Source organism: Halorubellus amylolyticus (assembly GCF_034808145.1).
Taxonomy (GTDB): Archaea; Halobacteriota; Halobacteria; order Halobacteriales; family Natrialbaceae; genus Halorubellus.
In genome coordinates this window covers 82,502-127,140 of sequence record NZ_JAXHGM010000009.1, presented here as the reverse complement: position 1 = coordinate 127,140, position 44,639 = coordinate 82,502, and the positions used below count along the sequence as shown (strand labels likewise).

Annotated in this window: 32 protein-coding genes and 2 CRISPR repeat arrays; of the genes, 4 read left to right on the top strand and 28 right to left on the bottom strand. The window is 61.0% G+C overall.

Going from position 1 to position 44,639, the window contains the following annotated elements:
* Positions 1-59: 59 nt before the first annotated feature.
* The 6 genes from SM754_RS17050 to cas6 form a co-directional block, all read right to left on the bottom strand.
* The gene (locus tag SM754_RS17050) at positions 60-3,473 is read right to left on the bottom strand and encodes an Eco57I restriction-modification methylase domain-containing protein (protein WP_323677368.1); all 3,414 of its coding nucleotides are present in this window, start codon (positions 3,471-3,473) and stop codon (positions 60-62) included.
* Positions 3,474-3,889: 416 nt separating this feature from the next.
* A CRISPR array of direct repeats spans positions 3,890-5,754; the repeat unit is 30 nt; unit sequence GCTTCAACCCGTCTACGGTCCTGCTGTAAC.
* 118 nt (positions 5,755-5,872) lie between these two features.
* A complete protein-coding gene (locus tag SM754_RS17045) occupies positions 5,873-8,716 on the bottom strand; it encodes a CRISPR-associated endonuclease Cas3'' (protein WP_323677367.1) in 2,844 nt (947 codons plus the stop codon).
* A 4-nt stretch (positions 8,717-8,720) separates the two neighbouring features.
* The gene (cas5b, locus tag SM754_RS17040; protein ID WP_323677366.1) at positions 8,721-9,518 is read right to left on the bottom strand and encodes a type I-B CRISPR-associated protein Cas5b; all 798 of its coding nucleotides are present in this window, start codon (positions 9,516-9,518) and stop codon (positions 8,721-8,723) included.
* Positions 9,519-9,566: 48 nt separating this feature from the next.
* Complete coding sequence (gene cas7b, locus SM754_RS17035) at positions 9,567-10,661, bottom strand: type I-B CRISPR-associated protein Cas7/Csh2 (protein ID WP_323677365.1); 1,095 nt, start codon at positions 10,659-10,661, stop codon at positions 9,567-9,569.
* A gap of 21 nt (positions 10,662-10,682) precedes the next feature.
* Entirely contained in the window at positions 10,683-12,854 is a 2,172-nt protein-coding gene (locus SM754_RS17030) for a TM1802 family CRISPR-associated protein (protein WP_323677364.1), read from the bottom strand.
* Positions 12,851-13,669, bottom strand: coding sequence for a CRISPR-associated endoribonuclease Cas6 (gene cas6 / locus SM754_RS17025; RefSeq protein WP_323677363.1), 819 nt, complete (start codon positions 13,667-13,669; stop codon positions 12,851-12,853). Before cas6 ends, SM754_RS17030 begins: the two co-directional genes overlap by 4 nt.
* 213 nt (positions 13,670-13,882) lie before the next feature.
* On the opposite strand from cas6, the gene cas4 reads away from it, so the two are divergent.
* Genes cas4 through cas2 form a run of 3 tightly spaced genes read left to right on the top strand, consistent with a single transcriptional unit; the run spans position 13,883 to position 15,711 of the window.
* On the top strand, positions 13,883-14,449 hold the full coding sequence (gene cas4, locus SM754_RS17020) for a CRISPR-associated protein Cas4 (RefSeq protein WP_323677362.1): 567 nt from the start codon (positions 13,883-13,885) through the stop codon (positions 14,447-14,449).
* A 6-nt stretch (positions 14,450-14,455) separates the two neighbouring features.
* The gene (gene cas1b, locus SM754_RS17015) at positions 14,456-15,451 is read left to right on the top strand and encodes a type I-B CRISPR-associated endonuclease Cas1b (protein ID WP_323677361.1); all 996 of its coding nucleotides are present in this window, start codon (positions 14,456-14,458) and stop codon (positions 15,449-15,451) included.
* Positions 15,451-15,711 (top strand): CRISPR-associated endonuclease Cas2, encoded by a 261-nt coding sequence (gene cas2 / locus SM754_RS17010; protein ID WP_323677360.1) that lies wholly within the window; start codon positions 15,451-15,453, stop codon positions 15,709-15,711. Before cas1b ends, cas2 begins: the two co-directional genes overlap by 1 nt.
* 112 nt (positions 15,712-15,823) lie before the next feature.
* Positions 15,824-21,073: direct repeats of the CRISPR family, unit length 30 nt; unit sequence GTTACAGCAGGACCGTAGACGGGTTGAAGC.
* Positions 21,074-21,204: 131 nt separating this feature from the next.
* Here cas2 and SM754_RS17005 read toward each other — a convergent pair.
* Entirely contained in the window at positions 21,205-21,876 is a 672-nt protein-coding gene (locus SM754_RS17005) for a transcription initiation factor IIB family protein (protein WP_323677359.1), read from the bottom strand.
* A gap of 683 nt (positions 21,877-22,559) precedes the next feature.
* On the opposite strand from SM754_RS17005, the gene SM754_RS17000 reads away from it, so the two are divergent.
* Entirely contained in the window at positions 22,560-27,344 is a 4,785-nt protein-coding gene (locus SM754_RS17000) for an InlB B-repeat-containing protein (protein WP_323677358.1), read from the top strand.
* 62 nt (positions 27,345-27,406) lie between these two features.
* Here SM754_RS17000 and SM754_RS16995 read toward each other — a convergent pair whose 3' ends face one another.
* The 21 genes from SM754_RS16995 to SM754_RS16895 all read right to left on the bottom strand — a co-directional run bounded on the left by SM754_RS16995 (position 27,407) and on the right by SM754_RS16895 (position 44,636).
* The gene (locus SM754_RS16995; RefSeq protein ID WP_323677357.1) at positions 27,407-28,225 is read right to left on the bottom strand and encodes an ABC transporter permease; all 819 of its coding nucleotides are present in this window, start codon (positions 28,223-28,225) and stop codon (positions 27,407-27,409) included.
* A 26-nt stretch (positions 28,226-28,251) separates the two neighbouring features.
* Positions 28,252-28,944 (bottom strand): DUF7958 family protein, encoded by a 693-nt coding sequence (locus SM754_RS16990; RefSeq protein ID WP_323677356.1) that lies wholly within the window; start codon positions 28,942-28,944, stop codon positions 28,252-28,254.
* A gap of 37 nt (positions 28,945-28,981) precedes the next feature.
* The gene (locus SM754_RS16985; protein ID WP_323677355.1) at positions 28,982-29,443 is read right to left on the bottom strand and encodes a hypothetical protein; all 462 of its coding nucleotides are present in this window, start codon (positions 29,441-29,443) and stop codon (positions 28,982-28,984) included.
* 24 nt (positions 29,444-29,467) lie between these two features.
* Positions 29,468-29,683, bottom strand: a complete 216-nt coding sequence (locus tag SM754_RS16980) for a hypothetical protein (protein ID WP_323677354.1) — start codon at positions 29,681-29,683, stop codon at positions 29,468-29,470.
* Positions 29,684-29,791: 108 nt separating this feature from the next.
* Positions 29,792-30,532 (bottom strand): DUF7958 family protein, encoded by a 741-nt coding sequence (locus SM754_RS16975; RefSeq protein WP_323677353.1) that lies wholly within the window; start codon positions 30,530-30,532, stop codon positions 29,792-29,794.
* Between the two features lie 2 nt (positions 30,533-30,534).
* The gene (locus tag SM754_RS16970; protein ID WP_323677352.1) at positions 30,535-31,497 is read right to left on the bottom strand and encodes a hypothetical protein; all 963 of its coding nucleotides are present in this window, start codon (positions 31,495-31,497) and stop codon (positions 30,535-30,537) included.
* A gap of 95 nt (positions 31,498-31,592) precedes the next feature.
* Complete coding sequence (locus SM754_RS16965; RefSeq protein WP_323677351.1) at positions 31,593-32,330, bottom strand: DUF7958 family protein; 738 nt, start codon at positions 32,328-32,330, stop codon at positions 31,593-31,595.
* On the bottom strand, positions 32,327-33,055 hold the full coding sequence (locus SM754_RS16960) for a DUF7958 family protein (RefSeq protein WP_323677350.1): 729 nt from the start codon (positions 33,053-33,055) through the stop codon (positions 32,327-32,329). The genes SM754_RS16965 and SM754_RS16960 overlap by 4 nt, the downstream gene beginning before the upstream one ends.
* 252 nt (positions 33,056-33,307) lie before the next feature.
* On the bottom strand, positions 33,308-34,027 hold the full coding sequence (locus SM754_RS16955; protein WP_323677349.1) for a DUF7958 family protein: 720 nt from the start codon (positions 34,025-34,027) through the stop codon (positions 33,308-33,310).
* Positions 34,028-34,030: 3 nt separating this feature from the next.
* On the bottom strand, positions 34,031-34,939 hold the full coding sequence (locus SM754_RS16950; protein WP_323677348.1) for a hypothetical protein: 909 nt from the start codon (positions 34,937-34,939) through the stop codon (positions 34,031-34,033).
* Positions 34,940-34,972: 33 nt separating this feature from the next.
* Positions 34,973-35,713, bottom strand: coding sequence for a DUF7958 family protein (locus tag SM754_RS16945; RefSeq protein WP_323677347.1), 741 nt, complete (start codon positions 35,711-35,713; stop codon positions 34,973-34,975).
* Positions 35,714-35,736: 23 nt separating this feature from the next.
* Positions 35,737-36,186 carry a hypothetical protein gene (locus SM754_RS16940; RefSeq protein ID WP_323677346.1) on the bottom strand — a complete coding sequence of 150 codons (450 nt, stop codon included), beginning with the start codon at positions 36,184-36,186 and terminating at the stop codon, positions 35,737-35,739.
* A 23-nt stretch (positions 36,187-36,209) separates the two neighbouring features.
* Positions 36,210-36,425: a hypothetical protein gene (locus SM754_RS16935; RefSeq protein WP_323677345.1), complete on the bottom strand. Its 216-nt coding sequence runs from the start codon at positions 36,423-36,425 to the stop codon at positions 36,210-36,212.
* Positions 36,426-36,533: 108 nt separating this feature from the next.
* Positions 36,534-37,274: a DUF7958 family protein gene (locus tag SM754_RS16930; RefSeq protein ID WP_501993815.1), complete on the bottom strand. Its 741-nt coding sequence runs from the start codon at positions 37,272-37,274 to the stop codon at positions 36,534-36,536.
* 392 nt (positions 37,275-37,666) lie between these two features.
* Complete coding sequence (locus tag SM754_RS16925) at positions 37,667-38,407, bottom strand: DUF7958 family protein (protein ID WP_323677343.1); 741 nt, start codon at positions 38,405-38,407, stop codon at positions 37,667-37,669.
* A 34-nt stretch (positions 38,408-38,441) separates the two neighbouring features.
* Positions 38,442-38,900: a hypothetical protein gene (locus tag SM754_RS16920; RefSeq protein ID WP_323677342.1), complete on the bottom strand. Its 459-nt coding sequence runs from the start codon at positions 38,898-38,900 to the stop codon at positions 38,442-38,444.
* Positions 38,901-38,986: 86 nt separating this feature from the next.
* A complete protein-coding gene (locus SM754_RS16915) occupies positions 38,987-39,727 on the bottom strand; it encodes a DUF7958 family protein (protein ID WP_323677341.1) in 741 nt (246 codons plus the stop codon).
* A 34-nt stretch (positions 39,728-39,761) separates the two neighbouring features.
* Positions 39,762-40,244: a hypothetical protein gene (locus SM754_RS16910; protein WP_323677340.1), complete on the bottom strand. Its 483-nt coding sequence runs from the start codon at positions 40,242-40,244 to the stop codon at positions 39,762-39,764.
* A gap of 56 nt (positions 40,245-40,300) precedes the next feature.
* Entirely contained in the window at positions 40,301-41,041 is a 741-nt protein-coding gene (locus SM754_RS16905) for a DUF7958 family protein (protein ID WP_323677339.1), read from the bottom strand.
* Between the two features lie 21 nt (positions 41,042-41,062).
* Positions 41,063-43,057, bottom strand: coding sequence for a TrbL/VirB6 family protein (locus SM754_RS16900; RefSeq protein ID WP_323677338.1), 1,995 nt, complete (start codon positions 43,055-43,057; stop codon positions 41,063-41,065).
* 268 nt (positions 43,058-43,325) lie between these two features.
* Positions 43,326-44,636 carry a tyrosine-type recombinase/integrase gene (locus SM754_RS16895; protein WP_323677337.1) on the bottom strand — a complete coding sequence of 437 codons (1,311 nt, stop codon included), beginning with the start codon at positions 44,634-44,636 and terminating at the stop codon, positions 43,326-43,328.
* Positions 44,637-44,639: the final 3 nt, after the last annotated feature.

Genomic DNA, 44,639 nt, shown 5'->3' with positions numbered 1-44,639 from the left:
ACTACAACCATCAGCGGCCGCACCAGGCGCTCGATGGACGCACGCCAGCCGAAGAGGTGCTAAACTAGACAGTGCCCGTTTCTCAGTTGGGTCAGGTGGTCTGAGTCTGCTTGGGTATCAATGTCGTCGATTTCGGCGATTGGGAGTTCGTTGATGTGGCCGGGGACGACGCTGAGATTGTCGGAGAGGTTGACGCCATAGAACCACTCCATTAGAGACGAGTTGACGAGTGCGAGTGGGTAGTAGATATCGTCGTAGAGTTCGGATTCGGGAGTGACGTCTGGAATGCCAGCCCGGTCTACATCAGCAACGTGCTGGATATTGACACAGGGAATCAGTGTTGAGAAACAGTAGTAGTCGTTTGTATCGGCGACTGCCATGAGTCCCGCCCCACTGATTTTGCGGAAGATGATTTTCTCATTCTCGAACAGTTCCTCAAACATCGGGTTGTAAAGCGCATCCTTATCGTATCTGATATACTCAGAAGGATTCCGTAGCCGATAGGGCGCAACCACATCTTGGCCTCGCACCATCGGATGCGAGTTGGAACCTGACCCGTCCTCAACGACGTATTTTTCAGTTTTCTCTTTTGTTCCGGTCCGCAGCCCCCAGTTTGTGTAGAAAATAGAGTCGAACCGAATCGATTGCTCTCGGACCTTTGAGGTCAGCTCCATATCTTCTGCAGATCGTGAGATTCGGAAGGAATGATCCTCGTCCGAAATGATTGCCGACAGAGGGAGGTCGTTCGCAGTGAGTTCATTGTGCTTGTCGAGGGTTCGGATCTCAGTCGTCTCTGGTCTGGACGCTGATTTTCGCAACACTGGGATGAGATTGGACACGGTTGCGTCAGCGAAGACTGTCCGGTCTCGTAAGTCCAATATCGATAATATTTCTGTTTCGTCAAGCATCTGGTCACGCAATGGTTCTCCGTACGGCGTGGAGGTGAACTTGTGCGGGACGATGTAAGAGAACGTACCCCGGGAGCGAGTGAGATTGATTCCAAGTTCCGAGAACACGACATACAAATCGAACTTCATATGCGCAGTCTCGTACATCGTTCTCAGATACTCGACAAACGCCTCGGGCAGCGTATCACCGTAGATACGAACATACGGCGGATTCCCGATGACGGCGTCGAAGCCGGCGCCATCGAGACGGGTGCCGTCGGTGCCGAAGAAGACGTCGGGGTATTCGAGTTCCCAGTGGAAGAAGTCCTCTTCGGCGGCCATCGATTGTGCGTCCGCGAACCAGTCTTCGGATTCGAGGGCGGCCCACTCGCTCTCGTCCTCGATGGCGCCAGCCATCTGTTCGTAGACGCCGTCGGGGACGTCCAGCCCGAAGTCTTCGGCGGTGTGGACGTTGGCGAGTTGGAACAATCGCTGGTAGAGCGGGTCGTTGCGGACCTCGTCGTAGATCTCCTCCATGGACTTGATGTCCGCGAGGTTGTCGTTGTCGATGGCGAGCAGATCTTCCATGAGGTCCATGACGTGGCCGAGCGTCTGCTCGCGAGCGCGCGCCAACACTTGCGTGAACGTCAACTGTCCCTCGTCGGTATCGCTGTCCTCGGAGAGCACCGCAGAGATGTCGGAGCCGACGAGTGAGTTCCCTGCCTTCAGGTGGTGGTCGAGGAACGCGAGTGGTTTGTCCGCCGCCAGCGTCTCCAGCCACATCGAGAGCTTCCCCAGCTCCACGGCCATGCCGTTGACGTCGACGCCGTAGATGCACTCCTTGGCGATCGTTCGTCGGAGCTCTTGCTCGTCGCGCCCTTGGCGTTCCTGCTCGCGGACGACCTCCATCACTTGCTCGGTGAGGTAGCCGGTGGCGCTCGTCAGGAAGTGCGCCGACCCCATCGCCGGGTCCAGTATCTTCAGGTTCAAGATCTCGCTGTAGAACCGGCCGAAATACGCCTGGTCGCTAGGGTCCAAGCCGTCGGCCTCCAGGTCCGCACGGATGTCGTCGAGTAGTGGGTCGATGGTCTCCTCGACGATGTAGTTCACCACGTAGTCCGGCGTGTAGTACGCGCCTGTCGCTTTCCGCTCGCCGTCGTCGTTGACGACGTACAGCTCGCCTTCGTCGACGGTCTCGACGGCGTCAGCGACAGTGACCTCCGTCGCGGCCTTCCAGACTTGGCCGCCGTCTTCGTTGACCGCTGCGTACTGTTCGGGGGCGATGCGGAACTCGTGTTCGAGCAAGCCCTCGTAGATGCTCCCGAGGTGGCGCGTGTCGAGGTCCGCGTAATCCGCGAGCACCGGGTCTCCATCGTCTCCCGCTGTCGTTCCGAGGCGGTGGATGACCTCGGCGATGTAGCGGTCAGCGACCTCGTGCTCCGCGAGGAATTCGTGGTTGTCGTGGTCGAACAACCCGCCGTTGTAGGGCGGGATGCCGAGCGCGGCCTTGCCTTCGTCGACGAGCCCGAAGAGATCCTGGAGCTGACTCCACATCTGGGTGGCGTACCCACTGAAATCCTCGTAGGTATCGCCGGCGGTGACGGCGTCGTGAATCTCCGACCGGAGCTGCGTGAGACTGAAGTGCGTCTCGTACTCGGCCTGGGATGCGGGGTCTTCGGGGTGAATCAAGCCGCGTGATTCGGCGTACAGGACGAACATCAGCCGATACAGTAAGACGAGTGATTGTTCTTTCAGCTCTTCGCGCGCTTCGGCGTCGTTCGGGTCGATGTCGAGGTCGTTGGTGTGGATGAAGCCCTCACCGAGCACGCGGAGTGCGGTGAAGACGTTATTTTGGAGGTCCTCGCCGAGTTCTTGGGCTGCGGTCTCGGACTCGTTCCAAACGGTATCGAGGAACGTTGTGCCGGCTGTTTCGCGGAACGCGTCTGGGCGGAAGAACGCGTAGAAGTATTTGAACGCCTCAAGATCGCCCGTCGTGAGGAGTTCGGGGAGGTCGACCTCGTAGTAGATTTCGGTGGCGTAATCTTTGGTGCCGTAGAGCCGCCACTTCTTGCCGTCTGTGAGGATGCCCCACTGGAGGCTTTCGGGGGTGTGTTCGAGGTAGTACTTGATCTGGTGGGAGGCGTCGCGATAGGAGCGGTGTTCGTCGAATCGCTTCGTGAAATCCGCGTCCCACTGTTTGGCTTCGAGGACTGCGATTGCGCGGTTGTAGATGACGGTGTCGTCTGCGTCGAGTGCTTGCTTCGCTGCGTCGCGGCGCGCCGATTCTGACTCGAAGAGCAACCGGTCGTTGTACCCGCCGCCGCCGGGGACGGTGGTCTCCGATTGGCTCCCGAACCCGAGCACGGCAAGCACCTCGTCGATCCACGAGTCCAATAGTTCGTCCTCTTTGTAGCCCGCGACGAGCTCGCCTTCGAGCGCCCAGAGATCTTGGAGTTCCTGGAACGCAGCCTCGGCGTCGTCGTCGCACTCCCACGCGTCAAGGTCGTCAATCCGCTCGTCGAGATAGTAACCCGAGAAGAGGTTCGAATTCAGGTAAGGGGCACTGCTCAACGTAGCCTGGCTCATCACCCGCACTAGAACAACAAGCACGTGATAAAAGCACGGTTGTTAGTGCCCGGGGATCCCACAGCGAGCGGATAGTGTTCACGAGCGCAGGGGTTGCGCCCGAATCGTGCTCAACTTGGACTCGTCGATGAGCCAGTTCGACGTCGCTCCTGATACGTGGCCCCTGATTGGTTCACCGCAGCACCCACTGGTTAGCATTTTATACTAACAGGGGTTACCTGACCCGACGTCTCCAAACTCACGTGTGCCACTGAAAATGCGATACAGTGGTTGTGGTTCTGTGGAAACGTGGTCGTGATTAGTTCCGTGCGGCGTCGGCGATGTCGTTGACGACGCCGGCCGTGATTTATTTTTAACCCTTCTACAGCCCTACCTTAACATTACGAATAGTGGGTGATGGCGTGGCTGTTCAACACGCTTCAACCTGTCTACAGTCCTGCTGTAACTTGAAGAATTGAGCCCCGAGGTCGACCACGAGGGCGCTTCAACCCGTCTACGGTCCTGCTGTAACCGGTTGCTTTCGTCGATTCCGCCGAGGGTCGGGCCTTGCTTCAACCCGTCTACGGTCCTGCTGTAACAATCTCTTCGACGGCCTCGAGCGTCCGCGCATCTGAGCTTCAACCCGTCTACGGTCCTGCTGTAACTAATAGATTAGAGCGAGACAACTAACCGCAGTACGGCGCTTCAACCCGTCTACGGTCCTGCTGTAACCTTCTCCCCGCCGACGTCCAGAAGGTCCAACTCGACGCTTCAACCCGTCTACGGTCCTGCTGTAACCTCGGCGACGTTCGGAAGCTGGAAGGACCGACTCACGCTTCAACCCGTCTACGGTCCTGCTGTAACCCGCGGGTGTTGGCGCACCCGGGGCACTTTTCGTTGCTTCAACCCGTCTACGGTCCTGCTGTAACTCCTCCAGGAAGGCCCGGCGTGGGAGAAGCAGGAGGCTTCAACCCGTCTACGGTCCTGCTGTAACCGGCGTGAACGGAACGCCGACCTCCATCTGTTCGAGCTTCAACCCGTCTACGGTCCTGCTGTAACTTTCTGAAGGGCGTGCTGCTCGTGACGGCTCCCGGCTTCAACCCGTCTACGGTCCTGCTGTAACCACGTCGCCGTCGACGACGAGCATCGGGATGCCGTAGCTTCAACCCGTCTACGGTCCTGCTGTAACTACGCGCCCAGCTCGAACGGCGCGGGACTGTCCGGGTCGCTTCAACCCGTCTACGGTCCTGCTGTAACGCTCGCGGTCATTCAATCTCACCCGTTAACGGGTTGCTTCAACCCGTCTACGGTCCTGCTGTAACCACCGGCTTCGTTGATGGTGACGGACTTGTTCCGGCTTCAACCCGTCTACGGTCCTGCTGTAACACCGACACGTTCCGGTCTTCCGCAAGCAACTTTTTGCTTCAACCCGTCTACGGTCCTGCTGTAACCTCGTCGTACCCCGACACGTTCTTGCCGTCGTTGCTTCAACCCGTCTACGGTCCTGCTGTAACCCGACTCAGAAACGGTTAACCCAGTTTGGAAGGACAGCTTCAACCCGTCTACGGTCCTGCTGTAACGAGACGCCGGCCGACTTTGTGTCATAAGTGTGGGAGCTTCAACCCGTCTACGGTCCTGCTGTAACAAGGCCGGCCTTCTCGCGGAGAAAGCGACACCGGCGCTTCAACCCGTCTACGGTCCTGCTGTAACTTCTCGCGCAATTCAATAGACCGCTCGCTACTCAGCGCTTCAACCCGTCTACGGTCCTGCTGTAACGAAGGTACTCGTCGGCCGCCGTCTGTTGCTGGTGCTCGCTTCAACCCGTCTACGGTCCTGCTGTAACGCCGGCCGATAGACGAGAACGTGGCGCTGGTGGCGTGCTTCAACCCGTCTACGGTCCTGCTGTAACCGGGGAGATCGCCGGAGTTGACCAGCGTGGCGCTGTCGCTTCAACCCGTCTACGGTCCTGCTGTAACTGGAGTGTGGACTTCGCGGAGACGGAAGACGGCGACTGGCTTCAACCCGTCTACGGTCCTGCTGTAACACTGGACGCGCCTGGACCCGACTTGTCGCCTGGATGCTTCAACCCGTCTACGGTCCTGCTGTAACAACGCGAGGATTCGCGTTCGATGGGCCTTACGAGTCGCTTCAACCCGTCTACGGTCCTGCTGTAACCATGGGAGGAAAGAAGGCGAAATTCTATGGCCGAGCTTCAACCCGTCTACGGTCCTGCTGTAACGCCGGCTTCAGCTTCCTCGTGGACGTTCTTCTGGCTTCAACCCGTCTACGGTCCTGCTGTAACCATGCCCGAGACGCGGGCATGAGCGTCTATACTCGGGGGTTTCACTCAAAGATTTCCATCGACCCTCGATTCTGGGTTTCCCCCCGGGGGGTTGATGGAAATCGAGGAAACTCGCAGGTTACCAGAAGCGGCTGTCTACGGAGTCGGTGTTGGTGACTCGGAAGCCGCCGTCGGCGGGGTCATACAGGTCACCTGGTCCGCCGGCGGTGCATTGGAGGACGGGGGTCCCGTCCGTAGCGTCGGTGGGGCGGTGGTCGATGCGGGTGAGTTGGCTTGGGACCGCTTGAATCGATGATTCTGGGATCGAGATTCGGAGGTCGCTCAGTGCTGCGAGGCGGTCGTAGTCGACGACGTAGCCGTTCCAGAGGGTGTCGAGTAATGCGCGTTCGAAGGGTGTGATGGCGACGAGGACGTCGGTGCTCTGGGTGGAGTCCTCGATGAGGTGTTTCGGGGCGAGGGTGTTGCCATCGCAGTCGTCTAGAGCGCTCGTGAGGGCTTGGTCTTCGAAGTCGTAGTTCTCGACCCAGTCGAAGAACGCTGGCACGATGTCGGCGGCGATGGTGGCTTCCGAGAGTTCGCCAGTGGCGTTGGCGTGTGTGGTGAGGAGGGTTGCTGCTTTCTTGAGTTGTTTGGGTGGTCTGTAGACGTACGTGGCTGGGGGCTGGTCGGTGTCTGGGGTTGGGGCAAGTGTCCAGACGGTGACGGTACCACCTTGTGTGCCCCATTCGAGTGAGCGATTGCAGCGGCCGGCGGCTTGCACGATGCTGTCGATGGGGGCGATGTCGCGGTAGAGGTGCTGGAAGCTGATGTCGACGCCGGCTTCGATGGCTTGTGTCGATACGAACACGAACGGGATCGAGGATTGGGCGAGGACGTTCGCGGCGGCGATGAGGGTTGTACGGTCGGTTGGCCGTAATCGACTGGAGAACATGCCGACGATACCATCAGGACGCGAGTCGCTGTCGGTCGTGGTGGTCCACGCATCAGGATCGAGGCTGTCCGTCTCGCTGTCGGTTTGTTCGAGGCCGAGTCGGCGGAGCATCTCGGTCGCGAGCTGTGTCGTCGACGGGCGGTTGGCTGGCGTCACGTTGTCTTCGGTGGGTGGTGGCGAACACTGTGTCAGGACAGACGTGTAGAGAGCCCCGAGGTTGGTGACGTCAGCTCCGGATTCGGTGAGCGTCTGGGTGATGGTGGTGGCGAGTTCGTGGGTGCTGTCGATGGTGTTGCAGATGCAGAGAATCGAACGTGCTGAATCCTCACTGGCCGGGTCCGTGCTATCTGATTCGTTGGTGAGTTTCTCGGTGACGGTGGTGGCGGCGGTGTCGTATGGGAGGCCGCCGTCGTCAGCGTGGATGGTGGAGACCGAGTCGTCGATAGTGTAGGTGACGCGTTCGAGTGCGTCGTACGTCCATTGTTGGAGTTCGGTCCCAGTGTCGGTCGTTCCAGGGAGGAGTGAGGCGGTGTTGATGTCGGGGGCGGCGGTGAAGAGTGATGGTTGGGTGGCGGTCATCGAGATGATGCGGGCGTTGTAGGTCTCTGTGAGGTAGGTGGTGAGGCGGCGGATGGCTGGCCACCAGGGCTTCGGGAGGGTCTGGGGCTCGTCGAGGATGATGATGCTGTCCTGGAGCGCGGAGAGTTTCAGGCCTTGGGCGTTCGTGGGGCCGACGAGGCTGTCGTAGAGTTGGACGAACGTGGTGAGGATGGTGCCGGCACGCCAGCTTTCGGCGAGGAGCGCTGCATCGTGGTCTTCGATGTCGTTTGCGGTGGCGTCCGGACCATGGTCGGATTGGGTGTCGATATCGGGGTAGGTGCGGGTGTTACTGAGGTAGTGGTGGACGGTGAACGCTTGGCCGAGTGGGTTGGCGTCGAAGATATCGGGATGCTCGAAGTGTCCGCGGGTCTGTTCGATGATAGAGGTGTAGGGCAGGGCGTAGATGACGCGGGGACGGGTTTCGGTCTCCAGTTCGGTATGGGTGCGGGTGTCGCGGAGTGTGTATGCGGCGCTGAGTCCGGTGAAGGTCTTGCCGAGGCCGGTGGGGAGTGTGAGGGTCGTCACCGGCGTATTGTCGGTGACGACTTCGGTGACGGTGTGCTTGACGTGGCGGCGAACGGCTTCGCGGAGTGAGTTCAAGTCCGTTGTCTCGGCTAGGTCGAGTTCCGTGAGCGCGCGGTCGTCGATATCTGGGGGGTCGAGAGCGGCGTCCTGGAGTGTCTGGAGATAGGTTTCGAGCGCGTCGAGTTCGAGGTGCGCTGGTTCGAGTGTCGTGTCTGTGAGTGTGTCAGCGGCGCTCGTCTTGTCGGCGAGTGTCAACTGACTCCAGTACGTCAGTGTGGTCTCGTAGAGGCCGTCTGGAAGCGACGCGGTGGAAGGGTCCGGGACGAGGACGTCGCTTGGCGTATCGCGAACCGCTTGTCGGAGGGTGTCGAAGAGCGAGCCGTCATTGATCGTGGCTGCGAACTCGGACCATGATAGCGCCCCGTCGGTGGCTGTGGTCAGGAGGTCGTCTGCCACCGCTGTGTGCTGTGGGTGGGAGTCGATGTCCGCGACCTGTTCGGGCACGTACCCATAGCCGTCTGCTTCGGTGTCTGCAACCGTCTCAACGAGGTACTCGCGCGCATTCGGAACTCGGCCATGGTGTTTGAAGACGGCCAGACAGCCAGCGAGTTGCGTGCGCTTCGAACACCCCATCCGGCGGAGAGCTTCGAAGGTCGCGAGACCGCCGAGGCGAGCGTGATACGTGCGCTCGTGATGCTCGACCGTGTTGCCACGGAGATGCCGCTGGAAGTACGTCGTTGCTTTCCCGAGGTCGTGAAGATACCCTACCGTCTCCATGACAGACGCGTTCGCGGGTGGAGTGTCGGCACTGGCGCGGAGCGACTGGGCGCGGGTCGCGACCGCCGCACTGTGCGTTGTCAGCAGTTCAGCCGTGCCGTCTCGGAACCGGGCGGCAATCTCGGGCATGTGGTCAGGTGAATGCGACGAGGCGGTCGTTGACGGTTCCCAGCGCGAGCTCGTCGTCGTTGATCGTCATCGGAGTTGCATCTTCGGTGAATGCGTAATCGATGTAGCCGGTGGTCGTTCGCCCCGACTCGTCCGCGCTCATGTACCCTGGGACGCGTTCAATCGAATAGGAGCTCCCGGGAGAAGGGATGATAGACGCACCGCCATCCGGGAGTACCGACGTTACCGACACCGGCTCGTCACTCGCGTCGGCAGTGACCGAGTGTTCGCCGTGGTACTCGACGGCAGCGTTCAGCTCGGAGAGGCCGAGCGTTGGCGGGTAGTACGACGTGCCCGACGTGAGGCGGTCGCGGAGTGTGCCATAGAAGGCGGGGTCTTCGATGGCGACGTGGAGTCGATAGGTTGGGTTGACGAGATAGTGGTAGCTGTGGAGTTGGCGGGCATCCGTGCTGTCAGGGAAGCGTGCAGCAACCGTCTTCCGGCCGGTCCCGCCGGCGGAGTCGAAGGTCTCGCTTGGGTTCGTGCCAAGCCCGAGCGATGGCATCGGGACGGTGCGGACGGGGTCGACGAGTTCGATGGCCAGCGCCGAGTTCGATGGCTGGAACAGGTCGTAGTAGCCGTCCCGGCCAACGCCGACGATACCCGCGAGGAGTCCGGCGAGTGTGGTTCGTGGCGGGATGCGATAGGTCTGTTTCGAGACCGTGCGGTCGATGCGTCGGAAATGCCCCCACTCACCAGAGAGGGTTAGTGAGAGGCACTTCGATGGCACGCCATCGACGACCGTGGGGGTCTCCTCGGCCACGGTGACGGCACCCTTGATGCGGTCCGCGTGCGCAGCGGCCGGCATGAGTCAGGCCTCGCTGTCGGGGAGCGTCTGCGTGAACTCGTCGTAGACGTCGATCTCGTGGACGTCGAGACCACGATCAGTGATGAGGCTGGGGAGGTCTGCAGCGGTGCCTGCGGGCTCGCCAGCGACGCTGATGTCGAGGTAATCGTTCCCCACCACGTGGACGGTGTCGATGTGTTCGGCTGCGGAGTCGAGTCGGGCGAGGAGCTTCGTGACGTCGAGACAGATGTCGGTGACGTTCCGGAGCGTGTCGTCGCTCGTGGGTGCGTCGTCGTCGCCGGCTAGCTCACGGTCTAGGTCGAGGCCGTTCTGGAGGTCTCCCACGTGGAATCCCTCGGTATCGTACTCGACGCGGAGGTAGAGCCGGGGTTCCTGGCCGACCTTGCTCCGGGAGATCGTCTGGCTCTTCAGCGCACGCCAGCAGAGCGTGTCAAGCCGTTTGACGTCGGTCTCGGTGAGGCCGGTGTCGCGGGCGCCGTGTTCGTCGACGACGCCGTGGAACGGGAAGATCCCGTACTTCAAGCGGTGGTCGTCTAGGTCGAAGCCGCCGGTGGTCTTTCCTTCCTGGGTGGAGATGACGCTCGTCAAAGTGTTGGTCTCCTCGTTGAGTTCGACGGCGTTCAGTGACCGGGCGGGACTGAACTGGACCGGGCCGGTGTAGTTGCCGCCCTCGAAGGCGTCAACGATTGCTTGGTGGAGGTCCTTCTCGGGGTCGCGGTTGAAGCTCAGGGTGGCGCCGAAGTAGCGGACGTCGGTTGCTTCCTGGAGGAATTCGGCGTCGATGTCGTCGTGTGCTTCGAGCGCGTCGACGCTGTCGATGTCACTGAGGACGTTGAGTGCGAGCTGGGCGCGCGACCCACTGTCGCCCGAGTCGGTCTTGCGGACGAAGACGCCGTGGCCGTCGTCGACGAGCTGGTCGCGGAGGTATCGCTTCAGGCGGACGTCGGTGATGGCGGCCTGGTCGGTGACGGGATCGATGCGGGGTCGGTTCTCACCGATCGGGTTGCCGTTCGGGTTGGCGTCTTGTGCGTCGGTGACGAAGACAATCTCGGAGCGGTGCTGGACGGTGTCGGCGTCGGCGTTGGTGGTGGAAGTCATGGGTAGCTGAGTTGTGGTCGGTTAGTTCGTGTCGATGTCTGCTTCGTCGGCAAGCTGTTCTCGGAGGTCGTAGGCGCGGGATTGGGCGCGCTTGCCGTAGAGCTGGCCGAGTGCGTAGTGGAATCGGAGGTCCTGCTTCGAGAGCTGCCACGATTCCATGGGGGCCTCGCTGAGTGTTTCGGGGACGCGGTCCTCGAGTTCCGGGAAGAGTGAGCCGTCGCCGGGAGTGTCCATCGCGTAGACGTTGGCCTTGTCGACGAGGTCGATGACGAGCTGTCGGATGCGACGGCCACTCATGCGCTCGGCGGGATGGGCCGCAAGTGCGGTCTGGTTCATATCACGCTTGTCGGCTTGGTGGGTCGCAATCTGGCCGACGAGGACGCCGGCGAGGAACGCGCTCCGACGTTCCGTATCGTCGAACGCGGAGCGCTCCTCGAGGAACCGGTTGAGTCGATACTCTCGAATGGGGTCGAGTGGGATGGTATCGTGGTCGGTGACGAACTGGTCGACTGGTGGCAGCTCTGGGTCGGTTGTAGTGGTGTCGTGCATGCGTGCTGGTGAGGTGAGACCGTCTGCTTTTGGAGTGGTTGCGTGCAGTTTGCCGGCGCCGGCGAGCGCCTGGAGTTGCGCGTACTGTGCTTTCAGGTGGTTCTCCGACAGGCGGTCGTCGTCGTCGCTGGTACGTTCCTGATTAAGTCGCGTGATGTATTCGTCAAGGAGGCGGTCGACCGGGATCGAATCGCCAGCGATGAGCGAGTACGTGAGCCATTCGCTCGCCGCGTCAATCGGTGGGGCATCTGCGTCGTTCTCCGAAACAGTCCCCCACGCGTAGCGTCCGGAGACAATCGACTCGGCGACCATGTCTGGGGTTGTGCCGACAGCGATTGGCGCCCAGTCCGCTGGTTGCCGGAAGCCCGCGACAGCGTTGAACGTCGAACTGTTCGTGACGCCGACGTGGTGGTCGGCGATTGTGCGGGCAGGCGTGATGGTCGCATCCGGCTGTTCGTGGAGCACGTTGATGTCGCCACTGTCGTTCCGCACCGAGAGCAGGTAGAAGCGGAGGTCGGAATCAAACTCCGGATGATCCTCGGCGCGTCGTTGGAGTTTCGCCATCGCCGCCTGGGTCTCGGTATCAGTGTCACGAATGATCGCGTAGATATTTGCAGCGGACTCCTCCGAGACGGTGGTCGTGTATGGGATGGTGTACACGCTTCGACCACCACGCGTGGTTCGGCATTGGTCGATAAGCGATGCGCCTGATTGCACGAAGAGTGCTGCCTTCGAGCTGATTGGATGTGTCCGCCAGGACTCGGACTTCTCGAGGCGTGGGAACTTCTCAGTGTGTTGGACGGTGAACAACGCGAGGGGGTCTTCCGCCGTGCCGAATACGTCGTCGGTCTCGCCGGTGACGAGACAGCTGCTCGTCCCTCGCGATGGCGGGGCGCTATCAGGGAGGTTCTTTCGCGCGAGTTTCTCCTCCTTTCGCGCTTGCATCCCCGCATTCAGTACGTGTAGTTGGCCGGGATAGTACTCGCCGTCAAGCGGATCGCCGACTGTGGGCTTTGAAAGGTCCTCGGGGTCCAGTCGGAGGGCGACTGTTGCGACAACTCGAGGACTGGCCTCTGCATCGATTTCGGCCTTCAGTTCGGATTCGATGCGTTCTTCGATATTATCTTGCTGGCCCAATGCTTGCAGCGCTTTGATAATCCAGCCGTCCGGGTGTTCCTCGGCAATTCGACCGACTGCTGGCTCGCGGCCGTCGGCGTTCGTCCAGCGTTCCAGACAGTCCACACAGTACGTCTGCATCGTCGACCGCGTCGACCCGCCTTTCGCTCCGCGTCGCGTGATACTGTTGTCGATACCACGCCCCCACGGATAGCGAGAGAAACCCAGGCGTGCGACCAGGTCTTCGCGGAGCGGCCGAATGGAAACCCCCTCCAGGCTAGGGGTGTCGGTGGTGAGGTCGACGTGGACGGTCACCAGCGAGTTGGCGTCGACCCCGCTGTCTTCGGCGACGAAGCCGTCGAGCTCGCCTGGCGTGACGTACACTTGGAAGTCGTCGTGGATCAGTTGCTCACCGTGTGTCCCGACGGCTTCTGCCATCGCGCCGTAGAGTGTTTGGACGCGCCGAAGTGACGACACCGTCTCGAACGGGCACTCGAAGGCTTCCTCGTCGAATTCCTGTGTGGTCACGAGTCCGCACCTCGGGCAGACGCCTGTCCGGCCGTGGGCGGTTCCTTCTGATCTTCGCGGACGTTCACGAATCCGAATCCGAGGCTGTTGCGTTCCCCGAGTCCGGCGTCGAGTGCGAGGTTGAGATGCCGGCGATGGTCGTCATCGCGGACCCGATAGTGGAACCGGAACTTGCTGAGGATGTAGGTTTGTTCGACGTTCTCGGTGACTGTCACGGGCAGGGAGTACGTCTTGATGAGTTCGTAGTCGGTGAAGAGGTCGCCGTCGACGTCGCTTGGGCCAGGGAGGTAGTCTGGCTGGTAGAGTGAGTGCTTTCGGTCGAGGTTGTTCTCGAGTTGTGTCTGGAGTGGGTCCAGAGTGTGTTCTGGTTTCCAGAACTCCGCTGCGTCGCTGTCGACATCGATACCGTACTCGTCGAAGCGCGATGGTGGGATGCGGACGACGAGACCCGTAGCGCATTCGAGGACGCCGTGGGTGCCGGGTTCGCCGACGTCAGGTTCGACGCCGGTGATTTCGTCGACCTCGAACGGCATCTCTTTGACGTTGAATTCGCGGTTCTCGATGAGGTCCGCGCCGATTGCATGGAGGACGTCGTCGTTGGTTGCAGCGACGAGGACGTTGCGTTGGTCGCCTTCTTCGAAGTCACCGAACGGGAAGACGTTGCTGAACGCAATCCCGTTGGGATTGTCGGTGTCGTGATTGTTGTCGAACGGTGTGTCTTCGAGCGTTTGCCAGATGCGCCCTGCGAGTCCACGGTGGTAGGCGGTATCGTAGACGCCGTCTCTGCGGGCGCGGAGGCGTATCAACAAGCGCATTGATTGGTGGCGAGTGGGAGTCCAACCAGCTGTAATTTGATATTCATATCAACGACACCTGATAGTGCGTATGTGGATAATAATAACTTCCGGCCCAGAGTGAAAGTGAAGCTCGCGTCTACCCAGTGGGGTTAATTCCAACAAATCCGTCATGGCTTGATTCCCCAAGCGTTTGTATCAATATACATCTGCTTCACGAAGTACTCATACCCAATGACGACCACCGAAAGTCCACAAAACTCAGCCCTTGGTTCATTTATCGCCGCTGAACGCCACCCACACAGATCCTTCCGGCACACTATCACGGGGCTGATGGTGCAGTACTATACCGTCTGTGAGCGAGAGCTCTGGTTCATGTCCCGCGGCATCGACATCGACCGGGACTCAGTCAACATCCGCCGCGGTACCCACGTCGACGAGACCAGCTACCGCGACAAACGCGATTCCTTCCAGCTCAACGGCAGCATCCAGATCGACGTCCTTGACTCCGGCGACATCATGGAGGTCAAAGTCTCATCCTCACTAACCGACCCAGCACGTAACCAACTCCTCTACTACCTCTGGTATCTCGACGAAATCCTCGACATTCAACGCGATGGCGTCCTCGCCTTTCCAACCGAACGCAAACGCGAACGCATCGAACTCACATCCGAGAACAAAGACCACATCCAAACCATCCTCACCGACATCATCGACATCCTCGACGACGCCACCCCACCACCACTCGAGAAGAAACCGGTCTGCGACGCCTGCCTCTACCAAGACCTCTGCTGGATGTAACCACCCATGCCCAAACCCAACCACCACATCTTCGCCGACGGTGACCTCACTCGCAACGAAAACACCCTCCGCATCGACACCCTCGACGGCGAAACCAAACACCTCCCCGTCGAAAACGTCGACAACATCTACCTCCACGGCCAAATCACGTTCAACACTCGCTGCCTCGGCCTCCTCAACGATCACGGCGTCCCCCTCCACGTCTTCGGCTGGAACGACTACTACAACGGCTCCTACCTCCCAAAACGCGACCACATCTCAGGTCAGACCGTCGTCGAACAAGTCCGCGCCTACGACGACACCGACCGCCGCCAAACCATCGGCCAAGACATCATCGCTGCCAGCATCCACAACATGCGGACTAACCTCCGGTACTATCACGACACCCGGGGCAACTTCAGCACCGAACTGGAGACACTCGACGCACTCAAAGCCGACGCCGCCTCGGCACCAACAATAGACGACCTTCGCGGGGTCGAAGCCCAAGCACGGAAACACTACTACGGCTGTTTCGACAGTATCCTCAGCGATCCATTTGAGTTCTCCACTCGCGAGTACAATCCACCCACCAACGAGACCAACGCTCTCATCTCATTCCTCAACTCGATGACGTACACCACGTGCGTCGCAGCAATCAGAAAGACTGCCCTCGACCCAACAATCGGTTACGTCCACGAACCCGGTGAACGCCGGTTCACGCTGTCCCTCGACATCGCCGACATCTTCAAACCGATCCTCGCGGACCGCATCCTCTTCCGACTCGTCAACCGCCAGCAACTGACTCTCGATGACTTCGAAACCGACCTCGATGGGTGTCTCCTCACAGAATCCGGGCGGAAGACTGTGCTCAAAGAGTACGAAGAGACATTGGACGAGACCGTTGAACATCCACGCCTGAATCGCCACGTCAGCTACAAGACGCTCGTCCAGACCGATGTCTACAGTCTCAAGAAACACATTCTCACCGGTGAGGACTATCATCCGACGGAGCGTTGGTGGTGATGTTCGTGCTCGTCGTCTACGACGTTCCCGCCGACCGAACCAGCATCTACCGTAAACTCCTGCGAAAACGTCTGAACCACATTCAGTACTCCGTCTTCTACGGTGACCTCACTCCCGGACAGCTCGAGGACGTCAAGCACGACATCGAATCCAAACTGATTCCCGAGGACTCCATCATCATCTTCGAAGCCGATGCCGTTGGCTTCGTGGACCACACTACCTACGGCGATACCGACGACCCGGACAGTCGCTTCACCTGAACGCCACTCCGTTTCCATCAACCCCCCGGGGGTAGACCCAGAATCGAGGGTCGATGGAAATCCTTGAGTGTAAAGAGCCGTTAGATAGTCTCACACCCCCAAATCGGGGATGGTTACAGCAGGACCGTAGACGGGTTGAAGCACGAGAACGGCGTGGAGGGCGTCGTGACGCTGTTCGGTTACAGCAGGACCGTAGACGGGTTGAAGCGGCGTTGACCGACGCGAGTTCCAAGTCGTTGGACTCACTGTTACAGCAGGACCGTAGACGGGTTGAAGCGAAGACTGGTGGTGAGCCACCAGCATCGCGTCCTCGGTTACAGCAGGACCGTAGACGGGTTGAAGCACGGACAACGCGGTGACGCCGGGCGAATCGTATCGGGTTACAGCAGGACCGTAGACGGGTTGAAGCCCCTCTTGATCGGCAGTCATCGCCGCCAGTTCCCTGTTACAGCAGGACCGTAGACGGGTTGAAGCATGGAGTCGAAGCAGGACGACCTCGCCGACGCGACCGTTACAGCAGGACCGTAGACGGGTTGAAGCTACCCGAAGTACCCCGAGAACCGCTCCCCCGACGACGTTACAGCAGGACCGTAGACGGGTTGAAGCAGTCGGCCGACCCCGACGAGTTCGGAGCGAACACGTGTTACAGCAGGACCGTAGACGGGTTGAAGCCTCATTTCCGAGGACTTGGAGGGCGTCGAATATCTGGTTACAGCAGGACCGTAGACGGGTTGAAGCGTGGCATAAGGCTCATGTCTCCAATCTATCCGACGTCGTTACAGCAGGACCGTAGACGGGTTGAAGCCTCTCTTAGTCGTCGCGGCCTGGATAGTCGCAGGTGGTTACAGCAGGACCGTAGACGGGTTGAAGCAAGTTTAATACGTCCGGTTCAGTCGTAGCAATTGATAGTTACAGCAGGACCGTAGACGGGTTGAAGCGGACTTGTCGAATCGGCGCGTGCAAGTCGAGAGCGGGGTTACAGCAGGACCGTAGACGGGTTGAAGCCCACCCATGTCCCAGACTCGAAACAACCCGTTCTCCGTTACAGCAGGACCGTAGACGGGTTGAAGCGCCTCCTGCGCGTCCTGCATCCCGAGAGCGTTCGCGTTACAGCAGGACCGTAGACGGGTTGAAGCGTCTTTGAATAAACTGAATCCGAGGACCTCCTCGAGGTTACAGCAGGACCGTAGACGGGTTGAAGCTCCTCGGCGCGATCCATCACCCGTTGCCCGGTCTTAGTTACAGCAGGACCGTAGACGGGTTGAAGCGAGCCCGCCGAGCGCCACGGCCAGCGTCGTCTGCGGTTACAGCAGGACCGTAGACGGGTTGAAGCGAGTATTCGATACTCCCGCGGCAGGTAGCCGACGAGTTACAGCAGGACCGTAGACGGGTTGAAGCTTCAATGAACGCACCAGACTGGTTGCACAACGACGGTTACAGCAGGACCGTAGACGGGTTGAAGCGACGTGCACGAGCCGTGGCTCGCGACTGGATCGGGCCGTTACAGCAGGACCGTAGACGGGTTGAAGCGCTGACGTGAAGCGGGCGCTGTTGGCGAAGACACAGGTTACAGCAGGACCGTAGACGGGTTGAAGCGAAGAATAGTCAGGGTGTTTCTCGACGTAACCCTTTGTTACAGCAGGACCGTAGACGGGTTGAAGCAGGATCGGGAGCAGGAGCGCGGTGATGATCACTCCCGTTACAGCAGGACCGTAGACGGGTTGAAGCCGAATCCGGGGGCGCGGCGCGCAGGTGTTGGAGACGGTTACAGCAGGACCGTAGACGGGTTGAAGCGTCGTAGGCGGCAAGCGATTGCTTCACGGCGCCGCGTTACAGCAGGACCGTAGACGGGTTGAAGCGACCCTGACGGGAGCGAAGACCCCGAGTACGACGAGAGTTACAGCAGGACCGTAGACGGGTTGAAGCGACCACGTACTCGAAGACATCCAGAGCGCGGAGCGTTACAGCAGGACCGTAGACGGGTTGAAGCACTCACGGATGGCGGTGGGTGGACGCCGACGACGTGTTACAGCAGGACCGTAGACGGGTTGAAGCATACTATACGAACCCCATTGGGCCGGTTTCTCTGGCGGTTACAGCAGGACCGTAGACGGGTTGAAGCATCGCCGACCAACCCACCGATGACTTCCTCCCGGCGTTACAGCAGGACCGTAGACGGGTTGAAGCGCACTCACGCCCCAGCAGTGGGAAGCTCGCGAAGAAGTTACAGCAGGACCGTAGACGGGTTGAAGCACCCCGAGAGTCAATCACACCGAGAACGGCAATTATGTTACAGCAGGACCGTAGACGGGTTGAAGCCACGAACGAACGACAAGCGAATAGCGTCCGAAACACGTTACAGCAGGACCGTAGACGGGTTGAAGCAGAGCAGACAGACGGGAGGACGGCCCAAGCTGGCCCTGTTACAGCAGGACCGTAGACGGGTTGAAGCGCGTTCGAGATCGACGCGGACGAAGTTCCGGACGTGTTACAGCAGGACCGTAGACGGGTTGAAGCGCGGCCGGGTCGACCGACGAGGCTGTCGCGCGGTCTGTGTTACAGCAGGACCGTAGACGGGTTGAAGCGCGGCCGGGTCGACCGACGAGGCTGTCGCGCGGTCTGTGTTACAGCAGGACCGTAGACGGGTTGAAGCGCACGGTCTGCGGCGTTTACCTCACCCGCAAGCTCCTGTTACAGCAGGACCGTAGACGGGTTGAAGCGAGAAAGCATGACAGACTACTACTGCCCGGTAGAGTTACAGCAGGACCGTAGACGGGTTGAAGCGTCCTCGTTCCGGGGGTCGCGCTCCATGAGCTCGCGCGTTACAGCAGGACCGTAGACGGGTTGAAGCGCACGTACCCACACAGGGCCGGACCGTATCGCCGAGTTACAGCAGGACCGTAGACGGGTTGAAGCAGCTTCGCCACGAACCGCTCGCCTTCGTGCTCGAACGGTTACAGCAGGACCGTAGACGGGTTGAAGCGCCGCAGTTTTTCGTGCGCCGCCTCGAATATCTGAAAGTTACAGCAGGACCGTAGACGGGTTGAAGCGTCATTCGGCGCGCCCAAGAGTACGCGAGCGGCTACGGTTACAGCAGGACCGTAGACGGGTTGAAGCGCGCCCTCGTAGGCTGTCGTCGTGGTCCCCCACCCCGGGTTACAGCAGGACCGTAGACGGGTTGAAGCGGCCCAGTTCGGCTTTGATGTGGCTGTTCCCGTTCGTGTTACAGCAGGACCGTAGACGGGTTGAAGCAAATGCTGGTGGGTGGTCTGAGGTCCTTGCGTCACCCGTTACAGCAGGACCGTAGACGGGTTGAAGCTCAGTCTCACTTGTGTTCGTGTCGTCGCGACTTCCGTTACAGCAGGACCGTAGACGGGTTGAAGCGGCCACAAAGCCGAGCCGGAGCTGGCCCGGCACGCGACGTTACAGCAGGACCGTAGACGGGTTGAAGCTGAGCACAACCTGTGCCTACCAGTGGGATAGCTTTGTTACAGCAGGACCGTAGACGGGTTGAAGCTTCAGGAACTTCGCGAACGCGTCGGCGTCCGCCGCCTCCGCGCCCTTGTTACAGCAGGACCGTAGACGGGTTGAAGCAGCCGACAGGATAGAAGAAGTAAAACAGCCGGACTGCGTTACAGCAGGACCGTAGACGGGTTGAAGCAGCGCGTGACCGCCGTCGTACGTCGCCGCCTCCAGGCGTTACAGCAGGACCGTAGACGGGTTGAAGCACCCCGAACTTCGTGGCGACCGGTGACCAAAGACCGTTACAGCAGGACCGTAGACGGGTTGAAGCGACTACCGGGTCTCGACCTGCTCCAGCACCGCGCGTTACAGCAGGACCGTAGACGGGTTGAAGCTGTCACGATGCTCGTGCAGGACCGGGATAGTTTTGTTGTTACAGCAGGACCGTAGACGGGTTGAAGCGACCGCTTCCATGTTGTCCTGGTCGCTAACACCACGTTACAGCAGGACCGTAGACGGGTTGAAGCGGCGAGCGCTCGGGGTCACTCGCGTAGAGCGACCCGTTACAGCAGGACCGTAGACGGGTTGAAGCACCTCCACGGTCGCGCCGTTCGCTGGCACCTCGAGTTACAGCAGGACCGTAGACGGGTTGAAGCACCGCGACGGCGAGGAGCAAGAGTACCGCTACGAGGTTACAGCAGGACCGTAGACGGGTTGAAGCAGCTACAAATCGCACCCCTCCCCGACGGAGTTCCCGTTACAGCAGGACCGTAGACGGGTTGAAGCATCCTCGACGACGACGCGCTTGACTGGTTGAACTACGTTACAGCAGGACCGTAGACGGGTTGAAGCAACTCCCATGATTTGTGTCAGAGTAGATTTGACGCGTTACAGCAGGACCGTAGACGGGTTGAAGCACACCCTGTCCGGCAGGTCTGGCAGGTGATTGCGGGTTACAGCAGGACCGTAGACGGGTTGAAGCAATGATGAATGGGACGAGAAACCATTCCACCTGTCGTTACAGCAGGACCGTAGACGGGTTGAAGCGATTACGAACGAGACGCTGAATATCACGGACCCGGCGTTACAGCAGGACCGTAGACGGGTTGAAGCGTCTTCGTGGATGCGGACGTAGCGCGCGGCGTCCACGTTACAGCAGGACCGTAGACGGGTTGAAGCCTCGAGGAGCATGGGTACTGACGCCGCGATCGCGTTACAGCAGGACCGTAGACGGGTTGAAGCGCGACATCTTCGCTACTGCTGGTGCGGAGTGCGGCGACGTTACAGCAGGACCGTAGACGGGTTGAAGCAACCAGCCCCTCCGCGTACATCGTCACGTGCTTCGTTACAGCAGGACCGTAGACGGGTTGAAGCTGCGAGCGCGCTCCGGCGCGATGACGCCACCCGTCTCGTTACAGCAGGACCGTAGACGGGTTGAAGCGTCCGACCGTCGTCGTCACAGCAGACGCATTCGAGCGTTACAGCAGGACCGTAGACGGGTTGAAGCGTCGACGCCGGCGACCTGGCCGACGAGATTCGCGTTACAGCAGGACCGTAGACGGGTTGAAGCGAAGCCAGTTCCGTCGAAGTACCTGGCGGTCGACGAGGTTACAGCAGGACCGTAGACGGGTTGAAGCGAAGCCAGTTCCGTCGAAGTACCTGGCGGTCGACGAGGTTACAGCAGGACCGTAGACGGGTTGAAGCTTCCCGTCGGCGGTGTGGTCGACGCGCGGCGTGTACTGTTACAGCAGGACCGTAGACGGGTTGAAGCGAGCTAGACGCGGCGACACTCGGCGAGGTGACAGCAGTTACAGCAGGACCGTAGACGGGTTGAAACGAACCCAGTCGTCGGACCGTCCGAAGCCGTCGAGTTACAGCAGGACCGGTGACGGGTTGAAATAACTCCGGCATGAGAGTCCGGGGATACGGGCTGTCGGGTTACAGCAGGGCTGTAGGCGGGTGGAGCGAGCGCTGTATCGCGTGTTGGTGGTCTGAGAGATGGTTCGACGTTGTGTTTCGTTGGTGGGCGTGTTAGTGGGTGGTGTGTGGGAGGTGGTCGATGGTGGTTTGGTGTTGGTAGATGTCGCGGAGGGCGTTGGTGTTGACGTCGGCGGCTGCGGCGACGGCTTGTTGGGTGCGTCGGTATTGGTCGTGGGTGCAGATGTGGTACATGCTGGCGGCGGCGATGATGGCTGGGGAGCGGCCGGATTGGATGGTTGGGGTTGCTTCCAGCGTGCCTCTGACGAGTTCTGCGGCTTTGGTGCGGGCGTCAGGGGGGAGGTTGAGTTCGTGTTGGATGTGGTCGAGGTATGCTGTTGGTGGTGGGGGGAGGACGACGAGGTTGAGTTCGCGTTGGAGGTCGGTGACGAGTCGGCCGAGTTGGTGGCTTGTCGTGTGGCCGGCGTTTGCGATGGTTCGTTGTGTGATGGGTGCTTGGGTTTGTCGGGCGGCGATGTAGAGGGCGGCGCTGGCGACGGTCGCGAGTTCTCGGAACTTGATCATCGAATCTTGGATGATCTCGTCGTACAGGGCGAGCGCTTCCGGAACTAAGTCTGGTGTGTCGATTTCGGTGGCGATGGTTTCGAGCTCCCAGCGGGCGACATGTCGATACTCGACGCCTTGCACTGGCCCACCGGCGTTCTCGTGGACGAGGCGCTCAAGTGCAGCAGTATCCGCACCCTCACTCGCGACCGCCTCGGGCATCACGCCACCACAACACCCACCATTCTATTAGGAAGACCTGGCCTAGAATAAACTCGTGGTTGCCGGACGCAACCGAACTTCAGTCCCCCGACCGCACAAATCCTCCACGCGTGCGAGAGATGGGTCGTCGACATCTTCGACCGCCACGTTCCGGATTTCGACGAATTCCATATGTCAAGGCGTGGTTCGGACGGCACCGGCGGAGTGTGGCGTCGGCTTGAGACGGCTCATGGAGTGGGTCGAAGCTGGGTGGGGCCCGCTTGGAGCGAGTTGGTGTGGGCGGGAGGGAGTGGAGGAGTGGTGGCTGCATGGTCGCTTGCGTTAGTAGTATATACTAACGTGGATGGCAGGTACGTCGAAGGGTTCCGGCGACGGCCTCGCGGTCAAGATGACGACCTGCCAGAAGGAAGCTCCGATGAAGTCCTTGCCTATAGAGGTGTGTCTCGTAGAATTTCTGGCGGTCTTCAGACCGAGGTGTTGTATTGGCAGCGGTTCGAAAGATGGGTGGCGTTGGTGGGGCTAGTCTGGTGATATCGTTGCGTGAAGCAAGTTCGACGTTGTGTTTGTTGGAATCGGGTCAGCGATATCGCCGGTTGGTCTGATCTGGCCTTGGTGAGTGAGTGGATACGAGCGATAGCGGCCAAGGTGTAGTTTTTTGAACTGCTACTCGTTCTAGGTTTGTAATGACTAGTAGATTCGTCCGGCCAGCAGTTACCATTGTTCTATTGGTGTGCTTGGTCACGACGCCAGTGGCGAATACAATAGCAGTCGCCGGCACCCCACAGTCAGAGTCGATTACTCTCGAAAACACGATGCTTGGGGGCGAGTCGACAGCATCCACGGCGAACTCGACGGCAATAAAGGCAGCGCCTGCGCCGTCACTGAGCGTGAATTCCCCCCGTGAAGCCACAGTTGGCGAATCGTTCGACATCACGGTGGTTGCCGAGAATGATGGCGGAGATGCGGGTGAGTATTCGACGATTAGCTTGTCGAGTCCGACGCTCGGTTCGTCGAGTCGGGCACGAGAGATTACGGGTGTCTCGTCGACGCTTCCGTACGATGCCTTCATCGAACCTGGGGAGGCGATCTACACGAAGGGTGGTGAGAGCACGGAGGCGACGGCCACCTTGGTGGAAAGCAGCGTCGGCAGCGGGGGAACGTGGGGCGCTGGGAACCGAGAACAGATGACCGTTGAGGTGACGCCGACCGAGTCCGGGACGTACACGTTCTACGTTCGCACCACGCTCACCGACCCGGCCGATACCGATGTCAAATACACGGCCCCCCAATACGGGGATGCTGTCGACCAGCAGGGGTATGACGTGCGGGAGATCACCGTCGAGGTGACCGACGAATCCGAGCAGAATCAGGCGCCGACCATCGACGAGGCCATGCCCGATGGTGCGGTCACGACAGCCCCGGGCGAAGAGTCTGATACGTTCGAAATCGATGCCTCGGACCCTGATGGTGACGACCTGACGTACACGTGGCTCTGGTGGGACGACGGCGACCGCGTTGAGACGTTCGACGACCTCGGCTCCGACGCCACGTTCTACTGGGACCAGCCCGGTGAATACCGGATTGAGGTCGTCGTGAGCGACGGTGAGGCCACCACGAGCCATTCGTGGCCGTTCGTCATCGAAGAAGAGACCACGGAGTACGACCTGACGGTGGATGCGACCGATGGTGGTGAAGTCGGTGTTGACCCGCCGGGGGTGACGACGACCGATTTCGACCAGACGTATGCCGACGGCGAGGTGGTCGAACTGACGGCCGAACCGGACAATGGATATACGTTCTCCGAGTGGGAAGGCGACGTCTCGTGGTCCCAGGCGGACGAACAGACTATCGAGGTGACGATGGACGAGGCCCGGTCGGTGACCGCCACGTTTGAGCGCGAGGAAAACCACGCCCCGGAGATATCGCGTGTCGATCCGAACGGGGAGGTGACGACGGTCCCCGGCGAGGTATCAGATGAGTTTTCGGTGACTGCGACCGACCCGGACGGCGACGACCTGACGTACACGTGGATTTGGTGGGAGGACGGCGACCGCGTTGAGACGTTCGATGACCTGGGTTCAGAGGCTGAGTTCAGCTGGGACCAGCCCGGTGACTACCGGATCGAGGTCGTGGTGAGTGATGGAGACGCATCCACCTCTCACTCGTGGCCGTTCGTCATCGAAGAAGAGACCACGGAGTACGAACTGGCGGTGGATGCAACCGCTGGTGGTGAAGTCAGTATTGACCCGCCGGGAGTGACGACGAGTGACCTCGAGCAATCGTATCCCGACGGCGAGGTGGTCGAACTGACGGCCGAACGGGACGACGGCTATACCTTCGCTGGTTGGGAGGGTGACGTCTCGTGGTCCCAAGAGGACGAACAGACTATCGAGGTGACGATGGACGACGCCCAGTCGGTGACCGCCACGTTCGAAGCGGAAACGAATAGTGCACCGGAAATCACGCGTGCTGAACCGGATGGGGAGGTTGTGACGGCGCCTGGTGAGATCGCCGATTCGTTCTCGGTGACGGCGAGTGACCCGGATGGCGACGACCTCACGTACACGTGGATTTGGTGGGAGGACGGCAACCGCGTTGAGACGTTCGATGACCTCGGGCCAGATGCGGAGTTCCACTGGGACCAGCCTGGCGACTACCGGATTGAGGTTGTCGTGAGTGACGGGAAGGCCACCACCAGTCACTCGTGGCCGTTCATCATCGAAGAGCAAACCACGGAGTACACGCTTGCGGTCGATGCGGCCAATGGTGGGGTCGTCGAAGTCACGCCGCCTGGCGTGACGACCAGCGAATTCGAGCAAGCGTACGCGGACGGCCAGACGGTCGAACTGACTGCAAATCCCGAGGACGGATATACGTTCTCCAGATGGGAAGGCGACGTTTCCTGGTCGCAGGAGGACGAGCAGACCATTGAGGTGACGATGGACGAGGGTCGGTCGATGACCGCCACCTTCGAAGCTAGCGAGAATCAGGTGCCAGAGATCACGCGTGCCGACCCGGACGGCGAGGTTGTGACAGCCCCTGGCGAGACCTCCGATGAGCTCGCCGTGACCGCGACCGACCCGGACGGCGACGACCTGACGTACACCTGGATCTGGTGGGAGGACGGCGACCGCGTTGAGACGTTCGATGACCTGGGTTCAGAGGCTGAGTTCAGCTGGGACCAACCCGGTGAATACCGAATCGAGGTCGTGGTGAGTGATGGGGACGCATCCACCTCGCACTCGTGGCCGTTCGTCATCGAGGAGGCCGATAGCACTATCGCGGTCAAGGCAGAGGACGTGGCAGTCGTTGGGCCACAGCAAGCGACAGTCACGGGGGAGCTCAGTGACTTGGGTTCGGCGAGTCAGGCTGATGTGTACGTCGAGTACCGGGAACTCGGTGCAAGCACGTGGGACCGGACTCGTGCAGACACTTTTGCCGAACCCGGGGTGGTTGATTGGGAACTGGATGGGTTGGAGCCCGATACGGACTACGAGGTCCGAGTTGTCGTGGAGACGGATACCGACCGCAAGACCACGCGGGAGCTTTCGTTCACGACTGACGTCGAGGAGCAGACAGCAACCAGTGGGCGGATAGTACACACCTCACTCCCTGAGAAGTATCGCGAGAATCAGGTGGTCTGGGCTTACGTCCGGATTCAGAATCCCGACCCGTCGACACAGACGTACAGCGTCGGGCTCGCGGACGACACCGAGCTCTCGTTCCCACGCGTCAGTACTCGTGAGATAAAGGTGCCGGGGAACGCGATCGGCCTAGTGAAGATTCCGGTTCGACTGACCGGCACTGAAGACAGTACGACCGTGGACGTCCACATGTCGGACGCGAGCGGGAAGCGTCTCGATACGATGAGTGTTCGTCTGTCGAAGATTGAGGACCCATCGGTTCGGGAACGCTTCATTTCCGCCAACAAACGACTGGTAGCAGCGATTGACACACAGTGTTGGACGCTGTCCGAGGGCTGCGAAAGCATCGTTCAGCGAGAGGCGGCGTACTTCCAGCACTTAGCATCATTCGGATACATGGGCCCCGCGGCATGGGTATATATTAAGGAACGGCGTCGGAACATGATAGACGCTGACGAGCAAGCGGCCCGCCGAGAGGGCATCCTCGACGGTGTCTCCGCTGCCGGCGTGAAAACCAAAGAAGAAGCACTCGGGACCGTTGATGCGGCGAAGCAGTTCGCAGACTCCCCGGTCGGGTTCGTTGTTGAAACTGCCGGGAACACCAAGCGCGCTGTCGCTGTCGCGGCAGAGCACCCGGAACTCGTGACGAAGGCAATGGAGCGCGCGGTCAAAGAGAAGCGCGACGAGATTCGAGCTCAGAGCCCGTACAAAGTCGGCACCGAGGAGTTTGAGGAATATCGGGCGGCCTGGGTACAGTACTACGTCGGCTCTCGAATCGCCATCATGGTTGCCGCTGGGAAGGGGAGCGGGAAGGTTGCCACCAAGGTCAAGCAGGGGACCAAGCTCGGGAAGAGTTCAATCGTCGGTCGCATCGATGCAAATGAGCGGCTCTCGGGCATCTACCTCCGGCTATATGGAGACGGATACTCGATGGATCGAATCCAGAGATTCAAAACCCGAGCGACCGCGTTTGTGGCTCGCAATAGTCTCGACTGGGGAGATATGGGGCACGTCTTGGATTCCATCTCCTACGTCCGGGAGCGAACTGGCTACACGCCAAAGAAAATCGGTGATGTAGCCGAGGCTATATATCTGAGGCGGGTCGCTGCGATGACCGGTGCGAAGCTCGTCAAGTCCGCCGACGACATCCCTCGGGACGAACCAGGGACGTACCTCCTACACAGCGTCCGCGTCGGTCCCGAAGGCAATCAGGCGGGCGAACTTGACGTCGTGCAAGTGGAAGTCACGGAAGCGGGAACCGGAACTGAGTTGCGCGTCACGAAGGTCTACGAGGTCACCCATGGCCAATCGACTGCTGCGAGTAACAAGTACTTCGGAGGTCCTGGGCCGGACGACGCGGTGAAGACGAAGAACTCGCAGCTTCTCACGACCCTGCAAGATGCGAAAACCGGCGATTACGAGATAGCGAAGGGGTTAGACGCGAGGGCATTCCAGCACGATGACGGCGTCGGCTCCGTTATCGTTGGACCCTCCCGTTGGTCCGGCGACTCGACCCTGTCTAAGGGTGAGGACCGGTGGTGGGTCGAGTCAGAGGGTCCTGGACGGGTTGGCTTCGGTGCGAGCCTGCCGTACACGACCTCGCAGTTTGAAGATATTGACGGCCTCATTGAGAAGTCCGATTTCTTCGACGGCTACGACTCGAAGGGCCGTATAGTCCTTCGTACCGTCGACGAACGAGGCATTGGGCATGCTGCAGTGAATCGTCTTACCCGGCCGGCAGTAGTTGATCGGGGCGTACTGTTCCCATCGCTCCGGTCGCGTTCGCTACTCGCAACGACGAATGGCACCGTAGTTCCTCGATAAGGGAGTGAATAATCTCTGGGTGGGGCATGCTGAACCTCGTCTGTTTCGGGACTGACGTCCGGTCAGTTGTCTGTCTGTGGGGTGACGGCTTCGCCGAGGGTCCGGCCGAGGAGGGCGAACGTGAGCATCGTGCCCACGAGCAGCGCGCCGGGGATAGCGGCGACCCACCACTCCGGTGCCATGCCGCCTTTCGCGGTGCCGAGGCTGATGGTCTGGCCCCACGACACCACCGTCGGGTCCCCGAGTGTGACCATCTCGCCGTCGAACGGCGAGCGGAGCACGATGAACGAGAGCGCGGCCTCAGTCATGACGAGTAGCGGAATCTGGAGGGTGACGTTCGTGAGCACGGGCTGTGCGATGTTCGGGAGGAGATGCTGACGCATGACGTCCAGGTTGCTGGCGCCGGTCGCTCGGGCCGCCTTCACGAATGGGCAGTCGCGTGACTGGAGCGCTTCGTTGCGGACGAGGCGGGCGAGCCCGCCCCAGTTCGTCGCGCCGAAGACGAGTATCAACACGAGCAATCGGTATTCGGCGTTCCACCACGAGAACAGGAGGTAGACGATGATGGCGGGCACGGTCTGGGAAACGCCGGCGGCGCGCATCAGGACCTCGTCGACTCGCCCGCCGGCGTACGCTGCCAGCAGGCCGATGCCGGTTGGGACGATGAGTGTCGCGGAGACGACCGCAACCCGGTCCCGATGTCTTTCGGGGCTTCGTTCGTGATGCCCTCCATCGTAGTGTAGTCTCGGTTCCAGTCTTTCAGTCGTTCCATCCTCATCGACTTGGCAGCGCCAGCACCGAAGCCGGCTGCACCGCCGATGAGTGCGGCCGCTCCAACCGCAGGCAGCGCCGCGCCAAATTCGATTGATCCGATGTGGCACGTTCAGAAGGGCAAGGGTGCCTCGGGTTACTCGTCGAAGCGCTTGACGAGCCCCTCGTGGAGCGTGGTGGTCTTGCCCATCCCCTTGACCTGGTACTCGACGGGTGGTTCCTCGCCCATGTTCAGGTAGATATCCCGGATCTGGCACATGAGGTTGCTGACGACGAGCGCCTGGAACGAGTCCGGGAACTCGAACTCATCACGCTCGAACGTCAACGGCGGGAGGGTGACGACGAACTTGTCGGCGTCGTCTGGCCCGACGGCGTGGAGGTTGGTGACGTGCGTCTCGCCGGAGGTGTCTCGGTACTGGACCTTGGGTGGGGTGGAGTCGACGAACTCGTCGTCGTCGTTGAGGTATATGAGTTTCCGCACGCGGTCGACCGACTGGACGTCGTCGTCGATGCGCTCGCCTTTGTGGTCGCGCACCGCATCGTAGTAGTCCCGGAAGTGCTCGACGAACGTCTCCGTGGGAAGGGTGCGGACCCCGTCCATCGCACGCTCGAGTTCGGCGGGCAGCCACGATGGGTCCTCGATTATGTCTTTGTCTTCGAAGTGATAGTGCGCAGCGTATTCCGCGCGCACCCGAACCTGCTGCATGAGCCGCTCCTCCTCGTCCGTTCGTTTGGCCGAGTCCTGCGGATAGACGTCCTGGCCGTGGAAGTCGACGTTCCCGTCTGTATCCAGCTCGACGGTATGCTTATCGCCGTTTGGGTCCTGCACCGCAACGCCAATCAGGTCGTTTTTGATACCCAGGATCTTAGTTTTCATATTCAGTTTTCTTTTCGACATCGTTCAGATTCTCCTCAGTTTCAGTTTCATCATCGAACGCTACTTCCTCGGACTCGAATTCCCCATCGCTGTCTCCACCTTCCGAGCTGGTATCCTTCGTCGCCTTCTCGATGTCTTCGTCGCCGCCAGAGGGAGTGACGAAGTCGCCGATGTTGTCGGCGATGTTCCCGATGTCTTTCGGGGCTTCGTTCGTGATGCCCTCCATCGTGGTGTAGTCTCGGTTCCAGTCTTTCAGGCGTTCCATGCCGACCGACTTGGCGGCGCCAGCACCGAAACCGGCTGCCATGCCGACGAGTGCGGCCGCTCCAACCGCAGTCAGAGCCGCGCCACCTAACACCGCCGCGCCGCCGGCACCGACCGCTGCAGCCCCGCCCTTGGCGACGTCTTTGATCCCGCCTTTCTTCGCACCAGCTTTGACGTGGTTGGTCAAGCCTCAAGGCTTCTTTCGGTGGGGTCAGATCGGGTCGGCGACAGCTCCAGCGACCATCACGATCGTCCCCCATTGCGGATTCCAGAGCACGCCGACGATGGCGCCGACGACGACCAATAGCAGCGAAACCAGCATCTCCGGGACCTCCGGCCTGTCGGTCAAGTACGTCACGTACAGTGTGGTCGCAACGACCTGCGCCACCGCGACCAGTCCGAACAGTTCCCACGTGAACTCCACCATCGATACACACTACTGTTTATTCCACCATAACACGTTCGATATAATATGCGCGGCGAACCTATCGCACCGCTGCTCTCTGCCGCTGGTAAGGGGCTCACCTGACGGCCGTCACTCGTCGAAGCGCTTGACGAGCCCCTCGTGGAGCGTGGTGGTCTTGCCCATCCCCTTGACCTGATACTCGGCCGGTGGTTCCTCGCCCATATTCAGGTAGATATCCCGGATCTGGCACATGAGGTTGCTGACGACGAGCGCCTGGAACGAGTCCGGGAACTCGAACTCATCACGCTCGAACGTCAACGGCGGGAGCGTCACAACGAATCCGTCGGCGTCCTCGGGCCCCACTGCATGCAGGTTGGTGACGTGCGTCTCGCCAGCGGTGTCCCGATACTGGACCTTGGGTGGGGTGGAGTCGACGAACTCGTCGTCGTCATTGAGATAGATGAGTTTCCGAACACGGTCGACCGACTGGACGTCGTCGTCGATGCGCTCGCCTTTGTGGTCGCGCACCGCATCGTAGTAGTCCCGGAAGTGCTCGACGAACGTGTCGGTCGGCAGGGTGCGGACCGCATTCATCGCGCGCTCGATCTCGGCGGGCAACCACGATGGGTCTTCGATGATGCCTTTGTCTTCGAAGTGATTGTGCGCGGCATATTCGGCGCGGACGCGGACCTGTTGCATGAGGCGTTCCTGTTCGTCCGTGCGCTTCGTCGAGTCACGGGGGTAGGTTTCTTGGGCATGATTGGTGACGTTGCCGTCCCAATCCAAGGAAATCTGATGCCGATCGCCGTTGTTGTCGATGACTTCGACACCTAATCCCTCATCATCCCAGCCAGCTATCTCTGTTTCCATCGTTATTTCTCCATTTCTTGTTCGTTTTCAAATTCGTCGTCAGGTTGGCTGTCTCCGCTGAAGTACTCCTCCTCGTCGAACTGACTTTCATCACCGGTCTCAGACGTCGTACGCTCGATGTCTTTGTCCCCGGCAGACGAACCGAGGAAGTCGCCGATGTTGTCGGCGAGGTTCCCGATGTCTTTCGGAGCTTCGTTCGTGATGCCCTCCATCGTGGTGTAGTCTCGGTTCCAGTCTTTCAGGCGTTCCATGCCGACCGACTTGACGGTGCCAGCACCGAAGCCGGCTGCCATGCCGACCGCGGCGGCTGCGCCGATAGCCGGCAGGCCAGCGGCGCCACCTGCCAAGGCAGCGCCGCCGAAGACCGCCCCGCCCTTGGCGATGGCTTTGATCCCGCCTTTCTTGCCACCGGCTTTGAGGTGATCCATGAAGTCTTTGTCGCCGATCTCGTCGATGCCCCCGCTGAGCTCATCCAGGTTGCCGTTCTCGGCCGCGTGTTCGAGTATCTCCACCTGGGTTTCCGGGTCCTCCTGACGGAACTCGTAGGCGCTCATGTCCTCAAGGTCGTACTTCGGGGCGAGCGCCTCGTCGGTGCCGTGGCCGGGCCTGGACCTGATCTCTCGCACCGACGGCATCTTGTACGACCCCTCCGACTCCGTGTCGGCGTACTCGTCGCCGTCGTCGACGGGCGTCGGCCCATCGTCGGTGGCGCCACCGTCAGCCATCATCACGGCAGGCTGTCGCTCGAGTTCGTCGGCGACGTTGTCCGTGACGGACCGCTCACCGCCACTCGACGATGAAGATTGTTCGCTCTGTCGACCGGAATCACCACCGACCAGCCCGTCACCGTCTTTACCACCACTCGCGGTGCCGATGCCGAGTGTACGTTTGCCCCTGGTTTCGGGATTCTGCAGTCCGCTCTTGGCGATACTCGTGGCGCCACCGGGGCCGGTGCCGCTCAGCATCTGCCATCCGAGAACTGCGATTTAATCGGATCGACCGATAGGGCGTGGTGTCTTTCGGTCTCCAGACGCCCGGACGAGACTCGTCGCCAAGGTGGTTACTGGCCGTCGGGTTCGCCAGTTAGGTGTTCGCCAGCGTAGGTGAGCTTCCCGAACCCCTCGACGTGGGCGTCATTCGGTGGTTGCTGGCCGCGGTCGATGTACGCGTCTCTCAGCTGGCAGCCGACGTGGTTGACGAGGAACTCCCGGAACTCAGAGCCAAAGGGCCACTCGAAACGGTACGTCGGCAAGTGCAGAGCGACGTCGTGTGACTCGTTCGGGCCGCGCCAGGTCGTGTCGCCGTCGTCAGTCTGAACGAGATACCGGAGATCCTGGACATCGGCGATGGCACTGCGGTCGGCGGTGAGAGTGATGGGCTGGAAGACGACGAGGACGTTCGCTTTGGGGAACTCGATGGGTGGGTTCTGGAGCGCGTGATAGTACGGTTCGAACTCGCCGAAGGTCGCGTCGTCGCAGGAGTCGATGAGGCGGCGAACGCGCCGGAGGAAGTCAGGCTGCCAGACGGGGTCGAGTAAATCCTGGTCGGTGTCCTCGTGGACGCGGTAGCGGGCGTGGTTGTGGATCTGCTGGATGACGTCCTGTTCGGCCGGGGAGAGCGTGTCGAGGTCGACGCCGTCGAGCGCGTCGCTGGCGTGATCGAGGACATCGCCGTCTTCGGTGACGAGCACGCGATGTTCCTCGTCACGAGCATCCGTGACCCGGACGACGTAGCCATCGTCGTGTTCATCCAAGACCTCACCCGTGAGTTCGGGACCCCTGTCGACCTCGCGAGTCATCCTTGGTCGTACGGGAAGCGCACGTCGTGGTAGTTCTCCATCCCGAAGAAGTGCATCTTCCCGTACCCCTGGACCATGTACTCATCGGGGGGTTGCTCGCCCATGTGGAGGTACGCATCGCGAACGTGGCACTTCGCGTGGACGTTCACGAACTCATGGAACTCCGGCCCCATAGGCATCTCGATAGCCAGTGGCGGCACGCCCATGATAATGTGGGGTTCGAACGCCGGGTCCGGGCCGAGAGCCGTTGGGTCGCCGGTGTTGGTGTCGACCATCATCACGGGCTCGTCGGTGACGCGGGCAATCCGGTCCTCCTCGGTAATCTCGATGCCGATGGTCACCAGGTCGACGTTCTCCGCGGGGCGGTCGACCGGCGGGTCCGGAATCGCCTCGTAAAACGCCCGAAAGTCGCGCTCGAAGGCGTCCTGTGGGTGGTTCTGGATGGCGGTGACCACGCGCTCAAGTTCGTCCGGATTCCACTCGAACGGGAGGATGTCCTCGTCGGGGAACTCCATCTGGGCCGCATACCTCGCTCGCGCATCCACCTGACTTATAATCCGCTGCTCCTCTTCAGTGCGATTCTCGGGCTTGTTCGGATAATCGTCAGTCCCATGGAAAAGTATCTCCCCATCGAAGCCCACTTCAACCAGATGGGTGTTCTTGTTCCCGTCTAGAACCGATACGCCGATTTTCGTCTCTTTGTGCCCGTCTATTTTTGCCTTCATGATTACTTCTCCAGTTCGCGCTCGTAATCGGTATCGGAATCAGCCGTGTCATCCTCGAACTCTTCGTCCTCGAATCCCCCGCCGAAGGCATCATCGTACCCGTCTTCGTCATCTGTCTCTCCGCCGTCGCCGAGCTAGTCGAAGCGGTCTTTGACGCCGTGTCCGATGTCGCGGTACTTCTGGGTGGCGGCATCGCCCATGTTCCGGGCGTTCCTCGTTACCGGTTGAGTCGAGTGAGTGGCTGGGCATCGGTTAGAGGTCGGGGAAGCGGACGTCGTCGTAGTGTTGCATCCCGAAGAAGCGTATCTTCCCGTGCCCTTTGACCATGTACTCCTCAGGTGGGTTCTCACCCATGTGGAGGTAGGCGTCGCGGACGTGGCACTTCGCGAGGAGCGCGAGGAACTCGCGGAACTGGGGGCCGAACGCCCAGTCGAACTCGTAGACCGGCGAGTTCAGCGTGAGATGACAGGCGACGTCGGCGTGGGGGCCGCGCATCTCGACCTCCCCATCCTCACGGAAGCCGACGATCGGCTCGGTGACGTGCTCGATGTGCTCGTGTGCGTCGTCGAGGCGGACGCCGACGATGACGAGGTCGACCTCCTCGCGAGGGCGGTCGACGGGCGGGTGCTGGATGGCGTCGTAGAACGCGCGGAAGTCACGCTCGAACTCGTCGTCGGGGTGCTGTTGGATGGCAGTGACGACCTTCTCGAGTTTGTCGGGATGCCACTCGAAGGGGAGGATGTCCTCCTCGGGGAACTCTTGCTGGGCCGCGTATTGAGCGCGGGCCTCGACCTGATTCGTGATTCGGCGCTCTTCCTGATTCCGGTCCGCTGGCCTGTGGGGGTAGTCGTCGGTGCCATGGAAAATCAGCTCACCGTCGAGTCCAATCTCGACCTTGTGAGTTCCCCCGTTATCATCGAATACTTTGATCCCAACTTTGCCTTTCTTTCGTCCCAGGTATTCTGTTTCCATAGGTTAGAAGTCACCATCGTCTTCGCCGCTCAGAACGTTGTCGCTGACGTCCTCGATGCGGTCGCTGATTCCGAGGCGGTCGTCGATCTTGGAGACGCGTTCGGTAGTGGCGGTCTTGAAGTCGCTGGCGTGCTGGACACTGGCGTCTTTGAATCCTTCACCGACCTGTTTGGCGCCGTCGAGGCCGCCTTCCTGTTTGAATTTGCCGGCGATAGCGCGTCCGCCTCCGATGGCTTTGCCAGCCTTCCCACCCAGGTCAGCGCCTTTGACGCCACCGAAGTAACCGCCGACGCTCATGCCGACGATCTCACCCGTCTTCGCATGCTTGCCGTACTCGTTGGCGTCGTCGTTCAATGCTTCGGTCGCGGCCTCACGAACCTGGCTAACGCCCTCACCAATCTTGCCGTCGGCACTGGGTTTCACTGCATCGGGTGTTGCGCTCTTGATGCCTTCGAGCCCACCGATGCGTTCGTTCGCCTTCCCGATGCCCGCGCCGATGAGGGTGCCAGCGACGGTGCCAGCAGGCGTCCAACCACCGGCGACGGTGCCGATGACGCCACCGTACTCGGCGCCGGTCCGCATATCGACCGAAACCCCGGAGTCGTCATCGTCTGACGCGTCCGGGTCAGGTGGGTCCGGATCAGCGTACTCAGGGCTGTCGCTGACGGGTTCAAGTTGCTGTTGGGCGCCACCGTCAGCCATCATCACGGCAGGCTGTCGCTCGAGTTCGTCGGCGACGTTGTCCGTGACGGACCGCTCACCGCCACTCGACGCCGAAGATTGTTCGCCCTGTCGACCGGAATCACCACCGACCAGCCCGTCACTGTTCCCACCACCACCGCCGCCGCCGAGGCCCGTTCCGCTCAGTCCCTGACCGCAGATGAGTATCGGGAGCGCGCCCGTTGCCGCCAAAATCGCCGTCGGTTGGGAGAGGCGGGGAATGGGTTACTCGTCGGGTCTGGAGACGAGGCCGTCGTGGAGGGTGACCGGTTTGCCGATGCCTTCGACCCGGTACTCGACGGGTGGTTCCTCGCCCATGTTGAGGTAGACGTCCCGGATATGGCACATGAGATGACTCACCATCAGCGCCTGGAACGAGTCTGGGAACTCGAAGTCGTCGCGCTCGAACTCGAGCGGTGGGAGACTGAGGACGAGAGACGTCGCGGTCGGGTGTCCCTCGACGTCGTAGTTCGTCGCCTGCGGGTCGCCATTCGCGTCCTTGTACTGGACGCTGGGTGGAGAAGAGCCGATGAACCGGTTGTCGTCGTCGATGTGGATGTACATCCGGACGCGCTCGACCCCTTGGACGTCGTCGTCGATGCGCTCGCCGGTGTGGTCGCGCACCGCATCGTAGTAGTCCCGGAAGTGCTCGACGAACGTCTCCGTCGGGAGCGTCCGCACGATATCCATCGCCCGCTCGAGCTCGCTCGGGATCCAACTCGGCGTCTCGATGAGCTCCCTGTCCTCGAAGTGGACGTGCGCGGCGTATTCGGCACGCACCCGCACCTGCTGCATGAGACGCTCCTCCTCGTCCGTTCGCTTCGTCGAATCCTGCGGATACACATCCTGGCCATGGTTGGTGACATTGCCGTCCCAGTCGAGGGTGATCTGATGCAGATCACCGTTATTATCGATAACACGCACACCTAAGCCGTCCTCGTCGTAGCCCGCGATTTCAGTCTCCATGTGTTGTAATCTTCCTCATACTGTTACTCGTGGTCTTTCTCGAACGCTTCGCCTTCTCTGAGATTACCATCGGTCTCAAGACTTTCATCCTCCTCGAAATACTCCTCTTCGACCGTCCCACTTTCTCCACCAGTCTCTTTCGTTGCCTGCTCGGTGTCGTCGTCACCGAGCGAGTGGTCGACGAGGTCGCCGAGGTCGTCGATGACCGTTTCGGCGGTTCCCGTCGCACCTTTGTCTTTGATGCCCTCCCAGCTCTGGATGTCCTTGTCGAAGTGATCGACTGCCATCGACTTGAGCGACCTGGCGGCCGCACCGCCAGCGAACCCTTTGCCTGCGCCCACGGCCGCCGCCGCCGCGATCGCCGGCAGCCCGCCGGCACCCGCACCCAGCGCGATGGCGCCACCAGCGACCGCCCCCTTCGCGATGGACTTGATCCCGCCTTTCTTCGCACCCGCTTTGGCGTGGTTGGTCAAGCCCCAGGGCTTCTTTCGTGGGGTTAGATCGCGTTGCCGACAGCTCCACCGACCATCACGATCGTCCCCCATTGCGGATTCCAGAGCACGGCGACGACGGCGCCGACGACGACAAACAGCAACGAGACCAGTATATCCGGGACCTCTGGCCGGTCCGTCAAGTACGTCACGTACAGTGTGGTCAAAACGACCTGCGCCACCGCGACCAGTCCGAACAGTTCCCACGTGAACTCCACCATCGATACACACCACTGTTTATTCCACCATAGTAAGTTCGATTTAATCCGCACGGCGAGCCCATCTCCACGCTGCTCCCTGACTCTAGGTAGGGCTTCAGCTGACGGCCGTCACTCGCCGAAGCGCTTGACGAGCCCCTCGTGGAGCGTGGTGGTCTTGCCCATCCCCTTGACCTGGTACTCGGCCAGTGGTTCCTCTCCCATGTTCAGGTAGATATCCCGGATCTGGCACATGAGGTTGCTGACGACGAGCGCCTGGAACGAGTCCGGGAACTCGAACTCATCACGCTCGAACGTCAACGGTGGAAGCGTCACGACGAACTCGTCAGCGTCCTCGGGCCCGACCGCATGCAGGTTGGTGACTTGAACTTCCCCGGAGGTGTCCCGGTACTGGACCTTCGGCGGGGTGGAGTCGACGAACTCGTCGTCGTCGTTGAGATAGATACCCATCCGGATACGCTGGACGTGGTCGACGTCGTCGTCGATCCGCTCGCCTTTGTCATCGCGCACCGCATCGTAGTACTCCCGGAAATGCTCGACGAACGTCTCCGTGGGAAGAGTTCGAACCGCGTCCATCGCACGCTCGAGTTCGCTCGGTATCCACGAGAGTTGATCGATAAGGTCTCTGCCCTCAAAGTGTACGTGCGCGGCGTATCTCGCGCGTGCGCTGACTTGTTGCATGAGCCGCTCCTCCTCGTCGGTTCGCTTCGTCGAATCCTTCGGGTAGACGTCCTGTCCATGGCTGGTGACGTTCCCGTCCCAATCTAAGGCGATCTCATGAAGATCTCCGTTAGTGTCGAAGACCCGAACGCCCAACCCATCCTCGTCCCAGTCAGCAATTTCTGTTTCCATATTCATTTATCCGTCTTTCCGTTATTCTTCGGGAGCATTCCCAGATTTCGCGTCACCATTGAAGTACTCGTTTTCGCCGGTTCCAACATCGGCATCGGTCTCATTCGCTGCCTCCACGCTGTCGTCGTCCCCGAGGGAGTGGCCAACCGTGCTGAGGGCGTCGTCGACGACGGTCCCTTCGAGGTCTTTCGGGAGCTTCGTTCGTGATGCCCTCCATCGTGGTGTAGTCTCGGTTCCAGTCTTTCAGGCGTTCCATGCCGACTGACTTGACGGTGCCAGCACCGAAGCCGGCTGCACCGCCGATGAGTGCGGCCGCTCCAACCGCAGGCAGCGCCGCGCCTAGTTGAATCGGTCAGGTGAGACACGTTCGGAAAGTTGACGAGGGGAGTGCGTTACTCGTCGGGTCTGGAGACGAGTCCCTCGTGGAGCGTGGTGGTCTTGCCCATCCCCTTGACTTGGTACTCGACGGGTGGTTCCTCGCCCATGTTCAGGTAGATATCCCGGATCTGGCACATGAGGTTGCTGACGACGAGCGCCTGGAACGAGTCCGGGAACTCGAACTCCTCGCGTTCGAACGTCAACGGTGGAAGCGTGACGACGAACTCGTCAGCGTCCTCTGGCCCGACTGCATGCAGGTTGGTGACGTGGGTCTCGCCGGAGGTGTCCCGGTACTGGACCTTGGGTGGGGTGGAGTCGACGAACTCGTCGTCGTCGTTGAGGTAGATGAGTTTCCGAACGCGGTCGACCGACTGGACGTCGTCGTCGATGCGCTCGCCTTTGTCATCGCGCACCGCATCGTAGTACTCCCGGAAATGCTCGGCGAACGTCTCGGTGGGAAGGATTCGAACCGCCTCCATCGCGCGCTCAAGCTCGCTCGGGATCCACGAAAGTTGTTCGATGATCTCTCTGTCCTCGAAGTGCACGTGTGCAGCGAACCTAGCACGCGCACAGACTTGCTGCATGAGCCGCTCCTCTTCGTCGGTGCGCTTCGCGGGGTCTTTCGGATAGACGTCCTGTCCGTGTTTCTCGATGTTGCCGTCCCAATCCAGTTCGAACGTGTGCCGATCACCGTTGGGGTCGTAGACTTCGACACCGAGACCGCGTTCGTCGTGACCCATTATTCTCGTTTCCATGCCCAGAGGATTCGCTTCGTTGTTGCTCATGTTCTCATTCGGTCTCAAGTTCTTCTTCGTTCGGTTCTAACACTTCATCATCGCCCTCGAACCTGTTGTCGCGCGAATCCGCATAATCCTCGGGACCATGCGTCGTCTCCGCGGTGTCGGCATTCCCACCAGCGGAGCCGATGAAGTCGCCGATGTTGTCGGCGAGGTTCCCGATGTCTTTCGGGGCTTCGTTCGTGATGCCCTCCATCGTGGTGTAGTCTCGGTTGTAGTCTTTCAGGCGTTCCATGCCGACCGACTTGGCGGCGCCAGCACCGAAGCCGGCTGCCGCGCCGACGAGTGCGGCCGCTCCAACCGCAGGCAGCGCCGCGCCACCTACCACGGCCGTGCCGCCGGCGGTGAGGGCGGTAGCCCCGCCCTTGGCGATGGCTTTGATCCCGCCTTTCTTCAGACCGGCTTTGGCGTGGTCGATCAAGTCCTTGTCGCCGATCTCGTCGATGCCCACGCTGATGTCGTCCAGGTTGCCGTTCTTCAAGGCGTGTGGAATCGGTCAGGTGGGACACGTTCAGAGAGCCGACGAGGGGGAGTGGGTTACTCGTCGGGTCTGGAGACGAGGCCGTCGTGGAGGGTGACCGGTTTGCCGATGCCTTCGACCTGGTACTCGACGGGTGGTTCCTCGCCCATGTTGAGGTAGACGTCCCGGATCTGGCACATGAGGTGACTGACCATGAGCGCCTGGAAGGAATCGGGGAACTCGAAGTCGTCGCGCTGGAACTCGAGCGGTGGGAGGCTAAGGAGGATGGAGGTCGCGGTGGGGTGTCCCTCGACGTCGTAGTTCGTCGCTTGAGACTCGCCACTCGCATCCTTGTACCGGACGGTTGGTGCGGAGGACCCGATGAACCGGTTGTCGTCGTCGATGTGGATGTACATCCGGACGCGCTCGACCCCTTGGACGTCGTCGTCGATGCGCTCGCCGGTGTGGTCGCGCACCGCATCGAAGTAGTTCCGGAAGTGCTCGACGAACGTCTCCGTCGGGAGCGTCCGCACGATATCCATCGCCCGCTCGAGCTCGGCCGGAACCCAGGACGGGGTACTAATCAACTCTCTATCCTCGAAGTGCACGTGCGCCGCATAGACAGCACGCGCACAGACTTGCTGCATGAGCCGCTCCTCTTCGTCGGTGCGCTTCGCGGGGTCTTTCGGATAGACGTCCTGTCCGTGTTTCTCGATGTTGCCGTCCCAATCCAGTTCGAACGTGTGCCGATCACCGTTGGGGTCGTAGACTTCGACACCGAGACCGCGTTCGTCGTGACCCATTATTCTCGTTTCCATGCCCAGAGGATTCGCTTCGTTGTTGCTCATGTTCTCATTCGGTCTCAAGTTCTTCTTCGTTCGGTTCTAACACTTCATCATCGCCCTCGAACCTGTTGTCGCGCGAATCCGCATAATCCTCGGGACCATGCGTCGTCTCCGCGGTGTCGGCATTCCCACCAGCGGAGCCGATGAAGTCGCCGATGTTGTCGGCGAGGTTCCCGATGTCTTTCGGAGCTTCGTTCGTGATGCCCTCCATCGTCGTGTAGTCTCGGTTCCAGTCTTTCAGGCGTTCCATGCCGACCGACTTGGCGGCGCCAGCACCGAAGCCGGCTGCCATGCCGACCGCGGCGGCTGCGCCGATAGCCGGCAGGCCAGCGGCGCCACCTGCCAAGGCAGCGCCGCCGAAGACCGCCCCGCCCTTGGCGATGGCTTTGATCCCGCCTTTCTTGCCACCGGCTTTGGCGTGGTCGATCAAGTCCTTGTCGCCAATCTCGTCGATGCCCACGCTGATGTCGTCCAGGTTGCCGTTCTTCAAGGCGTGTGGAATCGGTCAGGTGGGACACGTTCAGAGAGCCGACGAGGGGGAGTGGGTTACTCGTCGAAGCGCTTGACGAGCCCGTCGTGGAGGGTGACCGGTTTGCCGATGCCTTCTACCCGGTACTCGACGGGTGGTTCCTCGCCCATGTTCAGATATACGTCCCGGATCTGGCACATGAGATGACTCACCATCAGCGCCTGGAAGGAATCGGGGAACTCGAAGTCATCGCGCTGGAACTCGAGCGGTGGGAGGCTAAGCAGGATGGAGGTCTCGGTCGGGTGACCCTCGACGTCGTAGTTCGTCGCCTGAGACTCGCCACTCGCATCCTTGTACCGGACGGTTGGTGCAGAGGAGCCCACGAACCGGTTGTCGTCGTCGATATGGATGTACATGCGGACGCGCTCGACCCCTTGGACGTCGTCGTCGATGCGCTCGCCGGTGTGGTCGCGCACCGCATCGTAATACTCCCGGAAGTGCTCGACGAACGTCTCCGTCGGGAGCGTCCGCACGATATCCATCGCCCGCTCGAGCTCGCTCGGAATCCAGGTTGGAGTATCGATGATTTCCTTCTCTTCGAAATGTACGTGCGCGGCGTATTCGGCCCGCACCCGCACCTGCTGCATGAGGCGCTCCTCCTCGTCGGTTCGCTTCGTCGAATCCTTCGGGTAGACGTCCTGTCCATGGCTGGTGACGTTCCCGTCCCAATCTAAGGCGATCTCATGAAGATCTCCGTTAGTGTCGAAGACCCGAACGCCCAACCCATCCTCGTCCCAGTCAGCAATTTCTGTGTCCATATTCATTTATCCGTCTTTCCGTTATTCTTCGAGGTCATTCCCAGATTTCGCGTCACCATTGAAGTACTCGTTTTCGCCGGTTCCGACATCAGCATCGGTCTCCTTCGTTGTCCGCGCGGTGTCGTCGTCATCGGGCGAGTGGTCGACGAGGTCGCCGAGGTCGTCGGCAATCGTCTCGGCGGTCCCCGTCACGCCTTTGTCTTTGATGCCCTCCCAGCTCTGGATGTCCTTGTCGAAGTGATCGCCTGCCATCGACTTGAGCGACCCGGCGGCCGCGCCGCCGGCGAACCCTTTGCCTGCGCCCACGGCCGCCGCCGCCGCGATCGCCGGCAGCCCGCCGGCACCCGCACCCAGCGCGATGGCGCCACCAGCGACCGCCCCCTTCGCGATGGACTTGATCCCACCTTTCTTCACACCCGCTTTGGCGTGATCCAGCAAGCCCGTGTCACCGATCTCGTCGATACCCTCGCTGAGAGCCTCCATATCGCCGTTCTCAAACGCTCGCGCGACGATCTCCTGTTGGACGGCTTCGTCCTTCTGGCGGAACTCGTACCCACTCATCTCGCCCAGGTCGACGTCGGTCCCCTTCCGGTAGTGGAGGTACTCTGCGCGGTCCTCGTACTGTTGTCGTTCCTCCGCCGATAGCTCGTCGGTATCCTTGAGAATCGTCGTGTCGTTGGCGGAGACGTAACTGTCGTCGAGTTCCCTCATTGCCTCGCGCTTGGCGTCGACTTCAGTGTACTCGCCGTCTGGTTGCTCGAAGTACTCGCCGCCGCCGGTACTGGTGAAGTCCGCGCCACCGTCTGCGACAATCTGCCTCGTCGATGGGTTCTCCAACTCCGGTGCCGCGTCCGTCTTCACACTGCTCGTGCTGCTGGAGTCACCGCTCGCGGTCGTCCCACCACCGCTAGTCGCCGACTGCTGGTCGCTTGCGTTCACGGTCTCGCTGCTGGCGAGGCTGTCCCCACCACCGTCACCGCTGCCGCCGAGGCCTGCCATGCCTTTGGCCTTGGATCCCAGCTTCTTTCCGGCGGATGTCGCGGCGCTTGCCGCGCCGCCGAGGCCTGTTCCGCTCAGTCCCTGGCCGCAGATGAGGATCGGGAGCGCGCACGTTGCCGCCAGGATCGCCGTCGGCTGGGTGAGATCGATGACGAAACTCATCGGGGTCGCGAAGCTGCCGTCGGCGGTCATCGCTGCGGACCCCGTGAGGGTCTCCGCCAGGAACGTGGTGCCGACCCTGAAGATGGCGGCGAAGAGGATGCCCGCGGGGATGAGCATCCCGGTGGCCTTGAAGAGCTTCTCGCTGAGTTGCTTCGCGTACTTCAATGGGCCTGCGTCGGCGATCCAGAACACCAACAGGAGCGGGAACAGTCCGTACGTGAGGATGATGATGATCTGGCGGGCGACGAGGACGATGAACAGCAGTATCTGGGTGAGGCCGACGACCAGGAGGATGAGGGAGCCGTACAGCATCAGCATGATGGTGGTCTGGAGGCTCGGGTCGCCGCCGATGCTGGGGTTACTCGGGAGTGACTGTCCGAAGTTCGCGCCTTGGAGGAACAGGTCGATGCTGGCGTTCGTCACCTCGAACGCCCACGCGAACGCGCCCTGCGCGAACAGCGTCCCGTCACCGGGCGGGTTCACGATGAGGATCGCCATGAGTGCGGCGAACGCGCGGGTCATGAACTGGTACGGGTCGACGTCCTCGTTCCCGGGGAACAGCTGGAACATGCCGAGGTACGACAGGCCGAACAGCGTCAGCAGCGAGAAGAACAGGATCGTCGAGAGCTCGTACATCTCGGCGACCTTCGACAGCTCGCTCGGCTGGAGTTTCAGCATCTCGCCGAGTGCCTCGGAGAACAGGAGTTCGATGAGTTCGAAGACCGCCCCGAACATCGCTCGGTTGATCGATTTGAGGAGGTCCTTCAGTCCGAGGTCGATGGCGGCTGGGGCTAGCGTGGACGCGTCGCTGAGGGCGTGCAGGAGGTTGCGCACACCAGCGACCCACGTAGCCATCAGAACGCAACTTTCAGCCAATACGACTTAAAATTTATTTTTTGTGTATGTCGGTGGCTGGACGGAGACGACAGACACGACCACGACCCAGCAACCTACCCCCCACGACCACGACGCCCCGACCCATCATCCGACTCCCACTCCTCCTCAGCAGGCTGCTCGCCACCACCCGACACAGCAGGCACCGAATCCAGATCCAGCACCCGCTCACGAACCCCGGTCGTACTCACCGTGCTCCGCTACCCCACGAGTATCCCACAAACAGTTCTCACTCGTCGGCGGTCTCGACTTGGGCCTCGAATGCGGCGGCGAGGCGCTCGCGCATCGCGTCCCGGCGAAGGCGGCGAGCGCGGTCCTCGGACAGGTAGTTGTTGAGAACGACCTCGGGGTCGCTGCTGCCCTGCTCAGCGGCGATGTCCTCAAGGCCGGCGATGACGTCCTGGAGCGTCTCCGAGTACCTATCGTACCAGAACCGCCGACACAGCTGGGGCGACGGCCGCTCGCCGTCAATCTCGTCGGGGAGACCGGCGGTGTCGGCGAGGTCGCGGAACCGCCGCCACACCGTCTGCCGCGAGATGTGTGCAGCATCGTCTCGGGTGGACGGGAAGAGGTAGCCGTTCCACGCGGTGCGGTCGCTGAGTTGTGCGAGGCGGTCATCGAGAACCTCCATCCCGTAGAGGAGACTCACCGATCCGGGGCCGTTCTTGCGGTCGTCGAACTCGATGCGCGGGACGTCGTCACCGTCGCGGTCGATCTGGTTGACGTGCAAGGCGGCGACCTCGTTCGCGCGCAACCCCCAGCCCGCGAGCGCGATGACGAGCAACTCGTCTGCTGGCGTCTTGACGACGTCCATGAGCGCCTGCACGTGCTCCGTTCGGAGTGCTGGCGTGTCGCCGTCGGTCGTGGTGTCCCACTTGAACTCGTCGTCGAGGCCGCCCGCCGGATTCGTCGCGGCAACCTGGCGGGAGACGAGATGCGAGTAGAACGAGTCGACGATGTCCGCGATGCGCTTGATGGTGGTGTCGCTCCGGTCGTTGGCCTCGTTGAGGTGGTCGAAGGCGGCGAACACCTCGTCGACGGCCTCGTAGGCCGGGGTGTCCGAGTCTCGGGCGACCGACGCGAGGAGACGTGCGTGGTCGTTCGCGAGCTTGAACGCTCTGACGTAGCCGTTGAGGCGATAGCGGAGCGTGTCGACGCTGGACTCGCTCAGGCCGTAGCGACTGGCACGACGGTCCAGGAAGTGTTCGAGCGCTTCGATGGTCCGCTGGTCGCCGGTGCCCCAGTCGTAGTCCCACGCGGCCGCGTCGGGCGCGATGAGGCTGCTCCAGAATTCGTCGAAGGGCTGGTCGTGGTGGCGGCGGAGGGCGGCGACGAAGCGGCGGTAGCCGTTGTCGTCGAGCCAGCTGTAGGTGGGTTTCTCGGTCTCGACGTCGATGCCGTCGGCGCCGGCGTCGCTGGCGATGTGGCGCCAGAAGTACTGCTGCATGTCGCTGAGGTCCTGCTCGGTCCAGCGGCGCGTGGGCGGTGCGTCGTCGTGTGCTGTGTCCGGGGTTTCCCCGGGGTGCGTGGGGTCAGACATGGG

Excerpts from the sequence above, each read along its gene's own strand:
- SM754_RS17050 (WP_323677368.1), bottom strand. The coding sequence starts at position 3,473 with ATGAGCCAGGCTACGTTGAGCAGTGCCCCTTACCTGAATTCGAACCTC.
- SM754_RS17045 (WP_323677367.1), bottom strand. The coding sequence starts at position 8,716 with ATGCCCGAGATTGCCGCCCGGTTCCGAGACGGCACGGCTGAACTGCTG.
- cas7b (WP_323677365.1), bottom strand. The coding sequence starts at position 10,661 with ATGACTTCCACCACCAACGCCGACGCCGACACCGTCCAGCACCGCTCC.
- cas6 (WP_323677363.1), bottom strand. The coding sequence starts at position 13,669 with ATGCGCTTGTTGATACGCCTCCGCGCCCGCAGAGACGGCGTCTACGAT.
- cas4 (WP_323677362.1), top strand. The coding sequence starts at position 13,883 with ATGACGACCACCGAAAGTCCACAAAACTCAGCCCTTGGTTCATTTATC.
- cas1b (WP_323677361.1), top strand. The coding sequence starts at position 14,456 with ATGCCCAAACCCAACCACCACATCTTCGCCGACGGTGACCTCACTCGC.
- cas2 (WP_323677360.1), top strand. The coding sequence starts at position 15,451 with ATGTTCGTGCTCGTCGTCTACGACGTTCCCGCCGACCGAACCAGCATC.
- SM754_RS17005 (WP_323677359.1), bottom strand. The coding sequence starts at position 21,876 with ATGCCCGAGGCGGTCGCGAGTGAGGGTGCGGATACTGCTGCACTTGAG.
- SM754_RS17000 (WP_323677358.1), top strand. The coding sequence starts at position 22,560 with ATGACTAGTAGATTCGTCCGGCCAGCAGTTACCATTGTTCTATTGGTG.
- SM754_RS16980 (WP_323677354.1), bottom strand. The coding sequence starts at position 29,683 with ATGGTGGAGTTCACGTGGGAACTGTTCGGACTGGTCGCGGTGGCGCAG.
- SM754_RS16975 (WP_323677353.1), bottom strand. The coding sequence starts at position 30,532 with ATGGAAACAGAGATAGCTGGCTGGGATGATGAGGGATTAGGTGTCGAA.
- SM754_RS16970 (WP_323677352.1), bottom strand. The coding sequence starts at position 31,497 with ATGCTGAGCGGCACCGGCCCCGGTGGCGCCACGAGTATCGCCAAGAGC.
- SM754_RS16965 (WP_323677351.1), bottom strand. The coding sequence starts at position 32,330 with ATGACTCGCGAGGTCGACAGGGGTCCCGAACTCACGGGTGAGGTCTTG.
- SM754_RS16960 (WP_323677350.1), bottom strand. The coding sequence starts at position 33,055 with ATGAAGGCAAAAATAGACGGGCACAAAGAGACGAAAATCGGCGTATCG.
- SM754_RS16955 (WP_323677349.1), bottom strand. The coding sequence starts at position 34,027 with ATGGAAACAGAATACCTGGGACGAAAGAAAGGCAAAGTTGGGATCAAA.
- SM754_RS16945 (WP_323677347.1), bottom strand. The coding sequence starts at position 35,713 with ATGGAGACTGAAATCGCGGGCTACGACGAGGACGGCTTAGGTGTGCGT.
- SM754_RS16935 (WP_323677345.1), bottom strand. The coding sequence starts at position 36,425 with ATGGTGGAGTTCACGTGGGAACTGTTCGGACTGGTCGCGGTGGCGCAG.
- SM754_RS16930 (WP_501993815.1), bottom strand. The coding sequence starts at position 37,274 with ATGGAAACAGAAATTGCTGACTGGGACGAGGATGGGTTGGGCGTTCGG.
- SM754_RS16925 (WP_323677343.1), bottom strand. The coding sequence starts at position 38,407 with ATGGAAACGAGAATAATGGGTCACGACGAACGCGGTCTCGGTGTCGAA.
- SM754_RS16915 (WP_323677341.1), bottom strand. The coding sequence starts at position 39,727 with ATGGAAACGAGAATAATGGGTCACGACGAACGCGGTCTCGGTGTCGAA.
- SM754_RS16905 (WP_323677339.1), bottom strand. The coding sequence starts at position 41,041 with ATGGACACAGAAATTGCTGACTGGGACGAGGATGGGTTGGGCGTTCGG.
- SM754_RS16900 (WP_323677338.1), bottom strand. The coding sequence starts at position 43,057 with ATGGCTACGTGGGTCGCTGGTGTGCGCAACCTCCTGCACGCCCTCAGC.
- SM754_RS16895 (WP_323677337.1), bottom strand. The coding sequence starts at position 44,636 with ATGTCTGACCCCACGCACCCCGGGGAAACCCCGGACACAGCACACGAC.